At 69.2% G+C, this 56,655-nt stretch carries 49 protein-coding genes, 1 tRNA gene and 1 CRISPR repeat array (1 of these 51 only partly in view); of the genes, 40 read left to right on the top strand and 10 right to left on the bottom strand.

Going from position 1 to position 56,655, the window contains the following annotated elements:
* Window positions 1–89 precede the first annotated feature (89 nt).
* The gene (locus tag GGR16_RS15765; protein ID WP_019404003.1) at window positions 90–1,010 is read right to left on the bottom strand and encodes a DMT family transporter; all 921 of its coding nucleotides are present in this window, start codon (window positions 1,008–1,010) and stop codon (window positions 90–92) included.
* A gap of 100 nt (window positions 1,011–1,110) precedes the next feature.
* Here GGR16_RS15765 and GGR16_RS15760 point away from each other — a divergent pair, with 100 nt between their 5' ends.
* The 3 genes from GGR16_RS15760 (at window position 1,111) to GGR16_RS15750 (ending at window position 4,692) form a co-directional block, all read left to right on the top strand.
* Window positions 1,111–1,959: a type 1 glutamine amidotransferase gene (locus GGR16_RS15760; protein ID WP_040405335.1), complete on the top strand. Its 849-nt coding sequence runs from the start codon at window positions 1,111–1,113 to the stop codon at window positions 1,957–1,959.
* A 156-nt stretch (window positions 1,960–2,115) separates the two neighbouring features.
* The gene (locus GGR16_RS15755) at window positions 2,116–3,408 is read left to right on the top strand and encodes an adenylosuccinate synthase (RefSeq protein WP_019404001.1); all 1,293 of its coding nucleotides are present in this window, start codon (window positions 2,116–2,118) and stop codon (window positions 3,406–3,408) included.
* A 33-nt stretch (window positions 3,409–3,441) separates the two neighbouring features.
* Entirely contained in the window at window positions 3,442–4,692 is a 1,251-nt protein-coding gene (locus GGR16_RS15750; protein WP_183317174.1) for a histidine kinase, read from the top strand.
* A gap of 123 nt (window positions 4,693–4,815) precedes the next feature.
* Here GGR16_RS15750 and rpoH read toward each other — a convergent pair whose 3' ends face one another.
* Entirely contained in the window at window positions 4,816–5,721 is a 906-nt protein-coding gene (gene rpoH / locus GGR16_RS15745; protein ID WP_019403920.1) for an RNA polymerase sigma factor RpoH, read from the bottom strand.
* A 190-nt stretch (window positions 5,722–5,911) separates the two neighbouring features.
* A complete protein-coding gene (locus GGR16_RS15740) occupies window positions 5,912–6,931 on the bottom strand; it encodes an RluA family pseudouridine synthase (RefSeq protein WP_183317173.1) in 1,020 nt (339 codons plus the stop codon).
* Between the two features lie 155 nt (window positions 6,932–7,086).
* Here GGR16_RS15740 and GGR16_RS15735 point away from each other — a divergent pair.
* From GGR16_RS15735 to GGR16_RS15625, 23 genes are all read left to right on the top strand, one after another.
* Window positions 7,087–7,162 (top strand) — tRNA-Glu (locus tag GGR16_RS15735).
* 216 nt (window positions 7,163–7,378) lie between these two features.
* Window positions 7,379–9,700, top strand: a complete 2,322-nt coding sequence (cas3, locus tag GGR16_RS15730; protein ID WP_183317172.1) for a CRISPR-associated helicase Cas3' — start codon at window positions 7,379–7,381, stop codon at window positions 9,698–9,700.
* Between the two features lie 158 nt (window positions 9,701–9,858).
* Window positions 9,859–10,557, top strand: coding sequence for a type I-C CRISPR-associated protein Cas5c (gene cas5c, locus GGR16_RS15725; RefSeq protein WP_183317171.1), 699 nt, complete (start codon window positions 9,859–9,861; stop codon window positions 10,555–10,557).
* Window positions 10,558–10,615: 58 nt separating this feature from the next.
* Window positions 10,616–12,379 (top strand): type I-C CRISPR-associated protein Cas8c/Csd1, encoded by a 1,764-nt coding sequence (gene cas8c / locus GGR16_RS15720; protein ID WP_183317170.1) that lies wholly within the window; start codon window positions 10,616–10,618, stop codon window positions 12,377–12,379.
* Window positions 12,376–13,329 (top strand): type I-C CRISPR-associated protein Cas7/Csd2, encoded by a 954-nt coding sequence (gene cas7c / locus GGR16_RS15715; RefSeq protein WP_183317169.1) that lies wholly within the window; start codon window positions 12,376–12,378, stop codon window positions 13,327–13,329. The genes cas8c and cas7c overlap by 4 nt, the downstream gene beginning before the upstream one ends.
* 6 nt (window positions 13,330–13,335) lie before the next feature.
* Complete coding sequence (gene cas4, locus GGR16_RS15710; protein ID WP_026015435.1) at window positions 13,336–14,013, top strand: CRISPR-associated protein Cas4; 678 nt, start codon at window positions 13,336–13,338, stop codon at window positions 14,011–14,013.
* Window positions 14,010–15,044: a type I-C CRISPR-associated endonuclease Cas1c gene (cas1c, locus tag GGR16_RS15705; protein WP_183317168.1), complete on the top strand. Its 1,035-nt coding sequence runs from the start codon at window positions 14,010–14,012 to the stop codon at window positions 15,042–15,044. Before cas4 ends, cas1c begins: the two co-directional genes overlap by 4 nt.
* A 7-nt stretch (window positions 15,045–15,051) precedes the next feature.
* Entirely contained in the window at window positions 15,052–15,342 is a 291-nt protein-coding gene (gene cas2 / locus GGR16_RS15700; protein ID WP_019403929.1) for a CRISPR-associated endonuclease Cas2, read from the top strand.
* 224 nt (window positions 15,343–15,566) lie between these two features.
* Window positions 15,567–16,553: a CRISPR direct-repeat array (repeat unit 33 nt; unit sequence GTCGCTCCCCGTACGGGGGGCGCGGGTTGAAAC).
* 659 nt (window positions 16,554–17,212) lie between these two features.
* Window positions 17,213–17,995, top strand: coding sequence for an outer membrane protein (locus GGR16_RS15695; protein ID WP_019403930.1), 783 nt, complete (start codon window positions 17,213–17,215; stop codon window positions 17,993–17,995).
* 223 nt (window positions 17,996–18,218) lie between these two features.
* A complete protein-coding gene (locus GGR16_RS15690; RefSeq protein ID WP_183317167.1) occupies window positions 18,219–19,514 on the top strand; it encodes an NAD(P)/FAD-dependent oxidoreductase in 1,296 nt (431 codons plus the stop codon).
* A gap of 32 nt (window positions 19,515–19,546) precedes the next feature.
* Complete coding sequence (locus tag GGR16_RS15685) at window positions 19,547–20,044, top strand: L-2-amino-thiazoline-4-carboxylic acid hydrolase (RefSeq protein WP_019403932.1); 498 nt, start codon at window positions 19,547–19,549, stop codon at window positions 20,042–20,044.
* Window positions 20,045–20,076: 32 nt separating this feature from the next.
* Window positions 20,077–21,195 carry an ABC transporter substrate-binding protein gene (locus GGR16_RS15680; protein WP_183317166.1) on the top strand — a complete coding sequence of 373 codons (1,119 nt, stop codon included), beginning with the start codon at window positions 20,077–20,079 and terminating at the stop codon, window positions 21,193–21,195.
* A 54-nt stretch (window positions 21,196–21,249) separates the two neighbouring features.
* Window positions 21,250–22,317 (top strand): branched-chain amino acid ABC transporter permease, encoded by a 1,068-nt coding sequence (locus GGR16_RS15675; protein ID WP_246373097.1) that lies wholly within the window; start codon window positions 21,250–21,252, stop codon window positions 22,315–22,317.
* On the top strand, window positions 22,310–23,323 hold the full coding sequence (locus tag GGR16_RS15670) for an ABC transporter permease subunit (RefSeq protein WP_183317165.1): 1,014 nt from the start codon (window positions 22,310–22,312) through the stop codon (window positions 23,321–23,323). The genes GGR16_RS15675 and GGR16_RS15670 overlap by 8 nt, the downstream gene beginning before the upstream one ends.
* Window positions 23,320–24,075, top strand: a complete 756-nt coding sequence (locus GGR16_RS15665) for an ABC transporter ATP-binding protein (protein WP_183317164.1) — start codon at window positions 23,320–23,322, stop codon at window positions 24,073–24,075. The genes GGR16_RS15670 and GGR16_RS15665 overlap by 4 nt, the downstream gene beginning before the upstream one ends.
* A 4-nt stretch (window positions 24,076–24,079) precedes the next feature.
* Window positions 24,080–24,787, top strand: a complete 708-nt coding sequence (locus GGR16_RS15660) for an ABC transporter ATP-binding protein (RefSeq protein ID WP_183317163.1) — start codon at window positions 24,080–24,082, stop codon at window positions 24,785–24,787.
* Window positions 24,788–24,798: 11 nt separating this feature from the next.
* Entirely contained in the window at window positions 24,799–25,329 is a 531-nt protein-coding gene (locus tag GGR16_RS15655; RefSeq protein WP_343059800.1) for an L-2-amino-thiazoline-4-carboxylic acid hydrolase, read from the top strand.
* Between the two features lie 168 nt (window positions 25,330–25,497).
* Window positions 25,498–26,844 (top strand): extracellular solute-binding protein, encoded by a 1,347-nt coding sequence (locus GGR16_RS15650; protein ID WP_183317162.1) that lies wholly within the window; start codon window positions 25,498–25,500, stop codon window positions 26,842–26,844.
* A 70-nt stretch (window positions 26,845–26,914) separates the two neighbouring features.
* A complete protein-coding gene (locus GGR16_RS15645) occupies window positions 26,915–27,805 on the top strand; it encodes an ABC transporter permease subunit (RefSeq protein WP_183317161.1) in 891 nt (296 codons plus the stop codon).
* A 10-nt stretch (window positions 27,806–27,815) separates the two neighbouring features.
* Complete coding sequence (locus tag GGR16_RS15640) at window positions 27,816–28,736, top strand: ABC transporter permease subunit (protein WP_183317160.1); 921 nt, start codon at window positions 27,816–27,818, stop codon at window positions 28,734–28,736.
* Between the two features lie 14 nt (window positions 28,737–28,750).
* On the top strand, window positions 28,751–29,863 hold the full coding sequence (locus tag GGR16_RS15635; protein ID WP_183317159.1) for a sn-glycerol-3-phosphate import ATP-binding protein UgpC: 1,113 nt from the start codon (window positions 28,751–28,753) through the stop codon (window positions 29,861–29,863).
* A gap of 28 nt (window positions 29,864–29,891) precedes the next feature.
* Entirely contained in the window at window positions 29,892–30,815 is a 924-nt protein-coding gene (locus GGR16_RS15630; RefSeq protein ID WP_246373095.1) for a sugar phosphate isomerase/epimerase family protein, read from the top strand.
* 253 nt (window positions 30,816–31,068) lie between these two features.
* A complete protein-coding gene (locus tag GGR16_RS15625; protein ID WP_019403944.1) occupies window positions 31,069–32,118 on the top strand; it encodes an endonuclease/exonuclease/phosphatase family protein in 1,050 nt (349 codons plus the stop codon).
* A gap of 213 nt (window positions 32,119–32,331) precedes the next feature.
* Here GGR16_RS15625 and GGR16_RS15620 read toward each other — a convergent pair whose 3' ends face one another.
* Entirely contained in the window at window positions 32,332–33,543 is a 1,212-nt protein-coding gene (locus GGR16_RS15620; RefSeq protein WP_281380614.1) for a urate hydroxylase PuuD, read from the bottom strand.
* Window positions 33,544–33,768: 225 nt separating this feature from the next.
* Between GGR16_RS15620 and GGR16_RS15615 the strand changes: the two genes are divergently transcribed.
* The 3 genes from GGR16_RS15615 (at window position 33,769) to GGR16_RS15605 (ending at window position 40,976) form a co-directional block, all read left to right on the top strand.
* Entirely contained in the window at window positions 33,769–34,485 is a 717-nt protein-coding gene (locus GGR16_RS15615) for a ribonuclease activity regulator RraA (protein WP_183317157.1), read from the top strand.
* Window positions 34,486–34,689: 204 nt separating this feature from the next.
* Window positions 34,690–36,669: an autotransporter assembly complex protein TamA gene (locus GGR16_RS15610; RefSeq protein ID WP_183317156.1), complete on the top strand. Its 1,980-nt coding sequence runs from the start codon at window positions 34,690–34,692 to the stop codon at window positions 36,667–36,669.
* Window positions 36,669–40,976, top strand: coding sequence for a translocation/assembly module TamB domain-containing protein (locus tag GGR16_RS15605; RefSeq protein WP_183317155.1), 4,308 nt, complete (start codon window positions 36,669–36,671; stop codon window positions 40,974–40,976). Before GGR16_RS15610 ends, GGR16_RS15605 begins: the two co-directional genes overlap by 1 nt.
* Here GGR16_RS15605 and GGR16_RS15600 read toward each other — a convergent pair.
* The 3 genes from GGR16_RS15600 to mdoH are packed head-to-tail and all read right to left on the bottom strand — an operon-like array spanning window position 40,970 to window position 44,519.
* A complete protein-coding gene (locus GGR16_RS15600; protein ID WP_183317154.1) occupies window positions 40,970–41,965 on the bottom strand; it encodes a hypothetical protein in 996 nt (331 codons plus the stop codon). The two genes, GGR16_RS15605 and GGR16_RS15600, sit on opposite strands and share 7 nt — an antisense overlap.
* A gap of 35 nt (window positions 41,966–42,000) precedes the next feature.
* Window positions 42,001–42,768 carry an FkbM family methyltransferase gene (locus GGR16_RS15595; RefSeq protein ID WP_183317153.1) on the bottom strand — a complete coding sequence of 256 codons (768 nt, stop codon included), beginning with the start codon at window positions 42,766–42,768 and terminating at the stop codon, window positions 42,001–42,003.
* Complete coding sequence (gene mdoH, locus GGR16_RS15590) at window positions 42,765–44,519, bottom strand: glucans biosynthesis glucosyltransferase MdoH (protein WP_246373093.1); 1,755 nt, start codon at window positions 44,517–44,519, stop codon at window positions 42,765–42,767. The genes GGR16_RS15595 and mdoH overlap by 4 nt, the downstream gene beginning before the upstream one ends.
* Window positions 44,520–44,650: 131 nt before the next feature.
* On the opposite strand from mdoH, the gene GGR16_RS15585 reads away from it, so the two are divergent.
* From GGR16_RS15585 to GGR16_RS15570, 4 genes are read left to right on the top strand one after another with little or no spacing between them, the layout of a single operon-like run.
* Complete coding sequence (locus GGR16_RS15585; protein WP_183317151.1) at window positions 44,651–45,649, top strand: zinc-dependent alcohol dehydrogenase; 999 nt, start codon at window positions 44,651–44,653, stop codon at window positions 45,647–45,649.
* Window positions 45,650–45,673: 24 nt separating this feature from the next.
* Window positions 45,674–46,081, top strand: a complete 408-nt coding sequence (locus GGR16_RS15580) for a 6-pyruvoyl trahydropterin synthase family protein (protein WP_183317150.1) — start codon at window positions 45,674–45,676, stop codon at window positions 46,079–46,081.
* Entirely contained in the window at window positions 46,074–47,135 is a 1,062-nt protein-coding gene (locus tag GGR16_RS15575) for a glycosyltransferase (RefSeq protein WP_183317149.1), read from the top strand. The genes GGR16_RS15580 and GGR16_RS15575 overlap by 8 nt, the downstream gene beginning before the upstream one ends.
* On the top strand, window positions 47,132–47,986 hold the full coding sequence (locus GGR16_RS15570) for a class I SAM-dependent methyltransferase (RefSeq protein ID WP_183317148.1): 855 nt from the start codon (window positions 47,132–47,134) through the stop codon (window positions 47,984–47,986). Before GGR16_RS15575 ends, GGR16_RS15570 begins: the two co-directional genes overlap by 4 nt.
* Here the strand turns inward: GGR16_RS15570 and GGR16_RS15565 are convergent.
* Both GGR16_RS15565 and GGR16_RS15560 read right to left on the bottom strand, forming a co-directional pair.
* Window positions 47,980–48,516 carry a cytochrome b gene (locus GGR16_RS15565; protein WP_183317147.1) on the bottom strand — a complete coding sequence of 179 codons (537 nt, stop codon included), beginning with the start codon at window positions 48,514–48,516 and terminating at the stop codon, window positions 47,980–47,982. The genes GGR16_RS15570 and GGR16_RS15565 overlap by 7 nt on opposite strands.
* Window positions 48,488–49,249 carry a RibD family protein gene (locus GGR16_RS15560; protein WP_210289591.1) on the bottom strand — a complete coding sequence of 254 codons (762 nt, stop codon included), beginning with the start codon at window positions 49,247–49,249 and terminating at the stop codon, window positions 48,488–48,490. Before GGR16_RS15560 ends, GGR16_RS15565 begins: the two co-directional genes overlap by 29 nt.
* Window positions 49,250–49,522: 273 nt before the next feature.
* On the opposite strand from GGR16_RS15560, the gene ribA reads away from it, so the two are divergent.
* The 5 genes from ribA (at window position 49,523) to livM (ending at window position 55,152) form a co-directional block, all read left to right on the top strand.
* A complete protein-coding gene (gene ribA / locus GGR16_RS15555; protein ID WP_183317146.1) occupies window positions 49,523–50,632 on the top strand; it encodes a GTP cyclohydrolase II RibA in 1,110 nt (369 codons plus the stop codon).
* A gap of 155 nt (window positions 50,633–50,787) precedes the next feature.
* Complete coding sequence (locus GGR16_RS15550) at window positions 50,788–51,498, top strand: fumarylacetoacetate hydrolase family protein (protein ID WP_019403959.1); 711 nt, start codon at window positions 50,788–50,790, stop codon at window positions 51,496–51,498.
* Window positions 51,499–51,694: 196 nt separating this feature from the next.
* A complete protein-coding gene (locus GGR16_RS15545) occupies window positions 51,695–52,609 on the top strand; it encodes an ABC transporter permease subunit (RefSeq protein WP_183317145.1) in 915 nt (304 codons plus the stop codon).
* Between the two features lie 60 nt (window positions 52,610–52,669).
* A complete protein-coding gene (locus GGR16_RS15540) occupies window positions 52,670–53,773 on the top strand; it encodes an ABC transporter substrate-binding protein (protein ID WP_019403961.1) in 1,104 nt (367 codons plus the stop codon).
* 83 nt (window positions 53,774–53,856) lie between these two features.
* On the top strand, window positions 53,857–55,152 hold the full coding sequence (livM, locus tag GGR16_RS15535; RefSeq protein ID WP_246373091.1) for a high-affinity branched-chain amino acid ABC transporter permease LivM: 1,296 nt from the start codon (window positions 53,857–53,859) through the stop codon (window positions 55,150–55,152).
* Between the two features lie 14 nt (window positions 55,153–55,166).
* Here livM and GGR16_RS15530 read toward each other — a convergent pair whose 3' ends face one another.
* Complete coding sequence (locus GGR16_RS15530; RefSeq protein ID WP_183317263.1) at window positions 55,167–55,493, bottom strand: hypothetical protein; 327 nt, start codon at window positions 55,491–55,493, stop codon at window positions 55,167–55,169.
* Here GGR16_RS15530 and GGR16_RS15525 point away from each other — a divergent pair.
* Together GGR16_RS15525 and GGR16_RS15520 are read left to right on the top strand one after the other, a co-directional pair.
* Window positions 55,488–56,465 (top strand): Glu/Leu/Phe/Val family dehydrogenase, encoded by a 978-nt coding sequence (locus GGR16_RS15525; protein ID WP_343059797.1) that lies wholly within the window; start codon window positions 55,488–55,490, stop codon window positions 56,463–56,465. The two genes, GGR16_RS15530 and GGR16_RS15525, sit on opposite strands and share 6 nt — an antisense overlap.
* Window positions 56,466–56,494: 29 nt before the next feature.
* A protein-coding gene (locus tag GGR16_RS15520) for an ABC transporter substrate-binding protein (RefSeq protein WP_183317143.1) crosses the window boundary here: on the top strand, window positions 56,495–56,655 show its start. Its footprint extends 799 nt past the window's final position; only the first 161 of its 960 coding nucleotides appear in the window; its start codon is at window positions 56,495–56,497; its stop codon lies beyond the right edge, outside the window.

Here is a 56,655-nt window from a genome sequence, read left to right as displayed (position 1 = left end):
GGCCATGGTCCCGTGGCTGCGTGGATGCCCGCGACAAGCGTGGGCATGACACGACGGGAGCCGTTGTTCCGCGACCGACGCTTCCGTCTCTAGCCGATCTTCCGCCCCAGGCGCTCGGCGATGAAGATGCCGCCGAGCACCATGGCCATGGCGACCGCGTGGTGCCAGCCGAAGGGCTCGCCGACGATGAGGACGGCGAGCAGGGCGCCGAAGACCGGCACGAGATTGACGAAGACGCCCGCGCGGCTCGGCCCGATGAGCTCGACCCCGCGCATGAAGGTGATCTGCGAGAGCAGGGACGGAAACAGCGCGACGAAGACGAGGACGAGATAGCCCTGCCAGGTCGGCCAGTAGGCGTCGCCGGCGCTGATCTCCCAGGCCAGCAGCGGCAGGGAGGTGAGGCAGGCGACGATGGCGAGCGCCAGGAAGAAGACGAGCCCGGGCACGTCCGGGCGGCCGCGCAGGGCCAGCGTGTAGCCGGTGTAGAACACGCAGGCGATCAGCATCCACACGTCGCCGATGTTGAAGGCGAGCTGCGTGATGGTGGCGATGTCGCCGTGGGTCGCCGTCATGGCGACGCCGCCGAGCGTCACGATGACGCCGACGATCTGCAGCCAGGTGGCCCTGACGCCGAAGAAGACGAGCGCGCCGATGAGCACGAGGATCGGCATCGATCCTTGCATGATCGAGATGTTGACGGCGCTCGTGTGGTGGCCGGCGAGATAGAAGAGCGCGTTGAAGCCGGTGAAGCCGAAGGCACCCATCAGGATCACGCGGAGCCGGTGGGAGGCGATCTTGCCCCAGTTGTCGCGCAGGGCCCGGCCGTAGAGCGGCAGCAGGATGAGGCAGACGACGATCCAGCGCGCCGAAGTCAGCACCATCGGCGTGATATGGCCGACCGCGAGCTTGCTCGCGACGGCATTGCCACCCCACATGAGCGTGGTGAGCGTCAGGAGCAGGTAGGCGTGATCGAGGCGATGGCGGGCGGCGGTCAACGGCTGCAGGGTCAAGGGCGGCTTCCGTGAAGATGGCGTTGCAGACTAGGGTGCTTGCCGCCGGCCCGTAAGGGGCCTAGACGCAGGGGAGCATTGCGGCAGAAGGTGTCACAGGATGCGGTTGCTGATCGTCGATGGTTATCCCGAAGATGCACGCGAGCGCCACCGCGCGGGCTTCGGCCTGACGCCGGGTGAGGCCTATGCGGCGGTCGTGAAGCGCATCGTTCCGGCCGCCGCCTGCGATATCGCATTGCCGGCCGATGCCGATGCGCAGCTGCCGTCCGGCGCCGGGCTCTCCTCCTATGATGCGGTGATCCTCACGGGCTCGCCGCTGCACGTCTACCATGACGAGGCGCCGGTGCGGCGGCAGATCGAGCTGATGCGGGCGGTCTACGACAGCGGCGTTCCGTCCTTCGGCTCGTGCTGGGGGCTGCAGGTGGCGGCGGTCGCGGCCGGCGGCACGGTGACCCCCAACCCGCTCGGGCGCGAGGTGGGTTTTGCGCGGCGAATCACGCCGAGCGAGGCGGGGCGGGGCCATGCGCTGCTCGCAGGGCGTCCCGGGGCCTTCGATGCACCCTGCGTGCATCTCGACGTCGTCGCCAGCCTGCCGGCGAACGCCATCGTGCTTGCGTCCAACGGCATGGCCGGCGTGCAGGCGGCGGAGATCCGCCACGGGCGCGGCGTCTTCTGGGGCGTGCAGTATCACCCGGAATTCTCGCTGACCGAGCTCGCCGCGATCATGGCCCGCATGGCCGAGCCGCTGGCCGACGAAGGCTTCTTCCGCGACCCGGCCGAAGTCGCCGGTTATGTCGAGGACCTCAGGACGCTCGACGCAGACCGCAGCCGCCGCGACCTCGCCTGGCGGCACGGCCTCGACGAACAGGTGCTGGAGGAGGCGCTGCGCACGCTCGAAATCCGCAATTTCGTCGCCCGCTGCCTTGGCGGCGACACGATGCGGCATTGATCTGGGAGCCGTTCCAAATCGCAGTGGGCGCATGCGCCGGGCTTGATTTTCGCCTCCCGATCGCCCAAGAGAGGGTGCAAGGAAACCCCGGCCAAGGTGAGCTTGCGCCGGGGTTTATCATGTTGATGGCCGGAAACAGCCGGAGGCTGGACGTAAATGGCGAACGTCGTGGTGGTCGGCGCCCAGTGGGGCGACGAGGGCAAGGGCAAGATCGTCGACTGGCTCTGCGAGCAGGCCGACATCGTCGCGCGCTTCCAGGGCGGGCATAATGCAGGCCACACGCTCGTCATCGGTGATGCCGTCTACAAGCTCTCGCTGCTGCCGTCCGGCGTCGTGCGCCCGGGTAAGCTCGCCGTCATCGGCAACGGCGTCGTGCTCGACCCGCAGGCGCTCGTCGACGAGATCGATCGCCTCGCCGCCCAGGGGGTGAGCATCACGCGCGACAACCTGCGCATCGCCGACAACGCCACACTCATCCTGCCGCTGCACCGCGAGCTCGATGCGCTGCGCGAGAATTCCAACGCCGGCACGCGCATCGGCACCACGCGCCGCGGCATCGGCCCGGCCTATGAGGACAAGGTCGGCCGCCGCGCCATCCGACTGATGGATCTCGCCGACCTCGAGACGCTGCCCGCCAAGATCGAGCGCCTCCTGTCGCATCACAACGCCCTGCGCCGCGGCTTCGGCCTCGCCGAGTTCGGCGCCGAGGAAATTTTCGACGAGCTTTCCGCCGTGGCGCCGAAGGTGCTGCCCTACATGGATACGGTGTGGCGCCTCCTCGACGAGGAGCGTCGCCACGGCAGCCGCATCCTCTTCGAGGGCGCGCAGGGGGCCCTGCTCGACATCGATCATGGCACCTATCCCTTCGTCACCTCCTCGCACACGGTGGCGGGCCAGGCGGCGACCGGCACCGGCCTCGGGCCGAAGGCGGTGGGCTACGTGCTCGGCATCGCCAAGGCCTATACGACGCGGGTGGGTGAGGGGCCCTTTCCGACGGAGCTCGACGACGAGATCGGGCAGCGCATCGGCGAGCGCGGCCGCGAGTTCGGCACGGTGACGGGCCGCAAGCGCCGCTGCGGCTGGTTCGACGCCGTGCTGGTGCGCCAGACGGTGCGTACCTCGGGCATCGACGGCATCGCGCTGACGAAGCTCGACATCCTCGATGGCTTCGACGAGATCAAGGTCTGCGTCGGCTATCGCCTCGACGGCGAGGTGCTCGACCACCTGCCGGCGAGCCAGGGCGCTCAGGCGCGCGTCGAGCCGGTCTACGAGACCATCGAGGGCTGGCCGGGCACGACGGCGGGCGCGCGCTCCTGGGCCGATCTGCCGGCCCAGGCCATCAAATATGTCCGGCGCATCGAGGAGTTGATCGGCGCCCCTGTCGCGCTCCTGTCGACGAGCCCCGAGCGCGACGATACGATCCTCGTGCACAACCCCTTCGAAGGTTGACGGGCCCCACGTTTTCGGGACATTCGGGAGCCGATGGCGGACTATTATCCTTTGCTCTCGCGGGCCGTGGCCGGCCTGCCGGACAACACCCCCGAGACGCGGCGCGCGATCTACGATCGGGCGCGCGTCGTGCTGCTGCAGCAGTTGCGGGCGGTCGACCCGCCGTTGTCGGAAGCCGATATCGAGCGCGAGCAGATCGCCCTCGACGACGTCATCGCGCGGATCGAGAACGAATATGCGCCGCCTGTCTATGAGGATCCCCTGGAGCCGCGCTTCGACCAGGCGGCGGGGACGGGCGCCGGCTACGATGATGATCAGGACCCTTATGCCGGTGCGAGCCCCTATGCCGGCGAGGTTGCCCGCTATGGGCCCGGCGACTACCAGCCGGCCGAGCCGCCCGACATGCCCGGCGATCACGGGGCCGCGCCCAGGGCCGAGGACGAGCGCCCGGCGCGCCCGCGCCTGTCCCCGACGCGCAGCGGCCGCGACGGCGGCGAGCGTCGCCGCACGCTGATCGTCGCCGGTGTCCTCGCCCTTGCCATCGGTGCCATCGCCGGCACGGCCCTGTGGCTGCAGCAGGAGAAGCCCGCACCGGCGCCGGACCAGGCACAGACGGAGCCCGATGAGCCGGCGCGCGAAGGCGAGACGAAGTTCAACGACCGCATCGGGGGTCCCCCGCCCGAGCAGACCCCGCCGGCGCAGCCGCAGCAGCAGGCGACGCCGCCCGGCAGCGCGGTTGCGGTCTCGCAGCGGGCCATCCTCTACGAGGAGACCGGCGACGCCAACCAGGCGCCGCGCGCCACCGGCGGCCGTGCGGTCTGGCGCCTCGACACCGTCAACGCGGGCGAGGGGCAGCCGCTCGAGACGGTGGTGCGGGCCGAGGTCTCCGTACCGGAGGCCGGATTCACGCTGCATCTGACGTTCCGCCGCAACACCGACGCGACGCTGCCGGCATCCCACACGGTGGAGATGACCTTCGAGGAGACGGATCCCGATCGGGCGGTGCGCGAGGTGGGCGTGCCGCAGCTCAAGACGGACGAAGGCGCGCGCGGAACGCCGCTCGCCGGGCTGCCGGTGCCGGTGACGCCGAACTTCTTCCTGGTCGGGCTGTCCAACCTCGCGAGCGACGTGGAGCGCAACACCGAGCTGCTTCGGTCGCGGTCGTGGATGGACATTCCGCTGCGCTATGCCTCCGGCCGGCGCGCGGTGCTCGCCTTCGAAAAGGGGCTGTCGGGCGAGCAGGCGCTCGAGGCGGCCCTGCGGGCCTGGGCCGGCCAGCAATAGCAAGCGTTCGCGGGGAGCGCCGGTGGCGCAATTCCCGCGACTCCCATCGGGCGGGGGCGCCCGCACAACAAAACGGCGGCCCTTCGGCCGCCGTTGCTCTTCAAATGCCGTTCTGCCGGGACGTCAGGCCGGGCTCAGCGCCTGGCCGTCGCCCTTCGGCGCCTCGATGCGGGCGAGACCCTGCTTGACGGCCTCCTGCACCTTCTCGAAGGCGCGAACCTCGATCTGGCGCACGCGCTCGCGGGAGACGCCGAACTCGCTGGAGAGATCCTCGAGCGTGATCGGGTCGTCGCGCAGGCGACGCGCCTCGAAGATGCGGCGCTCGCGCTCGTTGAGCACGCCGAGCGCCTGGCGCAGGGCGACGAGCCGGTTGCGGCCCTCCTCCTCCGCCACGAGGTTCGTTTCCTGGTCGTCGCTGTCGTCGACCAGCCAGTCCTGCCATTCGCCGTCGCCGTCCTGACGCAGGGGAGCGTTGAGCGAGGTGTCGCCGCCGAGGCGGCGGTTCATCTCGACCACGTCCTGCTCGGGCACGCCGAGGCGCTTGGCGATGGCCTTGACCTGCTCCGGCCGCAGGTCGCCCTCCTCATAGGCGGAGATGCGGCCCTTGGCCTTGCGCAGGTTGAAGAACAGCTTCTTCTGGCTCGCGGTCGTGCCCATCTTCACGAGCGACCACGAACGCAGGATGTACTCTTGAATCGCGGCCTTGATCCACCACATGGCGTAGGTCGCGAGACGAAAGCCCTTGTCGGGCTCGAAGCGCTTGACGGCCTGCATGAGGCCGACGTTGCCCTCGGACACCACCTCGGCGATGGGCAGGCCGTAGCCGCGGTAGCCCATCGCGATCTTCGCGACGAGCCGCAGGTGCGACGTCACGAGCTTGTGCGCCGCATCGCGGTCGCCATGCTCCCGCCACTGCTTCGCGAGCATGAATTCCTCATCGGGCTTCAGCATCGGGAAACGGCGGATCTCTTCGAGATAGCGCGAGAGCCCGCCTTCGCTGGCGAGCGTGGGAAGCGCGCTGGTAGCCATTTTCACCTCCTTTCGGCCCCCTGACGGCAGGCCGTGCGACGGCCGCCCCCTGGCCAGCCGTCTTGAACACCCTACATCCGGGAACACCTTGTCCGGAAGAGGGCGTCCGACTGTCTCAGAACCGCAGTTTCGGTCGTTGGGTTCTTCCGGCATGTGCGCTAGCGCACACGGCGAACACCGCGCCCGCGCACTATGTGTTTGCGCGCAGCGCGGCGACGAGCCCCTGCAGGTCTGCCGGCAGCGAACTTTCGAAGCTCAGTTCCTCGCCCGTCACGGGATGGGCGAAGCCCAGCTCGGCGGCGTGCAGCGCCTGGCGGGAAAGCACGCTCAACGCCAGTCGCGCCTCATCGCCAAGGAGGGCGGACTTCGTCCGAAAGCCGCTGCCGTAGGTTTCGTCGCCGAGAAGCGGATGGCCGCGATGGGCAAGATGCACCCTGATCTGGTGCGTGCGCCCCGTTTCAAGCCGGCAGCGCACGAGGCTTGCCACATCCGCCGCATTCCCGGCGGCGAAACGCTCTTCCACCATATAGTGCGTGATCGCCTCGCGTCCATGGCCGGCGCGGACGACGGCCATCTTCTCGCGATTGTGCGGGGCGCGGTCGATCGGCGCATTGATGGTGCCGGCCAGCGGCTGCGGCACGCCCCAGACCACCGCCACATAGGCCCGGTGAAGCGGCCCGGTGCGGCCGTGGTCGGCGAACTGGGCGCTCAGCCCCTTGTGCGCCTCGTCGGTCTTCGCCACCACCATGACGCCGGACGTGTCCTTGTCGAGGCGGTGCACGATGCCGGGCCGCCGGACGCCGCCGATGCCCGAGAGGCTCGCGCCGCAATGGGCGATAAGGGCGTTGACGAGGGTACCCGTCTCGTTGCCGGGGGCCGGGTGCACGACAAGACCCGCCGGCTTGTCGATGACGATGAGCGCGTCGTCCTCGTAGAGGACGGTGAGGGGGATATCCTCGCCGGACGGTTCCGGTGCCGCCGCGGGAGGCACGGTGACGGCGACAGGAAGGCCGGCGGCGAGCTTGCGCGACGCATTCGTCTCGGCCGTCCCTCCGACCGTGACGTGGCCGTCCTTGATGAGCTGCTGGATGCGGCTGCGCGACAGGTCCGGAAGCCTGAGGGCGAGCGCGCGGTCGAGCCGCACGCCGGCATCCTGCGCCTCGGCGGTCAAATGGATGGTTTCGCCGGCATCCGCCATCTTGTCGCTCATGAGCGCTCGTCGCCCGTCACGGCGGGGCAGTCAAGCCTTCCCCCGCCCTGCGGTCGTCCCGCGCCTGTGGAGAGCTGCGGTTTTCGACACAAAGTGCCACGAGAGGGCTTGAACAGGGGGCAAAGCACTTATATAGAAGCGGCCTCACGCGAGACGCTCCCATCGTCTAGCGGTCTAGGACGTCGCCCTCTCACGGCGAAAACAGGGGTTCGAGTCCCCTTGGGAGCGCCATTCTCGTTTACTTCCAGACACTTGCAGGCTTTTTGCCAATCGGGTTGGTCCAGCGGCCGGCCGCGACGTTCCTCGCGGCGCCGGGACGTCGATGTCGTCTGCCCGAAACGTCTCATTCGCCTGCCGCGAGCGCCGGCCGCATGCCTGCGGAGCTACGGCTGTCATCCGAATCTGTGCAGGGTAGATCCGCAAGGCCATCGCGGCTGGGAGGGGCGGATGTACTATGCGCATTCGACGGAAGACGGGCATCGCGGCAACTGGCAGCCGCTGCGTGAGCATCTCGAAGACACGGCCGTCCGCGCAGCCGCCTATGGTGCGGCTTTCAAGGCGGGCAAGGCGGCACGGCTCGCCGCGCTTCTGCATGATCTCGGCAAATACACGCCCGGCTTTGCGGCCCGGCTCGACGGCAGCAAGGTGCCGGTCGACCACTCGACGGCGGGGGCCGCCCTCGTCCTGGCACTCGCCAAAGGCGACGACCGGCTGATCGGCGAACTCATTGCCTATGTCATCGCCGGTCACCATGCCGGCCTGCCCGACAAGCAGGGGGAAAGCCTCGCCACCTTGAGCGAACGGCTGAAGGGCTTCTCCGATGCGTCCCTCGATCCTGTCTGGCGCGCGGAGATCGCTCCCGATGCGAGCGGCCTCGTGCCGGCCTTTCGCTGGGAGCCTCCGCCGGCGCGCGGGGCGGCGCCGGCGGAGGCGGATGCCGTCCGGGCGCGGCTCGCCTTCCAGTTCGCCTTCCTCGGCCGCATGCTCTTCTCCTGCCTCGTCGATGCCGATTTCAAGGATACGGAGGGTTTCTACTGTCGCGTCGAGGGACGACAGGTCGACCGCGCGTGGCCGGCGCTCCAGACCATCCTGCCGGAGCTGCTGGCCCGCTACGCGCGGCGGATGGAGGCGCTCGGCAGCCGCGACACGATGGTGAACAGCGTGCGCAGCGCCGTGCTCGACCACGTGCTGAGCCGCGCCGGCGAGGCGCCCGGCCTGTTCACGCTCACCGTCCCGACGGGGGGCGGCAAGACGCTCGCCTCCCTCGGCTTCGCCCTCGATCACGCCCGGATCCACGGGCATCGCCGCATCATCTACGCCATTCCCTTCACCTCCATCATCGACCAGACGGCGGCCATCTTCCGGGAACTCCTGGGCGGGGAGGTGGTTCTCGAGCACCATTCGGCCATCGACGAGGCGCGGGCGGAGCGGGCTCCCGCCGCTGCGGCGGACAGCGAAGCGGCGAGCCGGAACAAGCTGAGGCTCGCCATGGAGGACTGGGCCGCCCCCGTCGTCGTCACCACGAATGTGCAGCTGTTCGAGAGTCTTTTTGCCGCTCGCCCGGGACGCTGCCGCAAGCTGCACAACATCGCCGGCAGCATCATCATCCTCGACGAGGCGCAGACCTTGCCGCGCCCGTTGCTGGCGCCCGCCGTGGCGGCGCTGCGGGAACTGGCCACGAACTACGGCTGCAGCATCGTGCTGTGCACGGCGACGCAGCCGGCGCTCGATGCCGGCAATTTCCCGGCCGGCCATCCCGTCGGCCTGCCGCTCGCCGGCCGGGAACTGGCGCCCGAGCCGCAGGACCTGGCCCGCAAGCTTCGGCGCGTGACGCTTCGCTTCGCCGGTGAGATGGACGATGCGGCGCTCGTCGCCGCCCTCATGGACCAGAGCCAGGGCCTCGTCGTCGTCAACAGCCGCAAGCACGCGCTCGCGCTCTATCAGGCCGGGCAGGAGGCCGGGCTCGACGGGCTGGTGCATCTGTCGACCCGGCAGCACGCCGCCGACCGGCGCGCCATTCTCGCCGATGTCCGGCAGCGGCTGAAGGACGGGCATCCTTGCCGCGTCATCGCGACATCCTTGGTGGAGGCGGGGGTCGACCTCGATTTTCCAAGGGTCTGGCGGGCCGAGGCGGGCCTGGACAACGTGGCGCAGGCGGCCGGCCGGTGCAACCGCGAGGGGCGGCGGCCGGTGGACGAGAGCATCGTCACGATCTTCACCGCGCCCGACCATCCTCCGCCGCCCGAGATCAAGAGTCTGAGCGGCGATCTCGGGCGCATGGCGGACAAGCACGAGGATCTCCTGTCGCCACAGGCCATGGAGGATTTCTTCGGCGAGGTCTACTGGCGCGTCGGGCCGGAGGGCGTCGACAAAAAGGCGATCCTCTCGGACTTCCGCATGGGTCGGGGCAACGAGGGCATCGAGACGGATTTCGCCTATCGCTGCGTGGCCGAGAAATTCCGCATGATCGAGAGCGGCATGGAGCCGGTGATCGTGGCGACTACGCCAGAGGCGTGGTCGATCGTGGAGAGGCTCGGCAGCGCGGCCATCCCCTCCGGCGCGCTGGCGCGGGAGCTGCAGCCCTACATCGTGCAGGTGCCGCCGAAGGCTCGTGCGCTCCTTCTCGCAAACGGCCACGTCGTTTTTCGTGCAGCGGAGCAGCGTGGCGACCAGTTCGCCGTCCTCATGACGGGGAGCCTCTACCGACCCGATGTCGGCCTCCTGTGGGAAGACGCCGGCTATCTCGGGCTGGAGCAGTGGATGGTGTAGGTCTGTAAAAGCGCGCGCCGCTGTGTAAGGCTGGTTTGCATTGGAGTGAGTCGTCCGTTGTGGGCGTGGGTCGAAATTGGTTGGGAAGTTGCAAAGACGATTGTCCGGCGGGGACGGACAATCGTCCCGCTCGCGAGGCGGCTGATTGGGGGTGGGGCATGGGCTATGGCGTCAGATTGCGCGTCGTGGGCGATTACGCCTGCTTTACGAGGCCTGAGACCAAGGTTGAACGTGTTTCCTATGACGTGATGACGCCGTCGGCGGCGCGCGGCATATTGGACGCGATCCACTGGAAGCCGGCGATCCGCTGGGTCATCGACGCCATCCATGTTTTGAAGCCGGTCCGCTTCCAGTCCATCCGCCGCAACGAGGTGGGCAGCAAGATCCCCGCCGGCACGGTGAGGGCGGCCATGAACCGGGGCAGCCTGGCGGGCCTTGCGCTCAAGGTGGAGGACAGCCGCCAGCAGCGCGCCGCCACCGTCCTCGTCGACGTCGCCTATGTCATCGAGGCCCATTTCGTGCTGACGGATAAGGCCGACGGCGACGAGAACGAGGGCAAGCATCTCGACATCTTCAACCGCCGGGCCGAGCGTGGCCAGTGCTTCCACCAGCCTTGCCTCGGCACGCGCGAGTTCGCCGCCGCCTTCTCCCTCATCGCGCCGGATGCGCCGATGCCGGCGCCCGAGCCGGAACACCGGACCGACGACCTGGGCTTCGGCCGGCCGCGCGATCTCGGCCTGATGCTGTGGGACATCGACCATCAGGCGGCGGGGCGGCCGTCGCTGTTCTTCCGCGCCCGGCTCGACAATGGCGTGATGCGCGTGCCCCGTCCCGGCTCGCCGGACATTCTGCGCTGAACCTTTAGTGGCCCGCCGCCCGTGACAGGGCGTGGGCGCAAGGATTGCGAAGGTCCCCATGAGCATTCTGGCATCCCTCGCCAAAGCCTACGACCGGCTTCCGAACGTGCCGCCCTTCGGTTTTTCGACCGAGAAGATCGGCTTCGTCATCTCGCTGAACGAGGACGGCAGCGTCGCTTCCGTCACCGATCTGCGCGACGGGACGGGGAAGAAGAAGGTGCCGCGGCTGATGCAGGTGCCGGCGTCTTTCAAGCGCCCTGGCACCACGCCAAGACCCTTTTTTCTGTGGGACAATACCGCCTTCGTATTGGGTGTGAGCGCCACTGAAGGCAAGGACGCGCAGCGGCGGCAGAACGCGTTTCGAGACGCCCATCGTCGAATTCTAAGCGGCGTCTCCGACCCTGGTCTTCGCGCCCTGTCCCGCTTTCTCGACGGTTGGTCTCCCGATCTGTTCGCTTCACCACTCTGGCCCGACGAGATGAAGGACCAGAATCTCGTTTTCGCGATGGAGAGGGAGCGGCGACAGCATGTCTATCTGCATGACCGGCCCGCCGCTCGTGATCTCTGGAGCGAGATCGCTGCAAAGTGGAAGGAGGTGCCTGGAAAGGAGGCTGGCGAGGGTGTTTGTCTTGTGACAGGCAATTTCGGTCCGATCGCCAGAACTCATGCTGCTATCAAAGGTGTATGGGGCGCTCAAACCGCAGGGGCCTCAATTGTCTCCTTTAATGAAGAGGCCTACGAATCCTACGGACACATACAAGGAGACAACGCGCCCGTCTCCGAGGCGGCCGCTTTCAAATATGCGACGGCGCTCAACGCCTTCCTCGCCGACGACAGGCATCGCATCCAGATCGGCGATGCCTCCACGGTCTTCTGGGCGGATGCTTCGGATGCGCAGGTGGCGGAGGCGGCCGAAAGCTTCTTCAATGCCTGGTTCGCATCGCAGCCGGACGAGGGGATCGAGGCCGGAAAGGTCGGCGATGCTCTCGGGCGCATGCGCCGTGGCATCCCGTTGAAGGACATCGAGCCCAAGCTCGCCGAAGGCGTCCGTTTCTATGTGCTCGGTCTTGCCCCCAATGCGGCGCGCCTGTCCATCCGCTTCTGGCTGGAGGACGATTTCGGCCGGCTCGCCGGCAATTACGCGCGCTTCGTCTCGGACATGGCGATCGAGCCGCCGCCGCGCGACGGCTATCCCCCGCTCTGGCGCTATCTCGCCGAGACGGCGGTGCTCGGCAAGCGGGAGAACGTGCCGCCCAACCTCGCCGGGGAGTGGATGCGCGCCATCCTCACCGGCACGCCCTATCCGCTGACGCTGCTCGCGACCGTGCTGATGCGCATCCGCGCGGACGGGGAGATCAATGCGCTGAGGGCCGGCATGCTGCGCGCGCTCCTCGTGCGCAATTTCAAGAGGGAAAAGGAGGCTCCCGTGGCCCTCGACATCAAAAACAAGGACCCTGCCTATCTACTTGGTCGCCTGTTCGCTGCGCTGGAGAGGATGCAAGAAGTGGCTCTCGGCACTGTGAAGGCCAGTATTCGAGACAAGTTCTACGGAGCAGCGTCGGCGACGCCGCAGCGCGTCTTTCCGCTGCTTCTGCGGCTGCATCAACACCATAGAGACAAGGCTGAAAAGGGGGATAAACCCAGGCTGGCAGGATACTTTGCCAATCAGATCGCGGAAATCATGGTTGAGCTGCCGCCGACGTTCCCTGCAACCCTCTCCCTGCTGGATCAGGGCAAGTTTGCGCTCGGCTATTACCATCAATTCTATCGCCGTAAGGCCGATCAGGACCTCGAAGAGACACTGGAGGAGGCCGCCCAATGACCGCGCTCGCCAACCGCTACGATTTCGTTCTCCTGTTTGATGTCTCCAAAGGCAATCCCAACGGTGATCCCGATGCCGGCAACCTGCCGCGCCTCGATCCCGAGACGAACCACGGGCTCGTCTCGGACGTGAGCCTGAAGCGCAAGATTCGCAACTATGTCGAGCTCGCATGCGATGGCGCGCCCGGTTGCAATATCTACGTGCAGGAAGGCGCCATCCTCAACGAGCAGCACCGCAAGGCCTATGTGGCGCTGCGACCGGATGACGAGAAGGCGAAGAAGGAGGGCAAGCTCAACCCGAAAAATGACGAGGAGGCGCAGCGCCTGCGCGATTTCATGTGCCGGAACTTCTTCGACGTGCGCACCTTCGGCGCCGTGATGTCCACCGGCATCAACTGCGGCCAGGTGCGCGGGCCCGTGCAGATGACCTTCGCCCAATCGGTCGAACCCATCGTGCCGCAGGAAATCTCCATCACGCGCATGGCTGCGACCAACGAGGCAGAGAAGAAGCAGCGGACGGAAGGCAGCGAAGAGGACAACGGCCGCACCGACAATCGCACCATGGGCCGCAAGCATATCGTGCCCTACGGCCTCTATCGCGCCCATGGCTTCATTTCCGCCAAACTCGCCGAGCGCACCGGCTTCGGCGAAGCCGATCTCGACCTCCTGCGCGAGGCCCTCGTCTCGATGTTCGAGCATGACCGCTCGGCCGCCCGCGGGGAGATGGCGTCGCGCAAGGTCATCGCCTTCAAGCACACGAGCGCCCTTGGCAATGCGCCGGCCCATGCCTTGTTCGACCACGTCGAGATCGGCCGCAACATCGCCGGCGAGTTCCGCAAAATCGACCGGCAGATCGACAACTATCCGCCGGCACGGGCCTTTTCGGACTATTTCGTGACAATCAACCGCGCCAACCTGCCGGAGGGCGTCGAGGTCATCGAATGGCTGTGATGCCTTATGGCTGAAGACGCGCTGCCGCAGCCGGACGAGCTGGACGCCGAGCCCATTCCGCTCTCGGCGCTCCAGCATGCCGTCTATTGCCTGCGGCAGGCGGCGCTCATCCATCTGGAGCGTCTGTGGGCGGAGAACCGCTTTACGGCGGAGGGGCATGTGATGCACATCGCCTCGGACCGGCCGGACAGCCGCAAGGCGCGCGGCACGCGGCGCGAGACGGCGCTCGCCATCGCCTCGCGCCGGCTCGGCATCGCCGGCGTCGCCGACCTCGTCGAGTTCCATTCCGCTCCCGGTGGAGAGGTGCCGTATCCGGTCGAGTTCAAGCGTGGCAAGCCGAAGCTGCACCGCGCCGACGAGGTGCAGCTCTGCGCGCAGGGCCTGTGCCTCGAAGAGATGACGGGGCGACCGGTGCCGGAGGGGGCGCTGTTCTACGGCGAGACGAAGCGGCGCGTCGCGGTGCCCTTCGATGCAGACCTGCGCCGGCTGACCGAGGAGACGATCGGCGAGCTGCGCCGGATCTTCCGCAGCCTCGAGACGCCGAAAGCGGTCTGGCGCGCCGAGCGTTGCCGCGCCTGTTCGCTCATCGATCTCTGCCGGCCGAAGGCGTCGTCCCGCTCCGCCCGCGCCTGGTGCGAGGGCATGCTGGCGTCGTTGCTCGACGAGCAAGGGAGTGCCGCTTGAAGAAGCTGCTCAACACCTTCTATGTCACGACGGAGGCGGCGAGCCTCAGAAAGGACGGCGAGAACCTCGTGGCGCAGATCGAGGGCACCGAGCGCGCCCGCGTGCCGCTGCACATGCTGGCCTCGGTCGTTGCCTTCGGCGCCGTCCATCTTTCCCCCGCATTGATCGGGGCCTGCGCCGCAGCCGGGATCACCATCGTCCTCCTCGAGCGCAGCGGCCGCTTTCAGGCACGCATCGAGGGCCCCGTCGCCGGCAACGTGCTGCTGCGGCGGGCGCAATACCGCGCTTCCGATACGCCGGTAGAGATCGTCCGCGGCCTCGTGCTCGGCAAGGTCGCCAACCAGCGGTCGGTGCTGATGCGGAGCTTGCGCGACTACGGCGAGGAATTCTCGCCCGGGCACAGTGAGCGGATGAGCGCGGTGACCGATCGCCTCGCCTATATCCTGCGCCGGGCGAGCCGGGCCGACCTCGATGCCGAGGCGCTGCGCGGTGCGGAGGGCGAGGCCGCCAGCCTTTATTTCAGCGTCTTCGATCTGCTCATTCGCTCGCCGGACGCAGCGATGCGCTTTCGCGGCCGATCGCGCCGGCCACCGCTTGACCCGATCAATGCCCTGCTGTCCTTCCTCTATACACTGCTGACCCATGACTGCCGCAGCGCGGCGGAGGCGGTGGGGCTCGATCCCGCCGTCGGCTTTCTGCATCGCGACCGGCCCGGACGGCCGAGCCTTGCCCTCGACCTCATGGAGGAACTGCGCCCTGTCCTCGTCGACCGGCTGGCATTGTCGCTTGTCAATCGGCGACAGGTCCGGGCGCGTGATTTCGAGACGCGGGACGGCGGGGCGGTGTGGCTGACCGAGGAAGGGCGCAGGACCGTGCTCACCGCGTGGCAGGAGCGCAAGAAGGAGGGGCGACGCCATCCCTTCCTCGAGGAGGCCGCTCCGCTCGGCCTGGTGCCTTATCTACAGGTTCAGCTTCTGGCCCGGCACCTGCGCGGCGACCTCGATGCCTATCCGCCATGGCTGTGGACGTGAGGTGCCCATGATGGTGCTGGTGACCTATGACGTGAACACGTCGGATCAAGGCGGGGCAGGGCGGCTTCGGCGCGTGGCGCGCGCCTGCCGCGATTTCGGCCAGCGGGTGCAATATTCCGTCTTCGAGATCAACGTCGATCCGGCGCAGTGGACGCTGCTGAAAGCGCGCCTCGAAAAACTCATCGCGCCCGAGCGCGACAGCCTGCGCTATTATTACCTCGGCGCCAACTGGCAGCGACGCGTCGAACACGTCGGGGCCAAGCCGGCGACAGACCTCGAAGGCCCCTTAATCGTCTAGCTGGGAGCCGGTTTCTGCCGCGAGGCGCAACCGCCGCGCAGGCAGGGTGCGAACCGCAAGCGTGCCGGCGATCCCCGTCCGGTTCGCACATTGGACAATTCTTTGACATTGTTGATCTCTTTCTGCCTGCGGCGCGGGCGTGCCGGCCGCCTCGCCGGCGGCGGGCCGCGTTTCGTGGTCTGCGCCCGGTTTTGCTCGTTGTCGCAATCAGATAAGAACGATGGGTCGCTCCCCGTACGGGGGGCGCGGGTTGAAACGCCTATCGCCCGGTGACGATCGACCATCCATCCGAGTCGCTCCCCGTACGGGGGGCGCGGGTTGAAACAGGAGACGGAAGCCCGGATCCGCGAGGTTGAAGGGTCGCTCCCCGTACGGGGGGCGCGGGTTGAAACTCCTCCAAGTACAGGGCAGCGATCTGCGAGCGGCACGGTCGCTCCCCGTACGGGGGGCGCGGGTTGAAACGGTCGCGCGGTCATGGCGATGCCATCTGCATCCGTCGCTCCCCGTACGGGGGGCGCGGGTTGAAACACCATCACGCCCCCTCCCCCGAAAGCGCCGGAGCGGGTCGCTCCCCGTACGGGGGGCGCGGGTTGAAACCCCCGGCCGCGGTCCGGCCCCTCTTTCCTCCCCGAGTCGCTCCCCGTACGGGGGGCGCGGGTTGAAACGATCAAGCGGCAGGAGATCGATCCGGCCACCTGGAGTCGCTCCCCGTACGGGGGGCGCGGGTTGAAACGGGTGAACCTGAGCCAGCGAGGTGCCAGCACACGACTGTCGCTCCCCGTACGGGGGGCGCGGGTTGAAACTTCATAGCTCGGTCTCCGTTGCTGTCGACCGAGCGGTCGCTCCCCGTACGGGGGGCGCGGGTTGAAACTTGCCCCACTTGCGGGCACCCCCGAGGAGCTTGACGTCGCTCCCCGTACGGGGGGCGCGGGTTGAAACGTGCGATCTCGCACGTGCGATGACGGAAGCGGCGGTCGCTCCCCGTACGGGGGGCGCGGGTTGAAACACCTTCTTCGCCATGATCGGCTCCTCACCCGGCAAGTCGCTCCCCGTACGGGGGGCGCGGGTTGAAACAGGAAGGCGGCGTAGCTCGTGACGTCCGGCCAGTCGTCGCTCCCCGTACGGGGGGCGCGGGTTGAAACTACGCCATGAAGGGTGTGGCCAGCGGCCTCGGCCCGGTCGCTCCCCGTACGGGGGGCGCGGGTTGAAACAGTGAACCGGCTCGTCGCCGGGGCGTAGTAGCGGAGTCGCTCCCCGTACGGGGGGGCGCGGGTTGAAACCGTCAGCCTCGTCATCGTCCCGCCTCCGTGGGTGCGGTCGCTCCCCGTACGGGGGGCGCGGGTTGAAACCACGTCGTCTTGTCCTTGGCGGTGCCGATGGACGGTCGCTCCCCGTACGGGGGGCGCGGGTTGAAACGGCGCAGGCATGGCTACTGGAGCGATGGTGTTCTGTCGCTCCCCGTACGGGGGCGCGGGTTGAAACCTCGTCTGGCGTTCCGGCCGCTCGGCGCCGGCCGCGGTCGCTCCCCGTACGGGAGTGCGCGTTGAAACATGTAAGGCATGTACCAGTCTTACTGCTCGCCGCTGTGCCGCCCTGCGGGGGGCGATCGTGGCCGGACGCCCTGGCGCGCTTCGGAGCGGACATTATGGAAGTGCGCGTCAAGGCCCTTCCCGGCGAGGCGTCCGGCGGCGACGGGGGGGCGATCTGACGGCCGTGGTCTCAAGCAGAGCCGCTGCTCAGGACGATATGTGAAAAATTTTAACTAAAACTGTGCTGGATCGAAGACGTTTCGAAGCGATTTCTTTAGATTTTAATTGATTCGTTACCCGGGATGAGTAGAGTGCCCCTGCTTTTGCACTGGGGGGTAGTGATGCGTGCATTTCGCACTTCGATTTCCATTCTGGCTCTCGCCGTCGCCGGCCCGGTCCTTGCGGCCGACCTGCCGTCGCGGCAGATGGCCCCGATCGTGCCCGTCGGGCCGATCTTCACCTGGACCGGCTTCTATGCCGGTGTGAACGCCGGCGGCGCGTGGGAGCATGGCTCTCTTCACGTTCGCGACGAGGATACGCTGCAGTCGATCAATGTCGGCGCGGCCCTTGGCCTGAGCGATTCCGACAGCGGCGGCTTCACCGGCGGCGCGCAGATCGGCTACAACTACCAGATCGGCCAGTTCGTCCTCGGCGCCGAGGCCGATTTCAACTACATCAACGTCAGCCGCCGCATCGCCGGCGTCGTGTCGGATTTCGAGGGTGACGGCGGTTCCGTCTTCGCCAAGGCGACGGTGGACTGGTACGGCACGGTGCGCGCACGCCTCGGCTTCACGGCGACCGAGCGCCTCCTCATCTACGCCACCGGCGGTCTCGCCTATGGCCAGGTCAAGCACCGCATGACGGTCGCGGACGATATCGGCGAGGATTCCTGGGCCGGCCGCGGCAACCACACGCAGTGGGGCTGGACGCTCGGTGCGGGCCTCGAGTATGCCATCACCGACAACCTGACCCTGCGCGGCGAATATCTCTACGTCGATCTCGGCGACAAGAACACGCGGCTCGGCTACACGGGGACGGACCCGGCGCTCGCCGGCGACACCCTCACGCTCAAGAGCGACACGCAGTTCAGCGTCGTCCGCGCCGGTCTCAACTACAAGTTCTGAGCGCAAGGTCTCTCCGAGGCAGCATCACGGCCGCCTGCGCCATCGCGCAGGCGGCCGTTTTCATTTTGCCGCCCATCGGGGAAATGCCCGTTCTTATGTGGGAAATATGGATATTCTCCTGCCTGGCGTGGAATTGGGGGCTTGCGGGTGTCGCGAAATGATCAATAAGTTACGTTTTTGAGACGCTTCGGGCTGTCGCCCGCAGCGGGACGAGGAGGGGGCATTGGAGCGTATCGAGCCGGCATGGCCGCCGTCGCTGTGGGCGGCCGTGACGCCGCCGGGAGGGGACTACCCGTCGCTCGCCGGTTCGGCGACCGGCGACGTCGTCGTCATCGGCGGCGGCTTCACCGGCCTGTCGACGGCGCTCCATCTCGCCGAGGGCGGCAAGCGCGTCGTGCTCCTCGAAGCCGCCGCCCCGGGCTGGGGCGCCTCGGGCCGCAACAATGGCCAGGTCATTCCCACCCTGACGCGGCCGAACCCGGACGATATCGTCGCGAGGCACGGTGCGGAGGGCGAGCGCTTCGTCGCCCTGCTGCGCGACAGCGCGTCCGTACTGTTCGACCTGGTGCGCCGCCTCGACATCCCCGCGGAGGCGGAACAGACGGGCTGGATCCAGCCCGTGCATACACCGGGGCGCATGAAGATCGCCGAGGCGCGCGTCGCGCAGTGGAGTCGCCATGGCGCGCCGGTCGAGCTGCTCGACCGCGAGCGCGTGCGCCAGATGACCGGATCCGAGGCCTGGCACGGCGGCTTCTGGAACCGCAGCGGCGGGCACATCAATCCGCTGGCGCTCACGCGCGGCCTCGCGCGCGCCGCGGCGGCACAGGGCGTGAGCATCTTCGCCGGCACGCCGGCCCTGTCCTTCGCCCGCGAGGGCGGCGGCTGGCGCGTCACGACGCCGCAAGGCGAGGTGCGGGCCAAGGCGCTGGTGCTCGCCACCAATGCCTATACCGGGGAATTCGCCACAGAACTCGCGCCCGCCATCGCACACGAGGTGGTGCCGGTGCTGTCGTGGCAGATGGCCACCGAGCCCCTCGGCGACAATCTGCGTGCCTCGATCATTCCCGGCCGCCAGGCCGTGTCGGACACCCACGGCGACCTCTGGTTCATGCGCTACGACGCGCGCCACCGGCTCGTGACCGGAGGGGCACTCATCGCCCCGGTGAATGGCGCGGAGCGGCTCAGGCGGCGCATCGGCGAGCGGCTCAAGCGCATCTTCCCGCAGATCGGCGAGGTGCGCTTCGACCATGTGTGGAACGGCTATATCGGCATGACGACCGATTATTTCCCGCGCTTCCACCGCCTCGGGCCGGACGCCTATGCCTGGGCCGGCTGCAACGGCCGGGCGGTGGCGCTGTCGCTCAGCATCGGCCGCGAACTGGCGCGCGCCGTCGATGGCGCGGAAGTTGCTTTGCCGTTCAGCGAGCCACGGCCCCTGCCGATGCACGGGCTGTTGCGGCGCCTCGCGCCGCTCAATCTCATTCTTTATCGCTGGCGTGATGCCCGCGAGATCGCTTGAATCGCTTTGAGCCTGCAGTGGAAGAGGACGACATGGCGGACAAAGCCGACGACAACACCATCAACCTTCTGCGCCGGGCCTTCGCCATGCGCGCGGCGGCCTATGCCTACATGTTCGACACGCTGCGCGAGGAGCTGGGCGAGGAAAAGGCGCTCGAGCTCGGCATGAAGGCGACCCGCCGCATGGGCGAGGACATGGGGCGCAATTTCAAGGACTACGGCCCGGGCGACCTCAACGGGCTGAAGGACGCCTTCCTCGGCGGCATCATCGAGGGCGAGCGCATGTTCTCGCCCGAGGTGCGCCGCTGCGACGGGGAGGAGCTGGAGATCTACTTCCACCGCTGCCCGCTGAAGGAAGCCTGGCAGGAGATGGGCCGCTCCGACGAGGACGTGCACAAGCTGTGCCGCATGGCGGGCGCCATCGACACGGGCCTGTTCACCGCCGCCGGCTTCACCTTCGCCGGCGAGACATGGAAGCCGGGCGAGAGCGGCTGCTGCCGCCTCAGGGTGCTGCCGGGCAAGGCGGCCTGAGACGCCGAAGACAATCGGGGAGAGTGACTGAGATGAACAGACGTGACCTTTTGATCGGCGCGGGGCTCGCCGCGCTCGTCGCCTCGGGCGGGGCGGCGCTCGCGCAGCAGCCGGTCGTCAAGATCGGCTACCAGCTCCCGCTCACGGGCAATACGGCCCAGTACGGCCAGGACTTCAAGAACGCGGCCGAGATCGCGCTCGCCAAGTTCAACGCCTCCGGCAAGCCGTTCAAGGTGGAGATCGTCTTCGAGGACTCGCGCTCGGACGCCAAGGAAGGCATCGCCATCGCGCGCAAGTTCGTCGACGACAAGCAGATCGTCGGCGTGCTCGGCGACTTCACCTCCGGCGTGTCGATGGCCTCGGCCCAGGTCTACAAGAGCGCCGGCATGCCGCAGCTGTCGCAGACGGCCTCGCATCCGGACTATGCCAAGATCTCGGAATGGCAGTTCCGCAACATCACCACCCAGGCGCAGGAAGGCCCCTATAACGCCGACTGGATGGCGGATCAGGGCTTCAAGAAGATCGCCGTCATCGCCGAGCAGACCGACTGGGGCCAGACCGTCGTCTCCAATTTCGCCGACGAGGTGAAGACAAAGGGCGGCGAGGTGGTGTTCAGCGAGTTCTTCAACCGCGGCCTCGCCGACTTCCGCCCGATCATCACCAAGATCGCGCGCGAGAAGCCGGACGCGATCTACACCGGCTTCTTTTACGAGGACGGGGCGCAGTTCCTCAAGCAGATGAAGCAGCTCGGCCTCACCATCCCGGTCTATTCCACGTCGGCCGCCTATAACCAGAAGCTCATCGAGCTTGCCGGCGCCGATGCGGAGGGCATGCATCTGACGGCGACCTTCCTGCCGTCGAACCCGGCGCCGCAGGTGCAGGAGTTCGTCGCGGCCTGGAAGGAGAAGACCGGCCAGGCGGAGCCCGGCCAGTTCCCTGCCCAGGCCTATGACGCCGTCAACATCATGCTCGCCGCGCTCGAGAAGGCCTGGCCGGAGCCGACGCGCGAGAAGGTGCGCGATGCGCTCGCCGCAACCAAGGACTTCCCCGGCGTGACCGGCGATACCACCTTCGATGCCGACCGCGAGCCGGCCAAGAAGCTGACCAAGGCCGTCGTCAAGGGTGGCCAGTTCGTCGCCGTCTCCAACTGAACTGCGATGCGGGGCGCTGGTGCATGATGCCGGCGGCCCGGTTCCACGGCCGTCATGCCCGCGCTTGTCGCGGGCATCCACGCCTCGCGCGGCCAGGCGGCGTCAAAGGCGTGGATGGCCGGGACCAACCCGGCCATGACGCTGGAGAGCGTCGGTCTCGAAAACCATTGGCATGAGTCCCGCGGCCTCTTCGGCCCCAACCTCCCGGTCCCGATGGATTATTACCTGCAGCAGCTCGCCATCGGCCTGTCCCTTGGCATGGTCTATGCCCTGATGGCCATCGGCTTCACGCTGATCTTCGGCGTGCTCAACGTCGTCAACTTCGCCCATGGCGAGGTCTACACGGTCGGCGCCTTCGCCGGGCTCGTGGTCATCTCGGCCTTCGCGCCGCCGCTCATCGTCGTGCTCCTCGTCGTGGTGGCGGTGGGCGCGCTCGCGGGCGTCGGGCTGGAGCGCATAGCCTTCAAGCCGTTCCGGCGCTTCAGCGACGAGGCCTCGCTCAAGTCGCGCGCCATGCGCGAGGCGACGCTGATGTCGTCGCTCGCCGTGTCCATCGTCGTGCGCGAAGCGGTCGAGATCGGCTTTGGCTCGCAGTTCCAGACCGTGCCGCTCGACCGGCTGCTCAACAGCCCGATCAGCCTCGGCCCCGTCACCATCGTCTCGGGCGACGTCATCATCCTGGTCGTGGCGGCGCTGATGCTGGGCGGGCTGCAATATGTCCTCAAGCGCACCAATGTCGGGCTGTCGATCCGCGCCGTGTCGAGCAATCCGCTCGGCGCCAAATATGTCGGCATCAACACGGACCGCACCATCATCTGGACCTTTGCCGTGGGCTCCATGATGGGGGCGGCGGCCGGCATCCTCGTCGGGCTCTACTACGGCGCCATCTTTCCGAGCATGGGCTTCATCCCCGGCATCAAGGCCTTTGTCGCCATGGTCATGGGCGGGCTCTCGTCCATCCCCGGCGCCGTCATCTGCGCGCTCATCCTCGGCTTCAGCGAGAGCATCGCGACCATCTTCGTGCCCTCCGTCTGGGCCGACATGGTGGCCTATGGCTTCCTCATCGTGACGCTCATCTTCTTCCCGCGCGGCATCTTTGGCGGAGCTCGCGACCGTGTCTGACCGTCTGCGCCCCCTTCTCGTCGTCGCGGCCGTGCTCGTCCTCGTCCTCGGGGTCGTGCCAGCGGTGCTCGGCGCCTTCGACCGCAGCTATCTCTACCAGGTGGCCAATCTCGCGCTGATCTTCGTGCTGCTCGCCGCCTCCATGCACCTCGTCACCGGCGTCGCAGGGCTCCTGCAGCTCGGCCATGCCGCCTTCTACGGCGTCGGCGCCTATACGGCGGCGCTGCTCGCGACGGATGCCGGCCTCTCCTTCGGCTGGACCCTGCCGCTCGCGGGGCTCGGCGCCGCCTTCGTCGCCGTCCTCGTGGCGTTGCCGACCATGCGGCTGGTCTCGATCTATTTCGCCGTGGCGACGCTCGGCATCGGGCAGATGCTCTATCTCGTCATGCTCAACTGGGTGCCGGTGACGAAGGGACCGAACGGCATCCTCATCACCAGCGGCCTCACGCTCTTCGGCTACGACCTGTCGCGGCCGGCCTCCGCCTATTTCGTCGTGGCCGTCGTCACGCTCGCCTCGCTGTGGGTGATCCACCGCCTGTCGCATTCCTACTACGGCAACGCGCTGCGCTCGCTGCGCGAGGACGACCAGTGCGCGGATGCGATGGGGCTCGACACCGTGCGGCTGAAGATCGAGAGCTTTGCCGTTTCCGGCTTCTTCGCCGGCATCGCCGGGGCGCTGTGGGCGCACACGGCCGGCTACATCTCGCCGGCGGATTTCTCCTTCCCGCAATCCATCCTCATCCTGGCGATGGTGGTGGTCGGCGGGCTCGGCAGCCTGCCGGGGGCGGTCATCGGGGCGCTCGTCCTCATCCTCCTGCCGGAGGTGCTCAGGCCGGTCGGCGACTTCCGCAACATCATCGTCGGCGGCGTGCTGTTCTTCTCCATCCTGCTGATGCCCAAGGGCATCATCGGCGAGGTCTCGGCGCTCGACCTCGTGCGCCGGCAGCTCGGCGGCGCATGGCGCGGTGAAGGCACGAAGGCAGGCTCGGAGGTGGGCTGGCGATGACGACGCTTCTCACCATCAACGGCGCGACGCGCCGCTTCGGCGGCCTCACCGCGGTCGACAGCGTCTCGACCACCGTCGCCAAGGGCGAGCTCGTCGGCGTCATCGGCCCGAACGGCGCCGGCAAGACGACGCTTTTCAACCTCATCTCGGGCTTCACGCCGCTGTCGGCGGGCGAGGTGCATTTCAAGGGCCGGCGCATCGACGGCCAGAAGCCCTTCCGCATCGCCCGGCTCGGCATCGGCCGCACGTTCCAGAACCTGCGCATCTTCCCGAACATGAGCGTCTTCGACAATGTCTCGGTCGGGGCGGCGGGGATGCTCGGCGTCAATGCGGCGGGGGCGGTGTTCGGCGGCAAGGGGCGGAGCGAGGCCATCTCGCGGCGCGCCTGGGCGGCGCTTGAGCAGGTGGGCCTGCAAGGTCTCGCCGGAGAGCTCGCGGCCAACATCTCCTATGGCCGGCGCAAATATCTCGAGATCGCCCGCGCGCTCGCCATGGAGCCGGAGCTCATCATCCTCGACGAGCCGGCGGCCGGTCTCAACGACACCGAGACGCGCGAACTCGCGGCCTTCATCAAGCGCCTGCACGGCGAGGGCATGACCGTGCTCCTCGTCGAGCACGACATGGGCCTCGTCATGGGCATCTGCGAGCGGGTGGTGGTGCTCGCCACCGGCCGCAAGATCGCCGATGCCGCGCCCGAAGTGGTACGCAAGGACCCGGCCGTGCTCGAAGCCTATCTCGGCGTGGAGGAATAGGGCCATGGCGCTTCTCGAAGTCCGCGACCTCCACGTCTCGATGGGCGTGCAGGAGATCCTGCACGGCATCGACATCGACCTCGGCGAAGGCGAGATCGTCGCCATGCTCGGCGCCAACGGCGTCGGCAAGACGACGCTGATGCGCGCGCTCTCGGGCATCTACCGCGTCAGGAGTGGGACGATCACGCTCGCCGGCGAGGACATCACCAACGCGCCCTCGCACACCATCGTGGCGCGCGGCCTCTGCCAGGCGCCCGAGGGGCGGCAGATCTTCGCCACCATGAGCGTGCGCGAGAACCTCGTCCTCGGCGGTGGCCCGCAGGGCCTTGCCCGCCTCGACGAGGTGCTGCCGCTCTTCCCCATCCTCGGCGAGCGCATGGGGCAGGCGGCAGGCTCGCTCTCGGGCGGCGAGCAGCAGATGCTGTGCATCGCCCGCGCGCTGATGCGCAGCCCCAGGGTGCTGCTCTTGGACGAGCCGTCGCTCGGCCTTGCGCCCAAGCTCGTCAAGCTTATCTTCGATCTCGTCGCGCAGATCCGCCAGCAGGGCGTGTCGATCCTGATCGTCGAGCAGAATGCGCGCGGGGCGCTCAGGGTCGCCGACAGGGCCGCGGTGATGGAGGGCGGGTGCGTCGTCCTTGCCGGGCCGGCGGCCGAGCTCGCCAGCGACCCGCGCATCGTCGAGGCCTATCTCGGCGGCCACGTCGCCGGGTAGAGGAGAGGATGATGGCTTCAGCCAAGGATACGACAGCCAAGCACACGGCAGTCACGGATACCGCGGCACCCCCGCTGATGCCGATGATCGAGCGCCGGCGCATCGAGGCCGAGATCCTCAAGCACGTCTACGAGACGCTGAAGGAGAGCCACGGCGTCGCGATGGCGCAGAAGGCGGTGGCGGATGCGGTGCGCCGCTCCTCCATCGAGCAGGGCGCGCGATTCGCCGCCATGCAGAACGGCGAGACCTCCATCGAGGGCTTCGCCGCGCTGCAGCCGCTGTGGACCATGGAGAACGCCCTCGAGATCGACGTGATCGAGAAGACCGAGACGACCTTCGCCTTCAACGTCACCCGCTGCCGCTATGCCGAGATGTACCGGCAGATGGGCCTCGGCGAGATCGGCCACCTGCTGTCGTGCCAGCGGGACGGCACCTTCTGCGAGGGCTATGACGACAAGCTCAAGCTCGCCCGCTCCCAGACCATCATGCAGGGCGCGAGCCACTGCGATTTTCGCTATACATACGAAAAGGCCGAAAGCTGAGAGATGTGGGCCTTTTCGCCGCGCCACCTGACAGAATAATGACAGTCGTGCGCTTTGCCGGCTGAGTTAAGCGCTGTGGATATGAAATAAAACTGTCAGACACAGGGCGTAGCAACCTCCCCGCATGAGGGCCGGCCGCCTGGCCCGCCAGCATCAGGGAGTTGCGGAATGTCCTTCGTCAGCAAGCTGCAGATGTCTGCGGCCGCGGGTGCGCTCGTCGCCGCCTTCGCCGTTTCGCCGGCCGCCGCCGAGCGCGCCAGGTTCGAGTTCTGGTATGGCCTCACGGGCGACCTCGGCGAGCGCGTGCAGGAAACCTGCAAGCGTTTCAACGATTCGCAGCAGGAGTTCGAGGCCGTCTGCGTCGGCCAGGGCGGCTATCCCAACGCGGTGCAGAACGCCATCGCCGCCTATCGCGCCGGCAAGCAGCCCACCATCGTGCAGGTCTATGACGGCGGCACGCTCGACCTCATGCTCTCCGGCGCCTATGTGCCGGCGCGCAAGCTGATGGCGGACAACGGCTACGAGGTGAAGTGGGACGACTACTTCTCCGGCATCGCCAATTACTACGCGACGGCGAAGGGCGAGCTCCTGTCCTTCCCCTACAATTCGTCGACGGCGATGCTCTACTGGAACAGGGATGCCTTCGCCAAGATCGGCCGCGACAAGGCCCCCGCCACCTGGGAAGAGGTGGAAGAGGTGGCGCGCGAACTGAAGAAGGCCGGCTACGAGTGCCCGCTCGGCTTCAACTTCGACACCTGGCAGATCCTGGAGCAGTTCTCGGCCATCCACGGCGAGCCGATCGCCACCAAGAACAACGGCTATGACGGGCTCGACGCCGAGGTCGTGTTCAACAAGACGAAGTTCGTCGACCACGTGAAGTTCTTCAAGCGCATGGCGGACGAGGGCGTCTTCACCGTGCGCACGAAGGAGGCGGGCATGGACATCGTCCCGTCCTTCGCCTCCGGCGCCTGCCAGATGATCCAGACCTCGATCGCCGACCACGGCACCATCGGCAAGACGGCCGCCGCGGACATGAAGTGGGACGTCGCCATGCTGCCGGTGTGGAACGGCACCGAGCGCAAGAACTCGCTCGTCGGCGGCGCCTCGCTGTGGGTCCTCGCCGGCAAGTCGGAGCCGGAATACAAGGGCGCCGCGGCTTTCCTCAAGTTCATCGGCACGCCGGAATCGGCCGAGTGGTGGTCGACGGTCACCGGCTACATCCCGGTCACCAACTCCGGCTTCGAAGCCATGAAGGCCAAGGGCTTCTATGACAAGGCGCCCTACAAGGGCCGCGAGCTCGCCATCGAGAGCCTGACCTTCACGCCGACGACGCCGATCACCCGCGGCATCCGCCTTGGCGGCTTCATGCAGATCCGCAAGGAGGTGACGGACGCGCTGCAGGGCATCTTCGCCGGCAAGGTCGGCGTCGAGGAGGCGCTGAACGAGGCTGCCGAGCGCTCCAACGCCGTGCTGCGCCGCTTCGAGAAGACCTACGCGGGCAAGAGCCTCCTCTGAGGCCAGCCGAACGGCCGCGGCGCCCATGCGGCGCCGCGGTTCCCCGCGTCGAGCCTCCGGAGCGAACCCGATGGAAAAGCGCGCCGTCTTCAGGGCCGGCAGCCTCGCCTACCTGCTCATCCTGCCGCAGCTGCTGCTCGTCTTCGTCTTCTTCTACTGGCCGACGGGCGCCGCGCTCTACTGGGCCTTCACGCTGGAGATGCCCTGGGGCGGCGGCAACCAGTGGGTCGGCCTCGAGAACTTCACCGCTGTGCTCAAGGACGGCAAATACTGGTCGTCGGTCGTGGCGAGCTGCGTCTTCGCCTTCGCGGCGACGGCGCTGGCGCTCGCCCAGGCGCTCGTCCTCGCCCTCTTCGTCGACCGGCAGCTGCGCGGCTCCAGGGGCTTCCGCTCCTTCTACGTCTGGCCCTATGCGGTCGCGGCGCCGGCCGTGAGCCTCGCCTTCCGCTTCATCTTCGCGCCCGAGACGGGGCTCGTCGCCTTCGTCAACCAGTGGTGGCCGGGCCTGTGGAACCCGTCGATCAATGGCGCCCAGGCGATGGCGCTCGTCGTCCTGTGCTTCGCGTGGAAGTGGATCGGCTACAACTTCATCTTCCTGCTGGCGGCACTGCAGTCGATCCCGCGGGCGCTGATGGAGGCGAGCGCCATGGACGGCGCCGGGCCGCTCAGGCGCATGCTCGACATCCAGCTGCCGCTGCTGACGCCGACCTTCTTCTTCCTGCTCGTCATCAACCTCACCGAGAGCTTCGTCGGGCCGGACAGCTTCGGCATCGTCGACATCCTCACCGAGGGCGGGCCGGCCAACGCCACCAACCTCCTCGTCTACAAGATCTATTCCGACGGCTTCAAAGGCCTCGACTATTCCGGCGCCGCGGCCCAGAGCATCATCCTCATGCTGCTCGTCATGGTGCTCACCTTCATCCAGTTTCGCTGGGTGGAGCGGCGCGTGCACTACAAGTGAGGCGGGCGAGATGATCGAGCGCACCCCCATCTTCAATGCCGTCACCTACGCCATCATGATCGGCGGGCTCCTCGTCGTGCTGCTGCCGGTGTGGATGGCCTTCACGGCGGCGACGCAGACCGTCGAGGCGGTCAACCGCATCCCCTTCAGCTTCGCCCTCGGCGACGAGCTTCTTACCAATCTCGGCGCGGCCTGGCAGCGGGGAGACTTCGGCACCAAGCTCGCCAACAGCTTCATCCTCGCGGCCGGCGTCACCCTGGGCAAGGTGATGATCGCGGCGCTCAGCGCCTTCTCCATCGTCTATTTCAACTACCGCCTCAGGATGATCTTCTTCTGGGTCATCTTCGTCACGCTGATGCTGCCGCTCGAGGTACGCATCGTGCCGACCTATGCGGTCGCGGCCAACGCGCTCGCGCCGCTGCAGGCGATCCTCGACGTCACCGGCATCAGCGCGCTCATCGCGGTCCTGTCCGGCGTCGAAGTGTCTTTGCAGTGGAACCTGCTCAACTCCTATGTCGGGCTCATCCTGCCGCTGGTCGCCACCGCCACCGGCACCTTCCTTTACCGGCAGTTCTTCATGACGGTGCCGGACGAACTCGCCGAAGCTGCGAAGATGGACGGGGCAGGGGCCTTCCGCTTCTTCGTCGAGATCCTGATGCCGCTGTCGCGCACCAACATGCTGGCGCTCGCCACCATCATGTTCGTCTACGCCTGGAACCAGTACCTGTGGCCGCTGCTCGTCACCACGGACCGGGGCACCTACGGCACCGCCATCATCGAGCTCAAGCAGATGGTGCCCAACCCCTATGGCGGCCTACCGGACTGGAACGTTGCCATGGCGGCGGCGCTCATCGTCATGCTGCCGCCGGTCGTGGTCGTGGCGCTGATGCAGCGCTGGTTCGTGCGCGGCCTCATCGCCACCGAGAAGTGACGGAGCTCAAGGACATGTCCAGCATTTCCATCCGCAACGTGCGCAAGGCCTACGGCAAGACGCAGGTGCTGCACGGGGTCGATCTCGAATTCGCGGACGGCGCCTTCGTCGTCATCCTCGGCCCGTCCGGCTGCGGCAAGTCGACCCTGCTGCGCATGATCGCCGGGCTCGAGGAGATCACGGCGGGCGAGATCCGCATCGGCGACAAGGTCGTCAACCGGCTGGAGCCGCGCGAGCGCGGCTGCGCCATGGTGTTCCAGAACTACGCGCTCTATCCGCACATGAGCGTCGCTGGCAACATCGGCTACGCGCTCAAGGTCGCCGGCGTGCCGAAGGCGGAGCGCGAGCGGCGCGTCGCCGAGGTGGCACGCGTCGTCGGCCTCGAGGACTACCTCAGCCGCCGGCCGGGCGAGCTCTCGGGCGGCCAGCGCCAGCGCGTCGCCATGGGCCGCGCCATCGTGCGCGAGCCCAAGGTGTTCCTGTTCGACGAGCCCTTGTCGAACCTCGACGCCAAGCTCAGGGTGCAGATGCGTGCCGAGATTCGCCGCCTGCACAAGCGCCTCGCGGCGACCTCGGTCTTCGTCACGCATGACCAGGTGGAGGCGATGACGCTGGCCGATACCCTCGTCGTCATGAACGGCGGTCGCGTCGAGCAGGTGGGCAGCCCGGCCGAGGTCTACCACCGGCCGCGCACGCGCTTCGTCGGCGCCTTCATCGGCGCCCCGGCCATGAATTTCATCGACGGCGCCATGACCCCTGACGGCTTCAACTTCGACGGCCGGCGCATCGCCGTTGAATTGCCGCTCGCCCGCGCCCATGCCGGCCGGCCGGTGGCGCTCGGCGTGCGGCCGGAGCAGGTGGAGCTCGTCGCCGCCGACAGCCCCGGCGCCCTGCCGGCGACGGTCGATTTCGTGGAGGAGCTCGGCGCCGGCCGGGTCGTCTACGCCGACATCGACGGCCTGCCCTTCGCCGTGGCCTTGTCGGAGGAGACGGACCTCGCCCCGGGCGAGCGCGTCGGCCTCAAGCTCCTGCCCCAGAGCCTGCATTTCTTCGACGGCGAGACGGGGCTGCGCCTCGGCCTTGCCGAGAGCGTCGAGACGAGCCGCGCGGCGGTCGCCGCTGCCTGACTAATTCCCGAGGAGGATGGAACGCATCATGTCGCAAGCAAGCAACATCATCGCCGGCGTCGGCTTCTGCACGGGCAACGGCACCGGCGACCTCTCCGTGCTGGAGCGGGCGCTCGCCCGCCATGCGGACCTCGGCGCCGACATCGCCGAACTGTCGCTCTACAGCGAGGACCTCGTCTCCGGCGGGCGCGTGCTGCCCGAGCGGATCGGCAAGCTCGTCGAGATCACCAAGCGCTACAAGCTCGGCTACACGGTGCACGGCCTCGTCTGCTCGAACTTCATGGATGCGGTGAACCTGCCGTACCAGAAGGCGGCGATGCGGGCGATGCTGGAGCTGTGCGACCGTGTCGGGGCGAGCGTCCTCGTGCATCACTCCGGCATGGCGCCCATGAAGACGCGCGGCGAGATGGGCCTGATCGACGCCATGGAGCGCGAGGCGCTCGCCGAGATGGCCGAGGTCGCCCGCGGCTATGGCGTGCGCATCGCGCTCGAGAACATCTTCGCGATGGGCGACGACGAATACCGCCAGACGCCGTCCGAGGTTGCCGCGACGGTGGCCGCCATCGGCCATCCGAACCTCTGCGCCCTCATCGATTTCAGCCACGCCTATATCGAATCGAAGCGCCGCGGCCTCGACTGGCGGGCGGAGATCCGCGCCATGGCGCCGGTGGCCGGCCACCTGCACGTGCACGATTCCTTCGGCCGCCCCTATACGATGACGCGCTTCTTCCACCCGAGCGAGGCGATGGCGCTCGGCATCGGCGACCTGCACATGCCGCTCGGCTGGGGCGACATCCCGTGGGAGGAGATCTTTGCGGAACTCACCTTCCCGGCCGGCACGACCATGATCATGGAGATCACCGAGCGCTTCAACCCTGAGCTGCCGGCCTGCCTCGCCCGCGCCCGCGGCCTTGCCGCCCTCGCCGACGAGAAGGCCGCCGTCGCCGCGTGAAGTGGTGACGGGCGGTACCACCTGCCGTCATGCCCGCGCTCGTCGCGGGCATCCACGCCTCGAGGCATGTGCGAGGCGGCAAAATGTGGATGGCCGGGACGAGCCCGGCCATGACGGGCGGTTCGCTTGCCACGGCGTCTGCTTTGCGGAAATACCGTGCGACACATGCGCTCGGACGATAAGGACGCGCCAGAGCCGGCATCAGCCGGTGTTCCGCGCCTCCCGGTAATAGCTCGCCGAAAGTGATCCCATCATGACCATCACCACCCTGGAGCGCCTCGTCACCGCGACCACCGCCGAGCTGCGCGGGCCGGGCTACGGCATCCTGGACGAGGCGCGGCGCGTGCCGGCCGTCAAAGCGGAGCATGACCGCATCGCGGCTGACCTGCCGGCGCTCAACGCCATCGAGATGCGGCCCCTGGCGGCGGTCACGGGCGCCGCCACGACCCTGCGCGTCGCGGCGTGGAATGCGGAGCGCTGCAAGTACCACGAGGCGTCCGTCGTGCTGCTCCGGCAGGTCGATGCCGATGTCGTCCTCCTGTCGGAGATGGACATCGGCATGGCGCGATCGGGCAATGTCCACACCGTGCGGCTCCTCGCCGATGCGCTCGGCATGGGCTACGCCTTCGGCACGGAATTCGTCGAGCTCGGGCTCGGCGACACGCGCGAGCGCGTCTGGCACGCGGGGCAGACCAATGCGGTCGGCCTGCACGGCAATGCTATCCTGTCGCGGCTGCCGTTCCGCGACGCGGCGGTGATCCGCCTCGACGACGGCGGGCGGTGGTTCGCAGGGGCAGAGGTCGGGCAGCGGCGGCTCGGCGGGCGCATGGCGGTTGCCGCCCGTGTCGCGGCGGCGGCTGGCGAGCTGCTCGCCGTCTCCGTCCACCTCGAAAGCAACAGCGACGCCGCGGACCGCGCAGCCCAGGCGCGGCGCCTGCTCGCCGCGGTGGAGGACCTGGCGCCGGGGGGGCCGGTCGTCATCGGCGGGGACCTCAACACCAACGCGCTGCCCGTCGGCCCGGCCGGCGCGGAACTGCCGCTCGATGCCGTCGAGGAGGCCGAGCCGCTCTTTGCCGAGATGCGCGCCGCCGGTTTCGCCTGGCAGGCCTGCAATACGCGCCACGTCAGCCTGCGCACGCGGCCGGACGGCACGCCCGAGGCGCCGTTCACCCGGCTCGACTGGCTGTTCTGCCGCGGCGTCGCCGTGGCCGATCCGGCAACGGTGCCGGCGGTCGATGCGGCCGGCAGCGCCATCTCCGACCACGACCTCGTCGTGGCCGACGTCCGCCCGCGGCAGGGCTGAAGGTACTTCCTCCCCCCACGACGTGGCGGGGAGGGCTGGGGCGGGGGCGGTCCCGCCCGTCAGATGGGATTGGAACCGGGAGCATCGGCGATCATGTTCGGTCGCCGTCCGGTGGGCGGCGGCGCCCCCCACCCCTAACCCCTCCCCGCCGCAGGCGGGGGGAGGGGGACTGGCGTGCGCTTGCGAGACAGCCGTTCGGTGATCGCCGCCGGTTTACTGCCCCGCCGCACCACCTTCGAACCAGTGCGCCAGCACGGCCCGTTCTTCGGGTGTCATCTGCGTGACGTTGCCGGGCGGCATGGCGCCGGTGAAGGCGGCCTGCATGGCGATGTCGTGGGCGCGCAGGCGGATCTCGTCACCCGTTTCGAGGAGCACGTTCTTCGGCGGCACGACGACGCCGTCCCACACCGGCTCCATCGCGTGGCACATGCTGCAGCGGCTGGTGACGATCTCCTCCACGCGGGCGAAGGTGACCGGGCCGGCCGGCGCGGCGGCGTCCATGGTGCCGCGCACGGGGCCCTTCGGCCCGAGCGCGCTCAGGAACATGACGAGGAGGAGGAGCAGGGCGGAGGCGAACCACGGCCACGTCTTCATCTCGCCCGTCTTGTGCATGGTGTTGAAGAAATGGCGGATGAGCGCGCCCATGACGATGACTGAGGCGAGGATGGCCCAGGCATATTGCGTCGCGAAGGCGAGCGGATAGTGGTTGCCGATCATGACGAAGACGACCGGCAGCGTCAGGTAGTTGTTGTGCAGCGAGCGCTGCTTGCCCTTGGCGCCGAGGGTGGGGTCCGGCGTCTCGCCGGCGATCAGCGCCGCCACCACCTTGCGCTGGTTGGGGATGATGACGAGGAAGACGTTCGCCACCATCATCGTGCCGATGAGCGCGCCCATCTGCATGAAGGCGCCGCGCCCGGAGAAGACGAGGCCGAAGCCGTAGGCGAGCGCGACGAGGAAGACGAAGCCGGCGAGGGCGAGATGGGTGTCGTTGCGGCCGAGCGGCGAGCGGCACAGGCCGTCATAGATGAGCCAGCCGAGCGCGAGGCCGCCCACGGAGAGGGCGATTGCCGCCCAGGCGGGCAGGGGCAGGACGTCGGCATCGATGAGATAGAGCTCGGCGCCCATGTAATAGACGAGCACCATCAGCGCCGCGCCGGAGAGCCAGGTGGTATAGGCCTCCCATTTGAACCAGGTCAGCTCGTCCGGCATCGATTGCGGCGCGACGAGATATTTCACCATGCTGTAGAAGCCGCCGCCGTGCACCTGCCAGGCCTCACCATAGGCTTCCTTCGGCAGGCCCTCACGCGGCTTGAGGCTGAGGTCGAGGTGCACGAAATAGAATGACGAGCCAATCCAGGCGATGCCGGCGATGACGTGCAGCCAGCGCACGCCGAAATTGAGCCATTCCCAGACGATTGCCCCCATGCCCAGCTCCCGGTGAATCGCCCGCCCGTCCGGCGGGGCGGCATCAGCCTGCATGGGGCGTGCCAGCTCGGCAAGCGCGGTTCCGTTGCCTCGGATGCCGGGCGTGCGTGGATCGCCCTGCATCCGGTGCGGAGCTGCGGTGGTTGCCTAGGGGCTCGTGCCCGGCCTATGACTCGCGCTCCCGCCCGCCGCACGCCGGGCCTCGCGAAGCTGCACAGGACCGCCATGAGCCTCGACCCCGCCGTTGCCGCCGCCCTCGCCGAAGTCTCCACCGCCACGCTGACCACCGTTCTCCTCAAGAAGGGGCTGCGCAATGTGTGGATGCGCGGCACGCGCCCGCTCGTGCCGGGGCAGAAGCGCGTCGTCGGCCCGGCCTTCACGCTGCGCTTCGTGCCGGCGCGGGAGGATCTCGCGACGCCGGAATCCTGGTCCTCCCCCACCTCCACCCGCGCCGCCATCGAGGCGATGCCGGAGGGCGCGGTGGCCGTCGTCGATGCCATGGGCGTCACCGGTGCCGGCATCTTCGGCGACATCCTGTGCGCGCGCATGCAGAAGCGGGGCGTCGCCGCCCTCGTCACGGACGGCGTCGTGCGCGACCTGGCCGGGGTGCTCGGCACGGGCCTTCAGGTGTGGTGCCAGGGTGCGGCCGCGCCGCCTTCGGTCGCGGGCCTCACCTTCGTCGGCTGGCAGGAGCCGGTCGCCTGCGGCGGCGTCGCCGTCTTCCCCGACGATGTCGTGGTGGCGGATGACGACGGGGCCGTGCTCATTCCCCGCGCGCTGCTCGGCGACGTGGTCAAGGCCGCCGTGGCGCAGGAGAAGCTGGAAGGCTGGATCATGCGGGAGGTCGAGGGCGGCGCCGCGCTGCCGGGCCTCTACCCGCCGAACGAGGCCAACAAGGCCCGCTACGAGGCCTTTCTGGCGGCGAATGGCGGCGAGGGCTGAGCTCAACGCCCAGCATCGTTAGCAAATTCTGCACGATATCGTGCAGAATGCCTGGGAATATGCGCGTGCTGCCATGCAGCCGGCCTGTGTGCCTCGATAACGGCGCAATCCGGCGGGTATAGCGGGACTCAGGGAGGCGAAGGAGGCCGCGGAAGCGGCTGAAACGTATTGCGTATCCGGTTGCCACAGGAAGAGAGGGGCGGCATGGGCCGCCCGCCGTGGTGTGGTTGGCTCGCCGCCGGCACCGCGCTGGCGCTCGTCCTCATGGTGGTCGAGGCGCAGGCCGGCGAACGGCCCGGCTTCTTCGCGCGCCTCTTCGGTGCCGAGGAGAAGGAGGAGGGGCCGGCCTTTCCCGTTCCCGACCCGGTCACCTACGACGTCACCTTCGATTTCCGCGGAGACACCGAGGATCTCGGCGACCGGCTGAAGGAACTGTCCAACCTCGAGAAGCTGAAGAACGACCCGCCCTCGGGTGGCGTCGGCCTGCAAAGGCGCGCCGAGGGCGACAAGCAGCAGTTCCTCGGCGCGCTGTCGGCCTTCGGCTATTACCAGCCGCGCGTCGACATCACCGTGGCGGGCGTCGACGTATCCTCGCCGCAGGCCCCGCAGCGCATCGATGCCATCCGCACCCGCGGCTCGGTGCCGGTGCGCGTCACGATCACCTTCGGGCCGCGCTTCACCTTCTCGCGCCTTGCCGTCGTCGATGAAGCGACGGGGCGGCCCCTCGCGCCGCCCGCCGGCTGGGCCGCGGCCAAGCTCGTGCCGGGAGAGCCGGCCCAGAGCGCGGCCGTGCTCGCCGGCGAGCGGGCCATCGTCGCGGCCCTACGCGAAGAAGGCTACGCCTTCGCCGCCGTGCCGCGGCGGGAGGCGGTGGTCGACCACGCGACCCGCACGATGGACGTGACCTTCTTCGTCGCGCCCGGGCGCAAGGCGCGTTTCGGCCGGGTGACGGTCCAGGGCACCGAGCGGCTCGATCCCTCCTTCGTCGAGGAGCGGGTGCCGTTCAAGACCGGCGACCTCTTCTCGCCCGAGCCTCTGGCCGATCTGAGGCGCGATCTCGGCGAATACGACGTCTTCAGCTCGGTGCGCATCCGCGAGGGCGATGCGCTCGATCCCGACGGCACCCTGCCCATCACCATCGAGGTGCAGGAGCGGGCGCGGCGCTTCATCGGCTTCGGCGCGAAATATTCGACGACCGAGGGGCCGGGCATCAACGCCTATTGGGGGCACCGCAACCTCTTCGGCGGAGCCGAGCGGCTGCGCCTCGACGCCCAGGTGTCGGGCACCGACATCAACACGATCGGCGTGACCGGCAAGAAGGCCGAGTGGCAGGACAAGGTCGGCTACCGCTTCGGCGCCACCTTCACCAAGCCGGGCATCATCACGGCGAAGGACGACCTCGTCGTGCAGGCGGCATACCTGCGCGAGGTGACGGAGAGCTATTCGCGCCAGGGCTTCGTCGGCGCTATCGCCCTCAAGCGGCGTTTCACGCGGGAGTGGTCGGGCCAGATCGGCCTCGACATCGAGCGCGCCAAATACCTGCGCGGCTACGACACCGATTTCGACACCGGGCGCTGGTATACGCTCGTCGGCGTGCCGGTGCAGGTCGACTACGACAGCACCAACGACAAGCTCGATCCCAAGCGCGGCATCCGAGCCTCGGTCACGGTGGAACCGTTCTCGAGCCTCCTTGGTTCGACGGTGGATATGACCATGGTCAAGGCGAGCCTCTCCGGCTACTGGGCGATCGACGCCGCGGAGCGCTTCGTGCTTGCAGGACGTGTGGGGTTCGGCAGCCTCATCGGGGCCGATCTCCGCGACATCCCGCCGCCGCGCCGGTTCTATGCCGGCGGCGGCGGGTCCGTGCGCGGCTACGATTACCAGAGCCTCGGGCCGAAGAACGTCTTCGGCCAGCCCATCGGCGGGCGCAGCGTGCTTGAGGCTTCCGCTGAGCTGCGCATGAAGGTGACGGACACGATCGGCATCGTGCCCTTCGTCGATGCGGGCATGGCCTATCGCTCGAGCTATCCCGATTTCGACGAACCCATGCGCTATTCGGCGGGCATCGGCCTGCGCTACTATACCGCCATCGGGCCGCTGAGGCTCGATATCGCCCGTGGTCTCAACAGGGAGAGGGGCGATCCGCCCTTCGGCCTCTACATCAGCCTGGGGCAGGCATTCTGATGCGCCGCTCGAGCAAGGCGGGCCGCGTCGCCCGCGCCATCCTCCTCACCGTCGTCGGGGCGGTCGCCCTCGTCGTCGTGGCTGCCGTGCTCCTGACGCGCACCGATGCCGGCCGCGCGCAGCTGGTGCGGCTCGTCGAGGCCCTGGCAAGCAGCCCCGACATGCGCCTTTCCATCGGCCGGCTCGACGGCCCGGTGCCCTTCGACATGACGGTGAGCGACGTCTCCGTCGCCGATCGCGACGGGGTGTGGCTGACGCTCGACCGCGCGCGTCTCGCCTGGCGGCCGCTGTCGCTGCTCTCGGGGGTGGTCGAAGTGACGGCGGTGGAGGCCGGGCGTCTCGCCGTGACCCGCCCGCCCGTTCCCGGCACCGAGCCGGCGGCCGAAAGCGCCGGCCTGCCGCGGCTGCCGGTCGGCGTCATCGTCGAGCAGCTCGCCGTCGATGAGATCGCCCTCGGCGAGGCGCTCGTCGGGGAGCCGGTGCAACTCGCCGTCAGCGGCAACGCGCGGCTCGTCGATCCGGCCGACGGGCTGTCCGGCGAGATCGCCGTCCGGCGAACAGACGGGGTCGCCGCCACCGTCGACGGCACTCTGCGCTTCGTGCCCGACACCCAGCAGCTCGTCGTCGACCTCAGGGCGGCGGAGCCCGCCGGCGGCATCGTCTCGCGCCTTGCGAACCTGCCGGACCTGCCGCCGCTCGACTTCACCGTGCGCGGCGACGGCCCGCTCGACGACTGGCGCGGGGACCTCGTGCTGACGCTCGGCGCGAGCGCCGAAGCACGGGCCACCGCGACCATCACGCGCGACGACGACGGCCGTGTGCTCGCCCTCGACGGCACGGCCGACATCGCCGCCTTGCTGCCGGACCGCTATGCGCCCCTCGCCACCGGCGAGGCCACGCTGCGGGCACGGGGAAAACGGTTCGACGACGGGCGCATCGAGATCGGCGAGATCTTCGCCGAAGGCGCCGGCGGCCGCGTGACGGGCTCCGGTGCCCTCGACGAGGCCCGCGATGCCGTGAGCGGCCGCCTCGTCCTCTCCCTGCCGTCGGCCATGCCCTATGCGGCGCTCGCGCCGGTCGCGCTGTCCTGGCAGGGGCTGGAGGTGACGGCGACGGTGGACGGCCCGCTGTCGCGGCCCAGGCTCGACCTGTCCGCCACCGGCAACGCCCTGTCGATTGCGGAGAACGCCATCGGCCGCGCCGTCATCGGTCTCAAGGCCGAGGCGCTGGGACCGCCGTTGCAGCCGGACACGCGCTTTGCCTTCGACGCCACGGCCGATCTCTCGGGGCTCGCGCCGCAGGCGCCCGAGCTGGCCGGAGTCATCGGCGATGAGGCGCGCCTGACCGCGAACGGCACCGCCACACTGGGCGGCGCCGATATCGCCGCCCTTCGGCTCGATCTGGCGCCGCTGGCCGCGACCTTCTCCGGCACCGTCACGAGCGATGCGGTGGACGGCAAGGTCAATGTGGAGCGGGCGGACCTTGCGGCGCTGCGCGCCTTCACGGACCAGCCGCTCGCCGGCGTCGTGGCGCTCACCGGGGATGTCTCCGCGAGCTTCGACCTGACGCGGCTCGCGGTGACGCTCAACGGCATGGCGCGCGACCTCGCGACGGGTGTCGCGCAGGCCGACGGCCTTCTCGGCCGCAATGTCCGGCTGTCCGGCGGTTTCCGCCGCAATGCGGACGGCAGCTTCGGCTTCGAGCGCTTCTCCGTCTCGGGCGCCCATGTCGGCCTCATCGCCGACGGCTCGGCGACGGCGGACCGGGCCAATGTCACGGCCAAGCTCGACCTGCCGGACCTCTCGCAGCTCGATGCGCGCGTTACCGGACGCGGCAATGTGGATGCGACGCTGACCGGCTCGCTCGATGCGCTCGATGCGCGCCTGCGCCTGACCATCGACGAGGCGAGCGCCCTCGGCCGGCCGATCGAGCGGCTGACGGCTGACATCGAGGCCCAGGATGTCACGGGTGCCGCCACAGGCCAGCTCACGCTGTCGGGCAGCGTCGACGGCAAGCCGGCGACCGGCAGCGGCCGCTTCGCGCGGGATGCGGCGGGGGCGGTGGCGGTATCGGATCTCGACATCGGCCTCGGCTCCGTCCGCGCGCAGGGCGCGTTCGACATCTCGCCGGCTTCGCTGGCGAGCGGGCGGCTGACGCTCCGGGCCGGCGACCTCGGCGATGTCGCGCCGCTGCTGCTCATCGAGATGGCCGGCGCGGTCGACCTCGACCTGACCCTGTCCGCAGAGGCCGGCCGTCAGAACCTCGCCGCCAAGGGGCGCGTGTCCGATTTCGCGGGCTTCGGCGCATCGCTTGCCGTGGCCGATGTCGACGTGCGTGTGCGCGACCTGCTCGGCCAACTCGCGGCCGACGGCAAGGTCGCGCTCGAGAGGCTCGCGGTTGCGGGCGTGGACATGCCGCGGGCGGAGATCTCGGCGGAAGGGACGCGCGAGGCGACGCGCCTCGTCCTTAACGGCGTCGTGCGCGGGGTCGATGTCGCCGCCACCGCGCAGGTCGCCATGCGCCCGGACGAGACGGTCGTGACGCTGGACAGCGCCAGTGCCTCGCGCGGCGCCCAGCGCGTCACCGTCGCCCGCGGGGCGGCGTTCACCCTGCGCGGCGGGGCGGTCACGATCCGCGATTTCACGGTCAATGCCAACGGCGGCTCGTTCGCGGTCTCCGGCTCGGCCGGCGAGCGTCTCGATCTTGCCGTCACGGCCCGCAACCTGCCGCTCACCGTCGCCGAACTCGCCGAGCCGGGCCTGGGCCTTGCCGGCCAGCTGTCGGGCGAGGCGCAGATCTCCGGCACCGCGACCCGGCCCGACGGGCGTTACCGGCTGTCGGTCAGCGGCTTCACCATGCCGCAGATCCGCGACGCCGGCCTGACGCCGCTCGCCATCGAGGCGAGCGGGACGCTGGCGGACGGCCGGGCGGGGATCGACGCCTCGGTGCGCGGCATATCGGAGGCGCCGATCCGCATCACCGGCTCACTGCCGACGACCCCAGACGGCAACCTCGACCTCACCGTCGCCGGCCGCATCGACCTTGCCATCGCCAACCGGCTCGCAGCCGGCGACGGCCAGCGCTATGCCGGCTCGGCCACGGCGGACCTGCGCCTCACCGGTACCATGGCCGCGCCGCGGGCGCAGGGCACGGTGCGCCTCGTCGGCGGCCGTTTCGAGGACGTCGTCAACGGCGTCCTCCTCGCCGACATCAATGCGACGATCACCGGCTCCGAGCGCGAGCTCGTCATCCAGAGCCTCACGGCGCGGGCGCGCAACGGCGGCGCGATCACCGGCAGCGGGCGCATCGCGCTCGATCCGGCCGCAGGCTTTCCGGGCAACATCACCCTGCGGGCGACGAATGCCCAGCTCATCTCCAACGATACGACCAATGCCGTCGTCGGACTCGACCTCGCGGTCTCCGGCCCCATGGCCACGACCCCGCGGGTTTCGGGCCGCGTGACGGTCGAGAACCTGCAGATCTTCGTGCCGGACCGCCTGCCGCCGTCGGTGACGCCGATCGAGGTGCGGCACAAGAATGCGCCGCCGCGCGTCGCCGAGCGCGCCAGGGCCGAGCGGGAGCGGCGGGCGCGCGCCGCGGGCGGGGCCTTCGACGCCGCACTCGACATCACGGTGGACGCCTCGTCGGGGCGCGTGCTGGTGCGCGGCCAGGGCATCAATGCCGAGCTCGGCGGCACGCTCACGATCCGCGGCACGTCGTCGAACCCGATCGTCGACGGCGGCTTCACCATGCGCCGCGGCACCTTCCAGGTTCTCGGCCGGCGCCTCACCTTCACGCGCGGCAACGTCACCTTCCCCGGCACGCTCGATCCACAGGTCGACTTCGTGGCCGAGGCGCCGGCAGGCGACGTGACGGCGCGCGTCGCTGTCGATGGCATCGCCTCGCGTCCGGATGTGCGCTTCTCCTCCTCGCCCGAGCTGCCGCAGGACGAGGTGCTGGCGCGGCTTCTCTTCGGCAAGCCCTCAGGCAACCTGACGGCCGGCCAGGCGCTGCAGCTGGCGCAGGCGGTGGCGCAGTTCGCCGGCGGCAACCGGGTGCTCGACGACCTCAGCCGCTCGCTCGGCGTCGATGCGGTCGACATCGACACCGACGCCAGGGGCAACGTGGCCGTCGGCATCGGCAAGCGCATCGACGACAACATCTATCTCGGCGTCAAGCAGGGCGCGACGCCGGGTTCGAGCCGCGTGACCGTCGACATCGACATCACCGACCGCATCAAGCTGCAGGGCGAGGCGGGCGCCGACGGCTCGAGCGCCGTCGGCATCGGCATGGAATGGGACTACTGAGGCAGGGGCGCCGCTTCCTTCGGGACGGTGTCGCGCTTGTCCGGCTTCGGCGGGACGTCCGAAAAACGCCCGAAGATCATGTCCGGTGCACTGGTATTGTGACGCGAGGGCACGACGCGTCCGGTCCACAGCTCCGTCGCCTCGCCGCCCGGGAAGGTCATGACCGGGGATTCGCCCCAGCCCTTGGCGCCGGGCGCGCGCCAGGCGACGCGTGCCGTGTCGGAATTGGCCTCCATCACATACATCGAGCGCAGCGCCGCGAAGGGCCTGCCCTGCGGCAGGTCGCCGGAGAAGGAGACGTCGAGCGCGACGTGCTCCTCGTCGAGGGCGGCGAGCCGGACCTTGCCCTCGCCGCCGTCGGCGAAGGCGAGCGTGAAGGTCCGCGTCGCGGGATCGAAGGCGATGTCCTTCAGCGCCACGATCGGGCGCCCCTCGTCCTTGACGGGGCCGACGAGGAAGGAACTGCCGTAGGCCGTCCAGCGCATGTCGCCGGGTGGTATGGGGCGGGCCCGCCAGTAGCCGTCCGGCGGGTAGAGCACGAGCACTTCCTCGGCGCGCTCCTTGTAGCGCACCCAGACCTGGAGGAGGTGCAGCCCGTGCTCGACACGGTCGCCGACGCGCACCGGCACGTCGTTGGGCCGCCAGAAGGAGGGATAAGTATAGCCGACCAGCCACAGGTCGGGCGCTTCATAGAAGGTGACGCGGCGCGGCTCGGCCACATGCACGGGGTCACCCTCCATGTCGCAGCTCGTCCAGTCGGCCGCCCAGCGGTCCGTGTTGAGCATGCCGAGATAGACGGGGTGCACCGCCTGGATGCGGAAGTGCTTCACGGCCGGATTGGTGAAGGTGAGGCTGACGTTGTCCTTCTCGGCGCACAGCACGGGCTCGCTGCCGTTGTCGACACGGGCGGCAAGCTCGGCAGCGCCGGCGGAGGGTATGGCGGCGGCAAGAAGGCCTGCGGCGAGCAGGCCCCGAATGGTTCTCGACATGCGTTGTCCTGTGAAAAAAGGCGGTTTCCTGCCGCTCAGGGCCTCGTTGCAGCGAGCGTCGCATAGACATCGCCCGAATTGGCGCGATGGGGCAATGCGGCGAGATGGTCCCGCATCGCCTCGGCAGCGACCGGCTCGGCGAAGGCGAGGCGCTGCTCCTCACCGAGCGACAGGTTGAAGCGGTAGCGGCCGAGATCGGCGAGCCGGTCGAGGCAGCGCCCGGCGACGTCGCGGGCGATGGTGGTGAACTCGAAGGACAGCGCCGGCAGCGGCTGCGACAGCCCGGCAAGGACCGCGTCCTCGAAGCCCTCGACGTCGATCTTGACGAAGGCCGGCAGGCCATGGCGGGCGATCAGCGCATCGAGGCTCGTCATCGGCACCGACAGGGTGCGGTCCCAGCGCTGCTCGCGCCAGCCATCGGCATCGCGCGCGGCGGCGAGGAACGCGCCGGAGGCCGTGGTGACGGTGGGATTGGCGCTGTTGACGTGGAGTTCGGCAGTTCCCTCCGCCGCGCCGACGGCGGCTTCGACGAGGGTCACGTCCCGGTCGCGGCCATGGACGAGACGCAGGAGGCGCATCGGCCCCGGCTGCGGCTCGACCGCGACGACACGCGCGCCGATGCGGCGGAAGGACGAAGTCCGGTCGCCGACATGGGCGCCGATGTCGAAGGCAAGGTCCCCGGGGGCGAGGAAGCGGCGGTGGAGCGCATCCATGGCGCGATGGCGGGCGCGGTTGCCGTGATAGAGGACGAGGGAGCGGGCGAGCCCGCGCCATTCGGTCAAGGTGGCGCCGAGCCTGCTCATGCGGCGACGGCCACCGGCTGCGGTGCCGGGCGTGCGAGGGCCGCGATCTCGGCAGGCTCGTCGAATTCCTCGGGGATGGCGCAGAGCCGATGCCGCGCGAGGAATGCGCCGAACGCCGGCCGCGCCGTGACGACGGCGAAGGGGATGGCGAGAAGGTAGCCCGCCGTGAGCGGCAGGCTCCACAGGAGGGCGGCCGGCGAGGCCCAGGCCAGCGCGCCGCAGACGGCAAGGCCGAACAGGGTCTGCGGCCACAGCCCGGCCGCTGCCGTCGCCCAGGACAGGGCATGGGCATCCCGCTCCTGGCCGTTCCAGCCCACATGTGCCCGCCCGGCGAGGAGGCCGAGCATGAAGAGGCTGGTGCGGAAGGAGGAGACCGCCCCCTGCAGGAAGGCGAAGACGATCTCGATGGCGGCCGAGAGGCCGAAGCGCACCCCGCCGCCGTAGCGGGCGAGCCCGCCGCGCGTCAGCGCGATGTCGGCGAGGCCGGCGAGCTTGGGAAAGAGGCAGATGAACAGGAAAAGGCTGTAGAGGCCGGCCGCCAGGGCCGTCGGGAAGGCGCCGGCCGCCTGTGCCTCGCGCACCGCGAAGGGCGACAGCGCGATCATCGCCGTCATGGCCGGCAGGCCGAAGAACATCAGGATGGCCCACAGGAGCTGGAAACGGCTCATCGGTTGGAGGCCCGGCAGGCCAAGAAGCCTGGCGTATTGCATGTTGCCGAGGCACCAGCGCAGGTCCCGGCGGACGAAATCCATGACCGTGGGCGGGTTCTCCTCCCAGCTGCCGCCCTCGACCGGCAGGACGCGCACCTCGTAGCCGGCGCGGCGCATGAGCGCGGCCTCGACCTGGTCGTGCGACAGGATGGAGCCGCCGAGCGGGGGGCGGCCGCGGAGCAGCGGGAGATGGCAGTCGTCGCGAAAGGGCGCGATGCGCACGAGCGCATTGTGGCCCCAGAAGGGCCCGCAATCGCCGGCCCACCAGGCGCTTCCCATGGTGTAGGGCCGCATGCCGTGGCGCATGCCGAACTGGAAGATGCGCGCGAAGCCGCTCGCGGCCGGCATGCCCGTGACGAGGCTCTGCAGGATGCCGAGGCGGGGATAGGCCTGCATCATGCGCACCATGGCGACGATCGTCTCGCCCGCCATCAGGCTGTCGGCATCGAGCGGCAGCATCAGCTCGTACTCGCCGCCCCAGCGGGCGCAGAAATCGCGCAGGTTGCCGGCCTTGTAGCCGACATTGTCCTCACGCCGGCGATAGACGGCCCTGGCACCATCCGCGAGCGTGGCGCGGAAGGCCGCGAAGGCCTCCTCCTCGGCGGCGGCGATCTCGGGACGGGAGGTGTCGCTCAGGACGAAATAGGCGAAGTGGTGCCCGTGCCCGGTGCGGGCGATGCTCTCGGCGACGGCCGAGAGGCGCGAGAAGGCGCGGGCCGGATCCTCGTTGCGCAACGTCATCAGCACGGCGGTGCGCAGGAAGACGGCCTCGCCCGAGGTGCCGGCGCTGGCGAAGGGCGCGACCTCCGCAAGCGCCCCGCGCCGGCCATGCAGCAGCCACAGGCCGATGGCGGCATTCCAGAAGCCGAGCGCGGTCCAGGGCATGACGAGGAGAAAGCAGGCGAGGAGGAGGCCGTCGAGAAGGCTCCACCCGCCGGCGGAGAGGATCCATGCCATGGCCGCGGCGAGAGCGCCGCAGGTGGCGAGGTTCAGCACGCCCATCAGGGTCCGGCGCCGCCGCAGCGCGGTGGTGGACTGCATTCCGCCCGGTGTCGTAGATGAGGAGGGTGACCCCTCGATGAGAGTCAGGGTCACAGGATCGAGCCGTTCCGTCATCTGGCACCGTCCGCTGTCGCGCCGCGGCGATATAGAGCAAAACGAAGAGAAGTGCGATGGGCATTAACGCAAGGAACCGCGAGGGTTCCGGCATTTTCGCACTGTGGTACGTGGAGCCGCGCCGCACCGAACTGCGTCCCGTCGCGCCGATCGAGCCCGGGCCCGGAGACGTCATGGTCCGCACCCTGTTCAGCGGCATCAGCCGCGGCACGGAGCGCCTCGTCTTCAACGGCCTGTGCCGCCGGAGCCATCGCCGGCGCATGTGCGCGCCGATGCAGGAGGGGACCTTTCCGTTCCCGGTGAAATACGGCTATTGCGCCGTCGGCCTGGTGGAGGCCGGGCCGGCAAATCTCGTCGGCCGCACGGTCTTCGCGCTGCACCCGCATCAGCAGATGTTCGCCGCGCCGGCCGCCGCCGTCGCCGCGGTGCCGGAAGCCGTGCCCGCCCGCCGGGCCGTGCTCGCCGCCAATATGGAGACGGCGCTCAACGCCGTCTGGGACGCCGGGGCGGGACCGGGGGACAGGATTGCGGTGGTGGGGGCCGGCGTCGTCGGCCTCCTGGTCACGTTCCTGTGTGCCGGCCTGCCCGGTGCGGAGGTGACCGTCGTCGATACCGACCCGTCGCGCGCGGCGGTGGTGCGGCGTTTCGGCGCCGGTTTCGCCCTGCCGGGTGAGGCCCCGGGGGAGGCGGACGTCGTCTTCCATGCCAGCGGCACGCCGGCCGGCCTCGCGACGGCGCTGACGCTGTGCGGCGACGAGGCCATGCTCGTCGAACTGAGCTGGTACGGGGACGAGGCGGTGCCGGTTCACCTCGGCGGCGAGTTCCACGCCCGGCGCCTCAGGCTCGTGTCCTCGCAGGTCGGGCAGGTCGCGGCCTCGCGCCGTCCGCGCTGGGAGGCAGGGCGGCGCCTTGCGAAGGCGCTCTCCCTGCTCGCCGACGCGCGGCTCGACGACCTGATCACCGGCGAGGTCGCCTTCGCCGATCTGCCGGAGGCGCTGCCCGCCATCCTCGACGAGGAGGCGGGCGGGCTGATGACCGCGGTGCGCTATCAATGACAAGTCCGATCGAGGGAGGGTGCCATGTATGCCGTCGAGGTTCGTGACCACGTCATGATCGCCCACAGTTTCCGCGGTGACCTGTTCGGGCCGGCGCAGGCCCTGCACGGGGCGACCTTCATCGTCGATGTGGCTTTTTTCCGGAAGGAGCTGACGTCGGAGGGGGTGGTCGTCGACATCGGCCGCGCCCACGAGGCGCTGAAGGCGGTGCTCTCGCCGCTCAACTACCGCAACCTCGACGACCTGCCGCAGTTCGCGGGCCGCAACACGACGACGGAATTCCTGAGCCGTCATATCTTCGATGCGATGGCGGAGGCGGCGCGCGGCGGCGCGCTCGGGCCGGGCGGGGAGGGCATCGATCACATCCGCGTGACGCTGCACGAGAGCCACGTGGCCCGGGCGTGGTTCGAGGGGCCGGTGGCCCGTGCCTGACGTCGTCTTCGCCATTCCGGGCGACCTCGCCAGCCCGACGGGCGGCTACGCCTATGCGCGACGGATGCTCAACGACCTGCCGGCGCAGGGCGTCGACATCGTCCACCTGCCACTGGCGGCGGGCTTTCCCTTTCCGACCGATGCCGAGCTTGCGGCAACCGCGGCGGCCTTCGCGGCTACGCCGCGCGACGCCGTGCTCCTGATCGACGGGCTCGCCTGCGGCGCCCTGCCGGCCTCCCTGCTGCGCGGCTGCGGCAGGCGGTGCGTGGCGCTGGTGCACCATCCGCTCGGCCATGAGACCGGCCTTTCCGACGCGGCGCGGCGGCAGCTCCTCGCCAGCGAGCGTGCGGCGCTTGCGGCGGTCGATGCCGTCGTCGCGACGAGCGTGCCGACGGGCCGGGTGCTCGCGAGCGAGTTCTGTGTTGCCGCCGATCGGCTGACGATCGCGGAACCGGGCACCGATCCGGCCTCTCGCGCGCCCGCCGATGGCGAGCCGCCGCATCTCATCGCCGTCGGGGCCGTCTCGCCGCGCAAGGGCTATGACGTTCTTGTCGCGGCGCTCGCGCGCCTTTCCACGCTGCCGTGGCGTGCCACCATCGTCGGCAGCCTCGACCGTGCGCCGGAGGAGGCGGCGCGGCTGCGGGCGCTGATCGCCGGGGCGGGTCTTTCCGGGCGCATCGCGCTGGCCGGCGCCTGCGACGACGCGGCGCTGGAGCGCGCCTACGCGTCCGCCGACCTCTTCGTCATGGCATCGCATTACGAGGGCTACGGCATGGTCCTGACGGAAGCGCTGGCGCGCGGCCTGCCCGTCGTGACGACGCGCGTCGGGGCGGCGGACGAGCGCGTGCCCGATGCCGCCGGGCTCAAGGTGCCGCCGGGCGATGCGGCTGCCCTTGCCGCAGCGCTGGAGACGGTCCTTGGCGACCGGGAGAGGCGTTCGGCCATGGCGGATGCCGCCTGGCATGCGGGACAGGCGCTGCCGCGCTGGGACGATGCCGCGGCCGCGATCGCCGGCGTCGTCCGCTCGCTGGCCGGACGGGGGAGGGCGGCGTGAGCGGCTTTTCCGCCGAATGGCTCGCCCTGCGCGAGCCGGCCGACCATGCGGCGCGCAACCGCGATCTCCTGGCTGCGACCGCCGCGGCGGTGGCGGACCGGCAGCCGGTGCATGTCCTCGATCTCGGCTGCGGCACGGGGTCCAACCTCCGGGCGACGGCGCCACAGCTCGGCCCGGAGCAGTACTGGCGGCTCGTCGATCACGATGTCCTCCTGCTCGCGAAAGCGCGCGAGGAACTGCGCCGCTGGGCCGATGCGACCCTCGCCGAGGATGCCGGTGGCCTGGTGCTGTCCGCCGCCGGGCGGCGCGTCGCGGTTTCCTTCATCGCGCACGACCTTTCCGACGGGATCGGGCCGCTTCTCGTGGTGCCCACCGATCTCGTGACGGCGGCCGCCTTATTCGATCTCGTGTCGCCGGCGTGGATCGAGGCCTTCGTGCAGGCGGTCGCGGCGGCAAGGCTGCCCTTCTATACGGCGCTGACCTACGACGGCCGGGAGGCTTGGGAGCCGCCTCATCCGGACGACGAGGCGGTGCACGGCGCTTTCCTCGCCCACCAGCAGCGCGACAAGGGCTTCGGTCCGGCGGCCGGGCCGCGTGCAACCGGGCTTCTCGCGGGCGGCTTTCGTGGTGCGGGCTATACCGTCAGCGAGGCGGCGAGCCCCTGGCGACTGACCGAGCGCGAACGGGCGCTCGTCGCGATGCTCGCCGACGGCACGGCTGCCGCGGTGGGCGAGACCGGACAGGTGGCGGCGGACCGGCTCGCCGCCTGGCGCGCTGCACGTGCTCAGGCATCGCGCTGCCTTGTCGGTCACGCCGATCTCCTCGCCGTGCCGACGTCAGACGATCAGTAGCGGCGGGCAGGCAGCATCCGCTCCAGCACCCCGTCGCGGCGCACGAAGCCGTGCCAGAGGCCGGCGCCGATATGCAGGGTCGCGAGCGCCGCCAGCGTGAAGGCGGCGAGCTTGTGCAGGCCGAGCAGCGTCTCCGACAGGGCCTCGTCCTTGGGGAGGATCGGCGGCAGCACGAAGAGGCCGAAGACCGTGATCTGCGCCCCGAAGGCCGAAGTCCCGGCCCAGCCGAGCAGCGGCACCAGGAAGATGAGCACGTAGAGCGCCCGGTGCACCGTGAGGGACAGGATCTGCAGCAGGCGGCCGAGCGAGGGATGGGGCGCCGGCGCTCCGCGCACGAGGCGGACCGAAAGGCGCACGGCCGCCAGGGTGAGCACCGTGACGCCGAAGGAGCGGTGCAGGTCGTAGAGGGTGTTCTGCGTCGGGCCCGGCGCCGCGTTGACCATGGCGATGCCGAGCGGGATCGTGGTCAGGATGGCGAGGGCGGTGAGCCAGTGCAGCCACTTAGCCGCCGGGCCGTAACCCTCGTGCATCGGTCTCGGCGACAAGGCTGGCCTCCACGTTGCGGCGCCTCATGTCACAGTCGAACAGAACGTCCCCGTCGGCAAGCAGATAGATGTCGGTTGCCGGCCTGAGCGCCTCGCTTAGCGGGCCGATGGGCGCAAGCTCGAGCCCGGCCCGTCCCGAGCCGATGATGATGGGCGCGACGAGGAGGTGCAGCCGGTCGATGCAGCCGGCATCGAGGAAGGCCGAGATGGTGCGCGCGCCACCCTCGATCAGCAGGCGGCGTAGCCCGCGGGCGGCGAGCGCCGCGACGATGGCGTGCGGATCGAGCCGGCTGCCGGCAAGCGGCAGGACGACCTCCTCGACCCCGGCCGGGCGCGGGACGGAGGCGCCGCCCACCACGAGGCGCCGCGCGTCCGGGCTCGTCATGCAGCGGGCGTCCGGCGGCAGGCGCCCGCGCGGGTCGAGCACGACGCGGGCGGGGTTGCGGCCGGCAACGCGCCGGACGGTGAGCTGCGGATCATCCGCGATGACCGTGCCGACGCCGACGACGACCGCATCGACGGCCGCCCGCAGGCGATGGAGGTGGTCGAGCGCCGCAGCGCGGTTGATGTAGCGGGAATCACCCGTCGGCGTCGCGATGCGCCCGTCGAGCGACTGTCCGAGCTGTGCGACGACGAGGCTGGCGCCCTCCGGTACATCGGCTATGCGCGCAAGCGCGCGATGTGATAAGCAATCCACCGGCGTGGAACTCCCGTCCATCTCGTCGGGTGTGGTCACAGGGCCCTCTTGCTGCTGCATGGTTTCCCGCCGGGTGGGGCATCGTCGTTCGTCGAAGGCATGCCCTGTTCATACATCCGCAACGGCCGTGCCGCCATGGCATGGCCGGCGCCGCAGGAGACATATCAGCCGTCGCGCAGCAGGAAGAACCTTGCCGGACCTCGTTTCAATACACATGTGTCGCATGTTTTGCGGTTCGTGAGGACCGGCAGATTTCACGGCCACAGAGCTATGGCCCACGAGAGTTCACCGCCGATGAGTTCAGATTTTATCAAGGATCGCGGCCAGATCAGCGTCGAGCGGGCGCTGGCGGAGTTCCGTGCAGGCCGCCCGGTCCGCATCACCGGGCGCGGCACGTCGGTGCTGGCTGTGGGGATCGAGGGCCTCGACGAGGAACTCGCGGCGGCGCTGGAGCGCAAGGCGGCCGATCGGGCCCGGCTCGTGCTGCCAACGGCGCGCCTGCGGCGCCTCGGGGCGGAACGGGCGAGCGCCGGCATCATCGCCCTGCCCGAGATCGACCTGCGGCGGGTGATGCATCTGTCGCTCGCGAGCGATGCGCGGCTTGATGCGCCCGTCGGCTGCCTGCAGCCGCTCGACGAGGCGGCGCTCGAACTCGCGCGCCTGTCGCTCGTCCTGCCGGCGGTCGTCACCGTGTCGGTCTCGGCGGAGGATCCGGCGCTGGCCGATGTGGTGGCCGTCTCTGAAGACGACATCGCCGCCTTCCGCCGCAGCCAGGTGCGTTCGCTGCGCATCGTCGGGCGCGCGCCGGTGCCGCTCGAGGGGGCCAGCGAGACGGAGTTCGTCGTCTTCCGCGGCGGCGAGGGGCTGCGCGACCAGGTGGCCATCGTCGTCGGCCGGCCGGACCTCGCGCAGACGGTGCCGGTGCGCCTGCACTCGGCCTGCCTCACCGGCGACCTCTTCGGCAGCCTCAAGTGCGACTGCGGCGACCAGTTGCGCAATACCGTGCAGTGGATGGCGGAGAACGGCGGCGGCATCCTGCTCTATCTCGACCAGGAAGGGCGCGGCAACGGCATCGCCAACAAGATGCGCGCCTACAAGCTGCAGGCGCAGGGCTTCGACACCTATGACGCGGACGAGATCCTCGGCTTCGGGCTCGACCAGCGCCGGTTCGACTTTGCCGCCGAGATGCTGCGCCAGCTCGGCGTCGCGAGCGTCAGCATCATGACCAACAACCCGGAGAAGATCGCGGCCCTGAAGGCGGCGGGCCTTGCCGTCGTCGACGAGCAGCGCGTGATCGGCCGGCCGACCAGCGAGAACATCCGCTATCTCGCGGCCAAGCGCGAGCGTGCCGGCCACTTCATCGACATCGACGCGCTGTCGGCGCATCTGCCGCCGCGCGACTGACCGGGCGAGGGCACCTCGCCTAGAGCAACGGCGCCGACAGACCTCACGGTCCGTCGGCGTTCTTCGTTCCGGCCCGGTCGGCCGCCGGCGGGCGTCGACGCGCCCTTGTCCATGGCCTATAGCAGGGGCGTTGCGACGATTCCGAGAGGCCGCCGATGAAGACGCTGTTCGCCCTGCCGCCCACGCCCGTCATTCCCGTGGTCGGCCGCGAGGCCGGCTTCCCGGTGCGCCGCGTGTTCTGCGTCGGGCGCAACTACGCCGAGCACGCACGCGAGATGGGGCGCGACCCGGACCGCGAGCCGCCCTTCTTCTTCACCAAATGGGCCGAGACGGTGGTGCCGGGGGGCGGCGAGATCGCCTATCCGCGGCAGACGAAGAACTATCACTTCGAGCTCGAGATGGTCGTCGCCATCGACGGGGCGGGGCAGGACCTCGACGAGGAAGCGGCGGCGAAGATCGTCTTCGGCTATGCCGTCGGCCTCGACATGACGCGGCGCGACCTGCAGGCGGCGGCGAAGGATCTGGCCCGGCCGTGGGACTTCGCCAAGAACGTGGAGCAGTCGGCGCCGGTCGGCGCCATCACGCCGGCCGCGGAGATGGGCCCCTTCGAGCGCGCGGCGATGGAGCTCAAGGTCAATGGCGCAACGCGCCAGCGCGGCGACATCGCCGACATGATCTGGCCGGTGGCGCCCATGCTGTCCATCCTCTCGCGCTTCTACCGGCTGGAGCCCGGCGACCTCGTCATGACGGGGACGCCGGCCGGCGTCGGGGCGGTGGTGCCGGGGGACGTCATCGAGGCGACGATTGCGGGCCTCACGCCGCTGACGGTGACGATCACGCAGCCGTCTTCGCCCGACGGAGCCTGAGAGCGATCGGCGAAGGCTGCGCCAGACACCTGCGCCCATTGCCTCGTGGCGGCGGGAATGCTCCTCTAGGCAGCCGGCTGGTGCCTTGCACATGCGGTGTTGGTCAGTTGCACTGACCCATCCTCTTGCAAAAGCGCGGGCCGCGAGTAGTCTCGTGGCAGCTCATAAGGCCGCATAATAAAAGGGGGGAAACGCCGTGGGCTATTTTGTGGACCAGCTCATCAACGGGCTGACCCTCGGCTCCGTCTATGGCCTCATCGCCATCGGCTACACGATGGTCTACGGCATCATCGGCATGATCAACTTCGCCCATGGCGAGGTGTTCATGATCGGCGCCTTCATCTCCCTCATCGCGCTGCTGCTGCTCGCCCAGCTCGGGGTCGCGGCGGTGCCCGTGGCCATCCTCGTGGCGCTCGTGCTCACGGCGGTCTTCACGGCCTTGTGGGGCTTCGTCGTCGAGCGAATCGCCTACCGGCCCCTGCGTGGCTCCTTCCGCCTCGCGCCGCTGATCTCGGCCATCGGCATGTCGATCTTCCTGCAGAACCTCGTGCAATTGCTGCAGGGCGCGCGGGTGAAACCACTGCCGCCGGTGCTCACGGGGCGCATTTCGCTCGGCTCGATCGGCGACCATCAGCTTTCGGTGGCCGTGGTGCAGGTCGTCATCGTCGTCGTCACCGTGGTGCTGATGGCCGGCTTCAGCCTGCTCGTCTCCCGCACCGCGCTCGGCCGCGCCCAGCGCGCCTGCGAGCAGGACCGGCGCATGGCCGAGCTCGTCGGCGTCAATGTCGACCGCACCATCTCGCTGACCTTCGTCTTCGGGGCCGCGCTCGCCGCCGTCGCCGGGCTGCTCTACACGATCTACTACGGCTCCATCGACTTCTTCATCGGCTTCTTCGCCGGGCTCAAGGCCTTCACCGCCGCCGTCCTCGGCGGCATCGGCTCGCTGCCCGGCGCCATGCTCGGCGGGCTGCTCATCGGCCTCATCGAGGCGCTGTGGTCGGCCTATTCCGACATCCAGTACAAGGACGTGGCGGTGTTCGCCATCCTCGTCCTCATCCTCCTCTTCCGGCCGACGGGACTGCTCGGCCGGCAGGAGGTGGAGAAGGTGTGAGCGCGCGAGACCTGCGCACCGCCGGCGCTGCCGGACGGGGCGGTTAAGGGAGGAAAGACCATGAATGCGATGACGAAACTGATGCTGTCCGCCTGTGCCGCCGCGCTTCTGGCGGCGGCGCCCGCGCGGGCGGACGTGACCTTCGCCCTCGGCATCCCCGCCACCGGCGGGCAGATCGCCGCCATCGGCGCCCAGGCGCGGCTCGGCGCCGAGGCCGCGGTGAAGGCCATCAACGACAAGGGCGGCATCAAGGGCGAGAAGCTCGTGCTCGAGATCGCCGACGACCAGTGCGACCCCAAGAGCGCGGTGAGCGCCGCCAACCAGGTGGTGTCGAAGGGCATCCGCTTCGTCGTCGGCCACCTGTGCTCCGGCGCTTCGATCGCCGCCTCCGGCGTCTATGACGAGGAAGGCATCCTGATGATGACCGCCTCGGCGACCTCGCCGGAGCTGACCGAGCGCGGCATGAAGCTCGTCTTCCGGGCCTGCGGCCGCGACGACCAGCAGGGCGTCGTCGCGGCCAAGTACATCGCCGAGAAGTTCAAGGACAAGAAGGTCGCCATCGTCCACGACAAGCAGGTCTATGGCCAGGGTCTTGCCGAGGCGGCCAAGAAGACGCTCGCCGAGGCCGGCGTGAAGCCCGCCTACGAAGGCTCCGTCAACGCGGGCGAGCGAGACTTCTCGGCCCTCGTCGCCCGCCTGAAGCAGGAGGGCATCGATGTCGTCTATTACGGCGGCTATCACACCGAGCTCGGCCTCATCGTGCGCCAGGCGCGCCAGGCCGGCCTCGAGACGCGCTTCGTCGGCGCGGACGGCCTCGCCACCAACGAGTTCTGGTCCATCGCCGGCGAGGGCGGGGCGGGCACGCTCTTCACCTTCAGCGCCGACGTGAAGGCGAAGCCTTCGGCCCAGAGCGTCTACGAGGAGCTGAAGAAGAGCGGCGAGCCGGACAACTTCGCCTTCTACTACTATGCCGCCGTGCAGGCGCTGGCCGATTCCGTCGCGCGGGCTGGCAAGGAGCCCGAGGCGGTGGCCGCGGACCTGCGCGCCAACGGTTTCGAGACGGTGGTCGGCACCTTCCGCTTCGACGCCAAGGGCGACCTCATCGACCCCGAATACGTCATCTTCGAGTGGCGCGACGGCGCCTATGCGCCGACGAAGCTCTGATCCTTTGCCGGAGCGGGCCGCCGGCCCGCTCCGTTTCCTTCATCTGCCGCCTTCCTGAATTCCGTCGGCATCGAGAGCCCGCGATGCAAGCCTCCTCCGCTTCCCCGGTCACCGACAGGCTGCGCGCAGCGCTGCGCGAGGCGGCGATCGCCGGCATCATCATGATCGGCATCGCGCTTCCGCTCGTCGGCTTTCGCCTGCAGGAGACGCCGGGGCAGGGGCTCGGCATCGTCTATCGCTTCGACCAGGTGGTGATCGCCGGGCTCGTCGTGGCCGTCGGCCGCTTCCTGCTCGCCCTGTTCAGGCCCGAGCTCAGGGAGCTGCGCGGGCGCCTCGCCCAGGGCGGCGCGCGCACGGTGCGCGGCGGGCTCGTGTCGCAGACGGCCATCGGGGTCGCGGCCTGCCTTCTCGCCTTCGCGCTGCCCTTCCTGCCGATTGCCGACCGCTACATCGTCGATACCGCGACGACGGTGCTCATCTACACGATGCTCGGCCTCGGGCTGAACATCGTCGTCGGCCTCGCCGGGCTGCTCGATCTCGGCTACGTCGCCTTCTACGCCATCGGCGCCTATTCCTTCGCGCTCCTTGCGGCCTACTACGACTTCTCGTTCTGGATGTGCCTGCCGATCGCCGGCATCATGGCCGCCTTTCTCGGCGTCATCCTCGGCTTTCCGGTGCTGCGCCTGCGCGGCGACTATCTCGCCATCGTGACGCTCGGCTTCGGCGAGATCATCCGCATCATCCTCATCAACTGGGGTGCGCTGACCGGCGGGCCGAACGGCATCACCAACATCCCGCGGCCGAGCTTCTTCGGCGCGCCCTTCGCGCGTACGGCCCCCGAGGGCGAGGTGCCCTTCCACGAGCTCTTCGGCCTCTCCTTCTCCTCCATGCACCGGGTGTTGTTTCTCTACTATCTCATCCTGGTGCTCGTGGTGCTGACGGCGGTGATCGCGGCACGCCTGCGGCGCCTGCCCATCGGCCGCGCCTGGGAGGCGCTGCGCGAGGACGAGGTGGCCTGCCGGGCGCTCGGGGTGAACGCGACGCGCGTCAAGCTCTCCGCCTTCGCCATTGGGGCGATGTTCGGCGGCTTCGCGGGCACCTTCTTTGCCACGCGCCAGGGCTTCATCAGCCCGGAGAGCTTCACCTTCATCGAATCCGCCCTGGTGCTCGCGATCGTCGTCCTCGGCGGCATGGGCAGCCAGCTCGGCGTCGCGCTCGCCGCCATCATCGTCGTCGCCCTGCCGGAGATGACGCGCGAATTCGCCGAACTGCGCATGCTGCTCTTCGGCGCCGCCATGGTGCTCGTCATGGTGTGGCGCCCGCGCGGGCTCATCGGCACGCGCCGGCCGAGCGTGACGCTGGCGCGCTTCACCGGCTGAGCCGGCGTCCCCGGTCACTCATCAATTGTCGTGATGTTGTGAAGTGCCGTGCGGCCCGGCATGTCATAAAATTGCCCGGACAAGAGCGCGCCGGCAGCGATGAAGTCGGGCCAGGTGGTTTCCAAGTACGATCGTTGCGCGGTCGCGATTTCCTGTAAATTATTGAGATATAAAGGCTTTATTTCTTCTTTTTGTGTGCTTCCGCGCCGTCGCGCGCTATTATTCCGACCAATCGGGAGGAAAATATCGTGCTGATGACATCGACCGCATTTCGGGATCACGAGGAGGTCGCGTTCTTTCGCGACCCGCACAGCGGGCTCAAGGCGATCATAGCGGTGCATTCGACGGCGCTCGGGCCGGCGTGCGGCGGCGTGCGCTTCCATGCCTATGGGGACGAGCAGGAGGCGATCGACGATGTCCTGCGCCTCAGCGCCGCCATGAGCCTCAAGAGCGCGCTTGCCGGCCTGCCGCTGGGCGGCGGCAAGTCCGTCGTCGTCGGCGATCCGGACAAGGACAAGACGCCGGCGCTGCTCGCCGCCTTCGGCCGCGCGGTCGAGCGCCTCGGCGGGCGCTACATCGCCGCCGAGGACGTGGGCATGAGCCCGTCCGACATTGCCGTCGTCGGCGGCGAGACGCGCCATGTGGCGGGGCTCGACCAGGGCCCGGCGGCGAGCGGCGATCCTTCGCCCGTCACGGCGCGCGGGGTGTGGCGCGGCATCGAGGTGGCGGTGCGCCACCGCCTCGGCCGCAACAGGCTCGAGGGGATCACGGTCGGCGTGCTCGGCCTCGGCCATGTGGGCGGGGCGCTGGCCGGCCTCCTCAGCGACGCCGGCGCCCGGCTCGTCGTGGCGGACATCGCCGAGGAGCGGTGCCGGACCGTTGCGGACCGGTGCGGCGCGCGCATCGTCGATGTCGATGCGATCGTCGGCGAGCGGCTCGACGTCTTCGCCCCCTGTGCGCTCGGCGGCATCCTCAATGCCGAGACCGTCGGGCGGCTCGAGGCGCCGGTGGTCGCCGGCGCGGCCAACAACCAGCTGGCCGACGAGGTCATCGCCGATGCGCTCCACGCGCGCGGCATCCTCTATGCGCCGGATTTCGCCATCAATGCGGGCGGCATCGTCAATGTCTCCGCCGAGATCGCCGGCAATTACGACCGGGCTCAGGTGATGCAGCGGGTGGACCAGATCGGCGACACGCTCGACGAGATCTTCGTGCGCGCGGCGCGGGAGGGGCGCTCGCCGCATTTCGTCGCTGTCGATCTGGCGCAGGAGCGTCTTGACGCGGCACGCACGGCGCGGCAGCAAACGCGGTGAGGAACATTTCTGAACCGGGAGGGGTGAGGATGCATAAGGGAACAATCGTCGGCGCATTGGCCGGCTTGCTGCTGGGGGCCGGTCTGGCCCAGGCCCAGACGCCGAAGGTCGCCATCACGGCGATCGTCGACCATCCCGCCCTCGAGGCGGTGCGCGACGGGGTGAAGGAAGGCCTCGCCAAGGCCGGCTA

Origin of the sequence: Chelatococcus caeni (genome assembly GCF_014196925.1) — a bacterium.
In the GTDB taxonomy this organism is placed as follows: domain Bacteria; phylum Pseudomonadota; class Alphaproteobacteria; order Rhizobiales; family Beijerinckiaceae; genus Chelatococcus_A; species Chelatococcus_A caeni.
This window is presented reverse-complemented; position numbering and strand designations above follow the sequence as displayed.

Bases quoted from the DNA above. Each gene is read 5' to 3' on its own strand.
- GGR16_RS15760 (WP_040405335.1), top strand. From the start codon at position 1,111: ATGCGGTTGCTGATCGTCGATGGTTATCCCGAAGATGCACGCGAGCGC.
- GGR16_RS15755 (WP_019404001.1), top strand. From the start codon at position 2,116: ATGGCGAACGTCGTGGTGGTCGGCGCCCAGTGGGGCGACGAGGGCAAG.
- GGR16_RS15750 (WP_183317174.1), top strand. From the start codon at position 3,442: ATGGCGGACTATTATCCTTTGCTCTCGCGGGCCGTGGCCGGCCTGCCG.
- rpoH (WP_019403920.1), bottom strand. From the start codon at position 5,721: ATGGCTACCAGCGCGCTTCCCACGCTCGCCAGCGAAGGCGGGCTCTCG.
- GGR16_RS15740 (WP_183317173.1), bottom strand. From the start codon at position 6,931: ATGAGCGACAAGATGGCGGATGCCGGCGAAACCATCCATTTGACCGCC.
- cas3 (WP_183317172.1), top strand. From the start codon at position 7,379: ATGTACTATGCGCATTCGACGGAAGACGGGCATCGCGGCAACTGGCAG.
- cas5c (WP_183317171.1), top strand. From the start codon at position 9,859: ATGGGCTATGGCGTCAGATTGCGCGTCGTGGGCGATTACGCCTGCTTT.
- cas8c (WP_183317170.1), top strand. From the start codon at position 10,616: ATGAGCATTCTGGCATCCCTCGCCAAAGCCTACGACCGGCTTCCGAAC.
- cas7c (WP_183317169.1), top strand. From the start codon at position 12,376: ATGACCGCGCTCGCCAACCGCTACGATTTCGTTCTCCTGTTTGATGTC.
- cas4 (WP_026015435.1), top strand. From the start codon at position 13,336: ATGGCTGAAGACGCGCTGCCGCAGCCGGACGAGCTGGACGCCGAGCCC.
- cas2 (WP_019403929.1), top strand. From the start codon at position 15,052: ATGATGGTGCTGGTGACCTATGACGTGAACACGTCGGATCAAGGCGGG.
- GGR16_RS15695 (WP_019403930.1), top strand. From the start codon at position 17,213: ATGCGTGCATTTCGCACTTCGATTTCCATTCTGGCTCTCGCCGTCGCC.
- GGR16_RS15685 (WP_019403932.1), top strand. From the start codon at position 19,547: ATGGCGGACAAAGCCGACGACAACACCATCAACCTTCTGCGCCGGGCC.
- GGR16_RS15680 (WP_183317166.1), top strand. From the start codon at position 20,077: ATGAACAGACGTGACCTTTTGATCGGCGCGGGGCTCGCCGCGCTCGTC.
- GGR16_RS15675 (WP_246373097.1), top strand. From the start codon at position 21,250: ATGCCCGCGCTTGTCGCGGGCATCCACGCCTCGCGCGGCCAGGCGGCG.
- GGR16_RS15665 (WP_183317164.1), top strand. From the start codon at position 23,320: ATGACGACGCTTCTCACCATCAACGGCGCGACGCGCCGCTTCGGCGGC.
- GGR16_RS15660 (WP_183317163.1), top strand. From the start codon at position 24,080: ATGGCGCTTCTCGAAGTCCGCGACCTCCACGTCTCGATGGGCGTGCAG.
- GGR16_RS15655 (WP_343059800.1), top strand. From the start codon at position 24,799: ATGGCTTCAGCCAAGGATACGACAGCCAAGCACACGGCAGTCACGGAT.
- GGR16_RS15650 (WP_183317162.1), top strand. From the start codon at position 25,498: ATGTCCTTCGTCAGCAAGCTGCAGATGTCTGCGGCCGCGGGTGCGCTC.
- GGR16_RS15645 (WP_183317161.1), top strand. From the start codon at position 26,915: ATGGAAAAGCGCGCCGTCTTCAGGGCCGGCAGCCTCGCCTACCTGCTC.
- GGR16_RS15640 (WP_183317160.1), top strand. From the start codon at position 27,816: ATGATCGAGCGCACCCCCATCTTCAATGCCGTCACCTACGCCATCATG.
- GGR16_RS15635 (WP_183317159.1), top strand. From the start codon at position 28,751: ATGTCCAGCATTTCCATCCGCAACGTGCGCAAGGCCTACGGCAAGACG.
- GGR16_RS15630 (WP_246373095.1), top strand. From the start codon at position 29,892: ATGTCGCAAGCAAGCAACATCATCGCCGGCGTCGGCTTCTGCACGGGC.
- GGR16_RS15625 (WP_019403944.1), top strand. From the start codon at position 31,069: ATGACCATCACCACCCTGGAGCGCCTCGTCACCGCGACCACCGCCGAG.
- GGR16_RS15620 (WP_281380614.1), bottom strand. From the start codon at position 33,543: ATGGGGGCAATCGTCTGGGAATGGCTCAATTTCGGCGTGCGCTGGCTG.
- GGR16_RS15615 (WP_183317157.1), top strand. From the start codon at position 33,769: ATGAGCCTCGACCCCGCCGTTGCCGCCGCCCTCGCCGAAGTCTCCACC.
- GGR16_RS15610 (WP_183317156.1), top strand. From the start codon at position 34,690: ATGGGCCGCCCGCCGTGGTGTGGTTGGCTCGCCGCCGGCACCGCGCTG.
- GGR16_RS15605 (WP_183317155.1), top strand. From the start codon at position 36,669: ATGCGCCGCTCGAGCAAGGCGGGCCGCGTCGCCCGCGCCATCCTCCTC.
- GGR16_RS15600 (WP_183317154.1), bottom strand. From the start codon at position 41,965: ATGTCGAGAACCATTCGGGGCCTGCTCGCCGCAGGCCTTCTTGCCGCC.
- GGR16_RS15595 (WP_183317153.1), bottom strand. From the start codon at position 42,768: ATGAGCAGGCTCGGCGCCACCTTGACCGAATGGCGCGGGCTCGCCCGC.
- mdoH (WP_246373093.1), bottom strand. From the start codon at position 44,519: ATGCAGTCCACCACCGCGCTGCGGCGGCGCCGGACCCTGATGGGCGTG.
- GGR16_RS15585 (WP_183317151.1), top strand. From the start codon at position 44,651: ATGGGCATTAACGCAAGGAACCGCGAGGGTTCCGGCATTTTCGCACTG.
- GGR16_RS15580 (WP_183317150.1), top strand. From the start codon at position 45,674: ATGTATGCCGTCGAGGTTCGTGACCACGTCATGATCGCCCACAGTTTC.
- GGR16_RS15565 (WP_183317147.1), bottom strand. From the start codon at position 48,516: ATGCACGAGGGTTACGGCCCGGCGGCTAAGTGGCTGCACTGGCTCACC.
- GGR16_RS15560 (WP_210289591.1), bottom strand. From the start codon at position 49,249: ATGGACGGGAGTTCCACGCCGGTGGATTGCTTATCACATCGCGCGCTT.
- ribA (WP_183317146.1), top strand. From the start codon at position 49,523: ATGAGTTCAGATTTTATCAAGGATCGCGGCCAGATCAGCGTCGAGCGG.
- GGR16_RS15550 (WP_019403959.1), top strand. From the start codon at position 50,788: ATGAAGACGCTGTTCGCCCTGCCGCCCACGCCCGTCATTCCCGTGGTC.
- GGR16_RS15540 (WP_019403961.1), top strand. From the start codon at position 52,670: ATGAATGCGATGACGAAACTGATGCTGTCCGCCTGTGCCGCCGCGCTT.
- livM (WP_246373091.1), top strand. From the start codon at position 53,857: ATGCAAGCCTCCTCCGCTTCCCCGGTCACCGACAGGCTGCGCGCAGCG.
- GGR16_RS15530 (WP_183317263.1), bottom strand. From the start codon at position 55,493: ATGCACCGCTATGATCGCCTTGAGCCCGCTGTGCGGGTCGCGAAAGAA.